At 59.2% G+C, this 53,455-nt stretch carries 62 protein-coding genes (2 of these 62 cut by a window edge); 40 read left to right on the top strand and 22 right to left on the bottom strand.

The genetic code is table 11. From position 1 onward, the window contains the following. The 10 genes from ACRZ95_RS13465 to smpB form a co-directional block, all read left to right on the top strand. A protein-coding gene (locus ACRZ95_RS13465; RefSeq protein ID WP_170679512.1) for an MFS transporter crosses the window boundary here: on the top strand, window positions 1-1,057 show its 3' portion. The gene continues 311 nt to the left of window position 1, outside the view; only the last 1,057 of its 1,368 coding nucleotides appear in the window; its start codon lies beyond the left edge, outside the window; the stop codon is at window positions 1,055-1,057. After that, on the top strand, window positions 1,054-1,917 hold the full coding sequence (mepA, locus tag ACRZ95_RS13460; RefSeq protein ID WP_170679510.1) for a penicillin-insensitive murein endopeptidase: 864 nt from the start codon (window positions 1,054-1,056) through the stop codon (window positions 1,915-1,917). Before ACRZ95_RS13465 ends, mepA begins: the two co-directional genes overlap by 4 nt. Further along, window positions 1,890-2,774, top strand: coding sequence for an esterase-like activity of phytase family protein (locus tag ACRZ95_RS13455; RefSeq protein ID WP_170679508.1), 885 nt, complete (start codon window positions 1,890-1,892; stop codon window positions 2,772-2,774). Before mepA ends, ACRZ95_RS13455 begins: the two co-directional genes overlap by 28 nt. 91 nt (window positions 2,775-2,865) lie before the next feature. Next, window positions 2,866-3,513: a queuosine precursor transporter gene (locus tag ACRZ95_RS13450; protein ID WP_170379493.1), complete on the top strand. Its 648-nt coding sequence runs from the start codon at window positions 2,866-2,868 to the stop codon at window positions 3,511-3,513. 264 nt (window positions 3,514-3,777) lie between these two features. Further along, window positions 3,778-4,197 (top strand): alternative ribosome rescue aminoacyl-tRNA hydrolase ArfB, encoded by a 420-nt coding sequence (gene arfB / locus ACRZ95_RS13445; RefSeq protein WP_170679506.1) that lies wholly within the window; start codon window positions 3,778-3,780, stop codon window positions 4,195-4,197. 60 nt (window positions 4,198-4,257) lie between these two features. Further along, window positions 4,258-5,004, top strand: coding sequence for an SDR family oxidoreductase (locus ACRZ95_RS13440; RefSeq protein WP_170679504.1), 747 nt, complete (start codon window positions 4,258-4,260; stop codon window positions 5,002-5,004). An 81-nt stretch (window positions 5,005-5,085) separates the two neighbouring features. Then, window positions 5,086-6,099 carry a P1 family peptidase gene (locus ACRZ95_RS13435; RefSeq protein ID WP_170679502.1) on the top strand — a complete coding sequence of 338 codons (1,014 nt, stop codon included), beginning with the start codon at window positions 5,086-5,088 and terminating at the stop codon, window positions 6,097-6,099. A gap of 109 nt (window positions 6,100-6,208) precedes the next feature. Further along, window positions 6,209-6,622 carry a cytochrome c family protein gene (locus ACRZ95_RS13430; protein WP_170679500.1) on the top strand — a complete coding sequence of 138 codons (414 nt, stop codon included), beginning with the start codon at window positions 6,209-6,211 and terminating at the stop codon, window positions 6,620-6,622. Between the two features lie 204 nt (window positions 6,623-6,826). Next, window positions 6,827-7,369, top strand: coding sequence for an isopentenyl-diphosphate Delta-isomerase (gene idi, locus ACRZ95_RS13425; protein WP_170459547.1), 543 nt, complete (start codon window positions 6,827-6,829; stop codon window positions 7,367-7,369). A 47-nt stretch (window positions 7,370-7,416) separates the two neighbouring features. Continuing rightward, window positions 7,417-7,893 carry an SsrA-binding protein SmpB gene (smpB, locus tag ACRZ95_RS13420; protein ID WP_170379480.1) on the top strand — a complete coding sequence of 159 codons (477 nt, stop codon included), beginning with the start codon at window positions 7,417-7,419 and terminating at the stop codon, window positions 7,891-7,893. Between the two features lie 63 nt (window positions 7,894-7,956). On the opposite strand, the gene glpK is transcribed toward smpB, so the two are convergent. From glpK to panB, 3 genes are all read right to left on the bottom strand, one after another. Further along, window positions 7,957-9,435 (bottom strand): glycerol kinase GlpK, encoded by a 1,479-nt coding sequence (gene glpK, locus ACRZ95_RS13415; protein ID WP_170679498.1) that lies wholly within the window; start codon window positions 9,433-9,435, stop codon window positions 7,957-7,959. A gap of 72 nt (window positions 9,436-9,507) precedes the next feature. After that, a complete protein-coding gene (gene panC, locus ACRZ95_RS13410) occupies window positions 9,508-10,359 on the bottom strand; it encodes a pantoate--beta-alanine ligase (protein ID WP_170679496.1) in 852 nt (283 codons plus the stop codon). Continuing rightward, entirely contained in the window at window positions 10,356-11,192 is an 837-nt protein-coding gene (gene panB, locus ACRZ95_RS13405; protein ID WP_170679494.1) for a 3-methyl-2-oxobutanoate hydroxymethyltransferase, read from the bottom strand. Before panB ends, panC begins: the two co-directional genes overlap by 4 nt. A 170-nt stretch (window positions 11,193-11,362) precedes the next feature. Between panB and ACRZ95_RS13400 the strand changes: the two genes are divergently transcribed. Continuing rightward, a complete protein-coding gene (locus ACRZ95_RS13400; RefSeq protein WP_170679492.1) occupies window positions 11,363-12,850 on the top strand; it encodes an ABC transporter substrate-binding protein in 1,488 nt (495 codons plus the stop codon). A gap of 9 nt (window positions 12,851-12,859) precedes the next feature. Here ACRZ95_RS13400 and ACRZ95_RS13395 read toward each other — a convergent pair whose 3' ends face one another. Next, window positions 12,860-13,186 carry an SH3 domain-containing protein gene (locus ACRZ95_RS13395; RefSeq protein WP_170379470.1) on the bottom strand — a complete coding sequence of 109 codons (327 nt, stop codon included), beginning with the start codon at window positions 13,184-13,186 and terminating at the stop codon, window positions 12,860-12,862. Between the two features lie 105 nt (window positions 13,187-13,291). On the opposite strand from ACRZ95_RS13395, the gene ACRZ95_RS13390 reads away from it, so the two are divergent. Genes ACRZ95_RS13390 through ACRZ95_RS13375 form a run of 4 tightly spaced genes read left to right on the top strand, consistent with a single transcriptional unit; the run spans window position 13,292 to window position 18,135 of the window. Next, entirely contained in the window at window positions 13,292-14,239 is a 948-nt protein-coding gene (locus tag ACRZ95_RS13390) for an ABC transporter permease (protein WP_170679490.1), read from the top strand. Beyond that, on the top strand, window positions 14,236-15,051 hold the full coding sequence (locus ACRZ95_RS13385) for an ABC transporter permease (RefSeq protein WP_170679488.1): 816 nt from the start codon (window positions 14,236-14,238) through the stop codon (window positions 15,049-15,051). Before ACRZ95_RS13390 ends, ACRZ95_RS13385 begins: the two co-directional genes overlap by 4 nt. Next, window positions 15,048-16,661, top strand: coding sequence for a dipeptide ABC transporter ATP-binding protein (locus ACRZ95_RS13380; protein ID WP_170679486.1), 1,614 nt, complete (start codon window positions 15,048-15,050; stop codon window positions 16,659-16,661). Before ACRZ95_RS13385 ends, ACRZ95_RS13380 begins: the two co-directional genes overlap by 4 nt. A 22-nt stretch (window positions 16,662-16,683) precedes the next feature. Next, complete coding sequence (locus ACRZ95_RS13375; protein WP_170679484.1) at window positions 16,684-18,135, top strand: aldehyde dehydrogenase family protein; 1,452 nt, start codon at window positions 16,684-16,686, stop codon at window positions 18,133-18,135. A gap of 95 nt (window positions 18,136-18,230) precedes the next feature. Here the strand turns inward: ACRZ95_RS13375 and pncB are convergent, their stop codons facing one another. After that, entirely contained in the window at window positions 18,231-19,523 is a 1,293-nt protein-coding gene (gene pncB / locus ACRZ95_RS13370) for a nicotinate phosphoribosyltransferase (RefSeq protein ID WP_170679482.1), read from the bottom strand. 297 nt (window positions 19,524-19,820) lie between these two features. Here pncB and ACRZ95_RS13365 point away from each other — a divergent pair, with 297 nt between their 5' ends. After that, window positions 19,821-20,186, top strand: coding sequence for a hypothetical protein (locus tag ACRZ95_RS13365; protein WP_425084840.1), 366 nt, complete (start codon window positions 19,821-19,823; stop codon window positions 20,184-20,186). On the opposite strand, the gene pncA is transcribed toward ACRZ95_RS13365, so the two are convergent. After that, the gene (gene pncA, locus ACRZ95_RS13360) at window positions 20,183-20,779 is read right to left on the bottom strand and encodes a bifunctional nicotinamidase/pyrazinamidase (RefSeq protein WP_170679479.1); all 597 of its coding nucleotides are present in this window, start codon (window positions 20,777-20,779) and stop codon (window positions 20,183-20,185) included. The two genes, ACRZ95_RS13365 and pncA, sit on opposite strands and share 4 nt — an antisense overlap. 94 nt (window positions 20,780-20,873) lie before the next feature. Between pncA and trhO the strand changes: the two genes are divergently transcribed. Both trhO and ACRZ95_RS13350 read left to right on the top strand, forming a co-directional pair. Continuing rightward, on the top strand, window positions 20,874-21,779 hold the full coding sequence (gene trhO, locus ACRZ95_RS13355; RefSeq protein WP_170679477.1) for an oxygen-dependent tRNA uridine(34) hydroxylase TrhO: 906 nt from the start codon (window positions 20,874-20,876) through the stop codon (window positions 21,777-21,779). A gap of 64 nt (window positions 21,780-21,843) precedes the next feature. Then, window positions 21,844-22,344 carry a potassium channel family protein gene (locus ACRZ95_RS13350; RefSeq protein WP_170379453.1) on the top strand — a complete coding sequence of 167 codons (501 nt, stop codon included), beginning with the start codon at window positions 21,844-21,846 and terminating at the stop codon, window positions 22,342-22,344. A gap of 103 nt (window positions 22,345-22,447) precedes the next feature. Here the strand turns inward: ACRZ95_RS13350 and ACRZ95_RS13345 are convergent, their stop codons facing one another. Next, window positions 22,448-22,777: a hypothetical protein gene (locus ACRZ95_RS13345; protein WP_170679475.1), complete on the bottom strand. Its 330-nt coding sequence runs from the start codon at window positions 22,775-22,777 to the stop codon at window positions 22,448-22,450. A gap of 164 nt (window positions 22,778-22,941) precedes the next feature. Here ACRZ95_RS13345 and betB point away from each other — a divergent pair, with 164 nt between their 5' ends. Next, a complete protein-coding gene (gene betB, locus ACRZ95_RS13340) occupies window positions 22,942-24,396 on the top strand; it encodes a betaine-aldehyde dehydrogenase (protein ID WP_170679473.1) in 1,455 nt (484 codons plus the stop codon). A 565-nt stretch (window positions 24,397-24,961) separates the two neighbouring features. Here betB and ACRZ95_RS13335 read toward each other — a convergent pair. Genes ACRZ95_RS13335 through ACRZ95_RS13315 form a run of 5 tightly spaced genes read right to left on the bottom strand, consistent with a single transcriptional unit; the run spans window position 24,962 to window position 29,615 of the window. Further along, entirely contained in the window at window positions 24,962-27,112 is a 2,151-nt protein-coding gene (locus ACRZ95_RS13335) for a hypothetical protein (protein WP_170679471.1), read from the bottom strand. After that, the gene (gene motA, locus ACRZ95_RS13330) at window positions 27,109-27,978 is read right to left on the bottom strand and encodes a flagellar motor stator protein MotA (RefSeq protein WP_170679469.1); all 870 of its coding nucleotides are present in this window, start codon (window positions 27,976-27,978) and stop codon (window positions 27,109-27,111) included. Before motA ends, ACRZ95_RS13335 begins: the two co-directional genes overlap by 4 nt. A gap of 45 nt (window positions 27,979-28,023) precedes the next feature. Next, window positions 28,024-28,608 (bottom strand): MotE family protein, encoded by a 585-nt coding sequence (locus ACRZ95_RS13325; protein ID WP_170679467.1) that lies wholly within the window; start codon window positions 28,606-28,608, stop codon window positions 28,024-28,026. Beyond that, on the bottom strand, window positions 28,605-29,108 hold the full coding sequence (locus ACRZ95_RS13320; RefSeq protein WP_170679465.1) for a DUF6468 domain-containing protein: 504 nt from the start codon (window positions 29,106-29,108) through the stop codon (window positions 28,605-28,607). The genes ACRZ95_RS13325 and ACRZ95_RS13320 overlap by 4 nt, the downstream gene beginning before the upstream one ends. A gap of 9 nt (window positions 29,109-29,117) precedes the next feature. Then, window positions 29,118-29,615 (bottom strand): flagellar basal body-associated FliL family protein, encoded by a 498-nt coding sequence (locus tag ACRZ95_RS13315; protein WP_170492883.1) that lies wholly within the window; start codon window positions 29,613-29,615, stop codon window positions 29,118-29,120. A gap of 119 nt (window positions 29,616-29,734) precedes the next feature. Between ACRZ95_RS13315 and fliF the strand changes: the two genes are divergently transcribed. The 4 genes from fliF to fliP are packed head-to-tail and all read left to right on the top strand — an operon-like array spanning window position 29,735 to window position 32,925. After that, on the top strand, window positions 29,735-31,327 hold the full coding sequence (gene fliF / locus ACRZ95_RS13310; protein WP_170679463.1) for a flagellar basal-body MS-ring/collar protein FliF: 1,593 nt from the start codon (window positions 29,735-29,737) through the stop codon (window positions 31,325-31,327). Further along, complete coding sequence (locus tag ACRZ95_RS13305; RefSeq protein WP_170472997.1) at window positions 31,327-31,923, top strand: ABC transporter ATP-binding protein; 597 nt, start codon at window positions 31,327-31,329, stop codon at window positions 31,921-31,923. Before fliF ends, ACRZ95_RS13305 begins: the two co-directional genes overlap by 1 nt. Continuing rightward, a complete protein-coding gene (locus tag ACRZ95_RS13300) occupies window positions 31,916-32,194 on the top strand; it encodes a FliM/FliN family flagellar motor C-terminal domain-containing protein (RefSeq protein ID WP_170459591.1) in 279 nt (92 codons plus the stop codon). The genes ACRZ95_RS13305 and ACRZ95_RS13300 overlap by 8 nt, the downstream gene beginning before the upstream one ends. Then, the gene (gene fliP, locus ACRZ95_RS13295; RefSeq protein WP_170679461.1) at window positions 32,194-32,925 is read left to right on the top strand and encodes a flagellar type III secretion system pore protein FliP; all 732 of its coding nucleotides are present in this window, start codon (window positions 32,194-32,196) and stop codon (window positions 32,923-32,925) included. Before ACRZ95_RS13300 ends, fliP begins: the two co-directional genes overlap by 1 nt. Window positions 32,926-33,108: 183 nt before the next feature. Here the strand turns inward: fliP and ACRZ95_RS13290 are convergent, their stop codons facing one another. Both ACRZ95_RS13290 and ACRZ95_RS13285 read right to left on the bottom strand, forming a co-directional pair. Continuing rightward, entirely contained in the window at window positions 33,109-33,717 is a 609-nt protein-coding gene (locus ACRZ95_RS13290) for an ABC transporter substrate-binding protein (RefSeq protein ID WP_170379430.1), read from the bottom strand. Continuing rightward, window positions 33,707-34,477: an MlaA family lipoprotein gene (locus ACRZ95_RS13285; RefSeq protein WP_170473255.1), complete on the bottom strand. Its 771-nt coding sequence runs from the start codon at window positions 34,475-34,477 to the stop codon at window positions 33,707-33,709. Before ACRZ95_RS13285 ends, ACRZ95_RS13290 begins: the two co-directional genes overlap by 11 nt. 333 nt (window positions 34,478-34,810) lie before the next feature. Between ACRZ95_RS13285 and ACRZ95_RS13280 the strand changes: the two genes are divergently transcribed. Genes ACRZ95_RS13280 through ACRZ95_RS13265 form a run of 4 tightly spaced genes read left to right on the top strand, consistent with a single transcriptional unit; the run spans window position 34,811 to window position 37,553 of the window. Next, window positions 34,811-35,266 carry a RidA family protein gene (locus ACRZ95_RS13280; RefSeq protein ID WP_170679458.1) on the top strand — a complete coding sequence of 152 codons (456 nt, stop codon included), beginning with the start codon at window positions 34,811-34,813 and terminating at the stop codon, window positions 35,264-35,266. Beyond that, on the top strand, window positions 35,263-36,030 hold the full coding sequence (locus tag ACRZ95_RS13275; protein ID WP_170679456.1) for a glycerophosphodiester phosphodiesterase family protein: 768 nt from the start codon (window positions 35,263-35,265) through the stop codon (window positions 36,028-36,030). The genes ACRZ95_RS13280 and ACRZ95_RS13275 overlap by 4 nt, the downstream gene beginning before the upstream one ends. 45 nt (window positions 36,031-36,075) lie before the next feature. Beyond that, window positions 36,076-37,263, top strand: a complete 1,188-nt coding sequence (locus tag ACRZ95_RS13270; protein WP_170679454.1) for a GNAT family N-acetyltransferase — start codon at window positions 36,076-36,078, stop codon at window positions 37,261-37,263. Then, window positions 37,260-37,553 carry a 4a-hydroxytetrahydrobiopterin dehydratase gene (locus tag ACRZ95_RS13265; RefSeq protein WP_170379422.1) on the top strand — a complete coding sequence of 98 codons (294 nt, stop codon included), beginning with the start codon at window positions 37,260-37,262 and terminating at the stop codon, window positions 37,551-37,553. Before ACRZ95_RS13270 ends, ACRZ95_RS13265 begins: the two co-directional genes overlap by 4 nt. Here ACRZ95_RS13265 and ACRZ95_RS13260 read toward each other — a convergent pair. The 4 genes from ACRZ95_RS13260 to ACRZ95_RS13245 form a co-directional block, all read right to left on the bottom strand. Continuing rightward, complete coding sequence (locus ACRZ95_RS13260; protein ID WP_170679452.1) at window positions 37,550-37,861, bottom strand: hypothetical protein; 312 nt, start codon at window positions 37,859-37,861, stop codon at window positions 37,550-37,552. The genes ACRZ95_RS13265 and ACRZ95_RS13260 overlap by 4 nt on opposite strands. Before the next feature lie 14 nt (window positions 37,862-37,875). Beyond that, window positions 37,876-38,220, bottom strand: a complete 345-nt coding sequence (locus tag ACRZ95_RS13255) for an EF-hand domain-containing protein (RefSeq protein ID WP_480555046.1) — start codon at window positions 38,218-38,220, stop codon at window positions 37,876-37,878. A gap of 11 nt (window positions 38,221-38,231) precedes the next feature. Then, the gene (locus tag ACRZ95_RS13250; protein WP_170679448.1) at window positions 38,232-38,477 is read right to left on the bottom strand and encodes a glycine zipper 2TM domain-containing protein; all 246 of its coding nucleotides are present in this window, start codon (window positions 38,475-38,477) and stop codon (window positions 38,232-38,234) included. A gap of 103 nt (window positions 38,478-38,580) precedes the next feature. Continuing rightward, complete coding sequence (locus ACRZ95_RS13245; protein WP_170679446.1) at window positions 38,581-39,066, bottom strand: peroxiredoxin family protein; 486 nt, start codon at window positions 39,064-39,066, stop codon at window positions 38,581-38,583. A gap of 99 nt (window positions 39,067-39,165) precedes the next feature. On the opposite strand from ACRZ95_RS13245, the gene ACRZ95_RS13240 reads away from it, so the two are divergent. From ACRZ95_RS13240 to ACRZ95_RS13225, 4 genes are all read left to right on the top strand, one after another. After that, a complete protein-coding gene (locus ACRZ95_RS13240) occupies window positions 39,166-40,377 on the top strand; it encodes an NAD(P)/FAD-dependent oxidoreductase (protein ID WP_170679688.1) in 1,212 nt (403 codons plus the stop codon). Beyond that, window positions 40,374-40,940 (top strand): 16S rRNA (guanine(966)-N(2))-methyltransferase RsmD, encoded by a 567-nt coding sequence (gene rsmD, locus ACRZ95_RS13235; protein WP_170679444.1) that lies wholly within the window; start codon window positions 40,374-40,376, stop codon window positions 40,938-40,940. The genes ACRZ95_RS13240 and rsmD overlap by 4 nt, the downstream gene beginning before the upstream one ends. A 130-nt stretch (window positions 40,941-41,070) precedes the next feature. Beyond that, on the top strand, window positions 41,071-41,418 hold the full coding sequence (locus ACRZ95_RS13230) for a hypothetical protein (RefSeq protein ID WP_170679442.1): 348 nt from the start codon (window positions 41,071-41,073) through the stop codon (window positions 41,416-41,418). Window positions 41,419-41,460: 42 nt separating this feature from the next. After that, window positions 41,461-41,640, top strand: coding sequence for a hypothetical protein (locus tag ACRZ95_RS13225; RefSeq protein WP_170679440.1), 180 nt, complete (start codon window positions 41,461-41,463; stop codon window positions 41,638-41,640). On the opposite strand, the gene map is transcribed toward ACRZ95_RS13225, so the two are convergent. After that, complete coding sequence (gene map / locus ACRZ95_RS13220) at window positions 41,628-42,440, bottom strand: type I methionyl aminopeptidase (RefSeq protein WP_170679438.1); 813 nt, start codon at window positions 42,438-42,440, stop codon at window positions 41,628-41,630. The two genes, ACRZ95_RS13225 and map, sit on opposite strands and share 13 nt — an antisense overlap. Before the next feature lie 190 nt (window positions 42,441-42,630). On the opposite strand from map, the gene ACRZ95_RS13215 reads away from it, so the two are divergent. Beyond that, on the top strand, window positions 42,631-44,286 hold the full coding sequence (locus tag ACRZ95_RS13215; RefSeq protein ID WP_480555043.1) for a tetratricopeptide repeat-containing sulfotransferase family protein: 1,656 nt from the start codon (window positions 42,631-42,633) through the stop codon (window positions 44,284-44,286). A gap of 99 nt (window positions 44,287-44,385) precedes the next feature. After that, window positions 44,386-44,751 carry a hypothetical protein gene (locus ACRZ95_RS13210; RefSeq protein WP_170679433.1) on the top strand — a complete coding sequence of 122 codons (366 nt, stop codon included), beginning with the start codon at window positions 44,386-44,388 and terminating at the stop codon, window positions 44,749-44,751. On the opposite strand, the gene sfsA is transcribed toward ACRZ95_RS13210, so the two are convergent. Continuing rightward, window positions 44,748-45,455 carry a DNA/RNA nuclease SfsA gene (gene sfsA, locus ACRZ95_RS13205; RefSeq protein WP_170679431.1) on the bottom strand — a complete coding sequence of 236 codons (708 nt, stop codon included), beginning with the start codon at window positions 45,453-45,455 and terminating at the stop codon, window positions 44,748-44,750. The two genes, ACRZ95_RS13210 and sfsA, sit on opposite strands and share 4 nt — an antisense overlap. Window positions 45,456-45,506: 51 nt before the next feature. Here sfsA and ACRZ95_RS13200 point away from each other — a divergent pair, with 51 nt between their 5' ends. Genes ACRZ95_RS13200 through ACRZ95_RS13185 form a run of 4 tightly spaced genes read left to right on the top strand, consistent with a single transcriptional unit; the run spans window position 45,507 to window position 48,424 of the window. Continuing rightward, window positions 45,507-46,229: a molybdopterin-binding protein gene (locus ACRZ95_RS13200; protein WP_170679429.1), complete on the top strand. Its 723-nt coding sequence runs from the start codon at window positions 45,507-45,509 to the stop codon at window positions 46,227-46,229. Continuing rightward, window positions 46,226-46,936, top strand: a complete 711-nt coding sequence (locus ACRZ95_RS13195; protein WP_170679428.1) for a GNAT family N-acetyltransferase — start codon at window positions 46,226-46,228, stop codon at window positions 46,934-46,936. The genes ACRZ95_RS13200 and ACRZ95_RS13195 overlap by 4 nt, the downstream gene beginning before the upstream one ends. 16 nt (window positions 46,937-46,952) lie before the next feature. Then, window positions 46,953-47,525, top strand: coding sequence for a peroxidase-related enzyme (locus tag ACRZ95_RS13190; protein ID WP_480555040.1), 573 nt, complete (start codon window positions 46,953-46,955; stop codon window positions 47,523-47,525). Continuing rightward, window positions 47,522-48,424: an OmpA family protein gene (locus ACRZ95_RS13185; RefSeq protein ID WP_170679426.1), complete on the top strand. Its 903-nt coding sequence runs from the start codon at window positions 47,522-47,524 to the stop codon at window positions 48,422-48,424. Before ACRZ95_RS13190 ends, ACRZ95_RS13185 begins: the two co-directional genes overlap by 4 nt. 63 nt (window positions 48,425-48,487) lie before the next feature. Here the strand turns inward: ACRZ95_RS13185 and ACRZ95_RS13180 are convergent, their stop codons facing one another. Then, on the bottom strand, window positions 48,488-49,393 hold the full coding sequence (locus ACRZ95_RS13180; protein ID WP_170379389.1) for a LysR family transcriptional regulator: 906 nt from the start codon (window positions 49,391-49,393) through the stop codon (window positions 48,488-48,490). 227 nt (window positions 49,394-49,620) lie between these two features. Between ACRZ95_RS13180 and ACRZ95_RS13175 the strand changes: the two genes are divergently transcribed. Continuing rightward, window positions 49,621-50,061, top strand: a complete 441-nt coding sequence (locus ACRZ95_RS13175) for a DUF4399 domain-containing protein (RefSeq protein ID WP_170679424.1) — start codon at window positions 49,621-49,623, stop codon at window positions 50,059-50,061. Window positions 50,062-50,179: 118 nt separating this feature from the next. Further along, a complete protein-coding gene (locus ACRZ95_RS13170; protein ID WP_170679422.1) occupies window positions 50,180-51,112 on the top strand; it encodes a glycosyltransferase in 933 nt (310 codons plus the stop codon). Window positions 51,113-51,124: 12 nt separating this feature from the next. Here the strand turns inward: ACRZ95_RS13170 and ACRZ95_RS13165 are convergent, their stop codons facing one another. Continuing rightward, window positions 51,125-53,152 carry an NADPH-dependent 2,4-dienoyl-CoA reductase gene (locus ACRZ95_RS13165; RefSeq protein ID WP_170679420.1) on the bottom strand — a complete coding sequence of 676 codons (2,028 nt, stop codon included), beginning with the start codon at window positions 53,150-53,152 and terminating at the stop codon, window positions 51,125-51,127. Between the two features lie 137 nt (window positions 53,153-53,289). On the opposite strand from ACRZ95_RS13165, the gene ACRZ95_RS13160 reads away from it, so the two are divergent. Next, window positions 53,290-53,455, top strand: the 5' end (the start) of a protein-coding gene (locus ACRZ95_RS13160; RefSeq protein WP_170679418.1) for an RNA pyrophosphohydrolase. The gene runs 320 nt beyond the window's last position; only the first 166 of its 486 coding nucleotides appear in the window; its start codon is at window positions 53,290-53,292; its stop codon lies off the right edge, out of view.

Below are 53,455 nucleotides of genomic sequence, written 5' to 3'. Positions count from 1 at the left end.
GTCCGCCGCACTTTGGTACACGATGCCCGACGGTTCAAACATGTGGCTGATGCTGTCGGCCTTCGGGCTGGGCTTTGTCGGGGCAGAGTATGCGCTGATCTTTATCAACTCGCAGCTGCCTGATCTGGGCGATGATAGTCAGGTGGGTGAGATCTCGGGCTCGGGTTTTGCCTTCGGGTATTTTGGTGGGCTGATTTCTCTGGCGATCATGCTGGCGCTGTTTGTCGAACAACCCAGCGGTAAGACATTGATCGGGATGGAGCCTGCGCTGGGACTTGATGCCGCCACTCGTGAGGGTACGCGCTTTGTTGGACCTTTCACCGCCGCGTGGTTCGTTTTGTTCATGGTGCCCTATTTCCTGTGGGTACGTGATGACCCGAAAGCCGAGAAAACCGGCAGTTTCGCCGAGGCGCTACGCCTGCTGGGGCACTCAATCTCGAACCTACGGCACCGGGTCAGTCTGGCGACCTATCTCGGGTCGTCGATGTTTTACCGCGACGCGTTGAACGGGCTTTATAGCTTTGGCGGGGTCTATGCGCGGCTGGTTCTGGAGTGGGATCTGATCAAGATCGGTGTCTTCGGGATTGTCAGCGTTCTGGCCTCCGCCATTTTTGCGTGGATCGGTGGCAAGTTGGATCGGAAATACGGCCCTAAACCTGTCATTCTGGTTGCAATCTGGGTGCTGATCTTTGTCTGCGTCACCGTCGTTTCGATGGACCGGACGCAGATCTATGGCGTAGCGCTACCTGAAGGGTCCGGACTGCCCGACATGGTGTTTTTCGGCTGTGGCATCCTGATCGGCGGGATGGGCGGGGTTCTGCAATCCGCCAGCCGCTCAATGATGGTGCGCCATACCGATCCCGAAGCTCCGGTTGAAAGCTTCGGCCTTTATGGCTTGTCCGGCCGTGCGACTGCCTTTGCCGCGCCGTTGCTGATCGGGGTGGCAACGACTGTGACCGGTAGTGCAAGACTAGGGGTGTCACCAATCATTCTGTTGTTTATTCTGGGTCTATTCCTGATGCGCTGGGTAAAGCCGGAAGGGGATCAGAGCAGATGATTTTACTACGTTTTTTGGCACTATTAGCCACGATCACATGGGCAGGCACGGCGGGGGCGCAGCCTCTGGCCAAGCAATTGTTCGGGGCGCAAAAGCAAAGCTCACAACAAAAACCGGCCGCTTTCGGCAGTTATTCGCGCGGATGCGCCGCCGGATCGGTGCAACTGCCTGAAACCGGGCCCACATGGCAGGCCATGCGCCTGTCGCGCAATCGCAACTGGGGTCATCCCGAGGCGATCGATTACGTGCAGGACCTCAGCCGGTTTGCGGCCAAGCAGCCGGGCTGGAATGGTCTCTATGTCGGGGATATCAGCCAGCCGCGGGGCGGGCCGATGACCTCGGGCCATCGCTCGCACCAGTTGGGGCTGGATATCGATATCTGGATGCTGCCCGGAGACAACATGCGGCTGTCGCGTAACGCGCGTGAGAATATCTCGTCCATTTCCCTGCGTCGCGCGAACGGAGCATTCGTGAACGGCAACTGGACCAAACAGCACCATGCTGTGCTGCGTGCAGCCGCAAAGGACAAGCGCGTCGCGCGGATTTTCGTGTTCCCCGGTGCCAAAGTTCAGATGTGCAAGGAAGAGAAGGGTAACCGGGCTTATCTGCGTAAGATCAGGCCTTGGTGGGGGCATCACTACCACTTCCATGTGCGCCTGAAATGCCCGCGCGGGTCTAAAGGCTGCGTCAATCAGGACCCGCCGCCAAAGGGTGATGGCTGCGCACAAGCGCAGGAATGGGTCAACAATATCCTCAACCCTCCGCCACCCGATCCGAACGCACCTGCGCCCAAGAAACGTCGCGAATATGTTTTGGCCGATCTGCCCCAGCAATGCGCTACCGTTTTGTCATCCAACTGATTGCCGCTGCTTTGTGGGCCGGTCAGGTCGCAGCGGTTGAGGTCAAAAGCGCCACATATCTGGGCAGCTATACATGGGTTGAGGCAAGTGATTGGTTCGGGGGTTTCTCAGCCATTCACCTGAGCGAAGATGGATCCTACGCTGCGATTCTGAGCGACCGTGCGACCTTGGCCACGGCCCGGATCACCCGTGATGGAGATGCGATATCGGGTGTCGAAGTGCAAAACCGCGGGCCGCTTCTGTCCAGCATGGGGCGTAAGCTGAGCGGCCGGGCGGGGGATTCCGAAGGAATCGCCCTTGCGCCAGGTGGCGGCTTTTTCGTGTCCTTCGAAGGTGTTCATCGCGTGGCCTATTATAGCTCTCCGGAGGCCAACGCGCAGGTTCTGCCGCGCCCTCAAGCCTTCAGCGCGCTGGATCGCAACGGCTCATTCGAAGGGCTGGCGATTGACAGGCAAGGGCTCCTCTATACCCTGCCGGAGAAAACCCGCACGGCGAGCGGCGATATACCGGTTTTTCGCTGGGACGGGGCCACCTGGACGACCCCTTTTACCCTGCCACAGCGGGGTCGCTTCCTGCCCGTTGCCGCTGATTTCGGCCCGGATGGGCGCTTCTATGTGTTGGAGCGCTCGGTCGCATTCATCGGATTTCGGACCCGACTGCGCCGATGGGACGTCTCAAATGACACACCTCGCGCCGAGGAGGTTCTGCTGGAAACCGAAACCGGCACATATGACAACCTCGAAGGTCTGTCGGTCTGGCGCGACGATCAGAACCGCCTGCGCGCCACGATGATCTCGGACGATAACTTTCTGGCGCTACAGCGGACTGAGCTGGTGGAATACCTCCTGCCCGATTGACAGGACCAGACCAAGGGTCTAAACGCACGGCTTGCCTTGGGATGAGCCCTTGGCCAAGTCGCCGCTACCTTGTCAAAACGGGCATCTGAAAATGCAACGCTCTTATATTCCCGGCATCCTTGCCATGGCCGCCATTGTTGTGGCCTCGAACATTCTGGTTCAGTTCCTGATCCTCGACGGTCTGCTGACCTGGGGTGCTTTCACCTATCCGCTGGCCTTCCTGGTCACTGACATCATGAACCGCGTCTATGGCGTGGGTCCGGCCCGCAAGGTCGTGTTCGCCGGGTTTGTCACCGGTATCATCTGCTCGCTGATCGGTAGCCAGATCATGCTGCAGGGCGATGGTTTCACCTATGCCGCCGTACCGCTGCGGATCGCTGTTGCCTCGGGCACCGCCTTCCTGATCGCGCAGCTGACCGATGTCACTGTGTTCAACGCCATGCGTGGTGGCCGCTGGTGGCGAGCGCCGTTGGTTTCGACTCTGGTCGGATCGGCGCTGGACACTGCGATCTTCTTTACACTGGCCTTCTCGGCCTCGGTCACTTTCTTCGGCGCCAACGCTGACGCAGCAATCAACTGGGCATGGGAGCCTGTGCCGTTCATGCTGTCCGGCCCGATGGCTCCGCTGTGGGTCACGCTGGCCTTTGCGGACTGGCTGGTGAAGCTGTCACTGGCCCTGATTGCCCTGATCCCGTTCAAGGTGATCGTCGCCCGTCTGACCGCCGCACAGCCTGCGTAAAAAAGTGCTTTGAGAATGGCGCATCTTGTGTCAGGCTCAAAACTAACCGCAACAGATAGAAAAGGAGGTGATCCAGTGTCAAGAAAGAGATTGGAGAGAGGTGTTGGAACAACCGGGGGGAAAGCCTGCTAGGGCAGCCCTTGGCGGAGCGCTCGCTCCGGCTGGTCGATTGATCTAACCGACCCGACCTCCTTGTACTTTCGAAGGGCCGTCCCACCGGGGCGGCCCTTTCTGTTTCCTCCCGCGCCTTGTAAGGTCTGACCCATGTTGCGCATCACAGACGATATCATTCTGCAGGATTGGGAAATGACCGAGAGCTTTGTCCGCTCCTCCGGTCCCGGTGGGCAGAACGTCAACAAGGTTTCGACCGCTGTCGAGCTTCGGTTTGAGGCCGCGCGCTCTCCATCCCTGCCGGATCCGGTGAAGAACCGCTTGAAACGTCTGGCCGGGCGGCGCTGGACCAAGGATGGCGCGATCATCATTCAATGCGAAGAAACCCGCTCTCAGGCCCGCAACCGCGAAATTGCGCGCAACCGATTGGCAGAGCTGATCGCCCGAGCGCTGGTCAAACCCAAGCGGCGGATTGCCACCAAGCCCACCTACGGCTCGGCCAAACGCCGTCTCGCCGCGAAAAAGGCCCGTGGCGACGTAAAGGCGCTGCGCGGCAAAGTATCTGAAGATTGATCTGGTATCTTGCCGACCTGTTGATACTCTGACCCGCAAAAACGGCAGGAGGGTAACGCCATGAGGCTGGAGGGGAAAACGGCAATCGTAACCGGCGGCGCATCTGGATTCGGGGCCGGGATCGTACAGACGTTTCTGGCCGAGGGCGCGCGCGTGATGATCGCTGACATCAACGGCGACGCGGCGCAGGACCTGGCGGCCCAACTGAGCTCCGCCGCCATAGCGCAGCGGGTGGATGTCAGCGACGGCGCGTCGGTTCAGGCGATGGCCGACGCGGTCGAGGCCACCTTTGGGCAGCTCGATATTCTGGTCAACAACGCGGGCGTCACCCACATGCCCACCCCGCTGGAAGACGTGAGCGAAGAGGATTTTGACCGCGTATTCAACGTGAACATGAAGTCCGTCTACCTGACCGCCCGCGCCTTTGTCCCGGCGATGAAAGCGCGCGGCGCCGGGGCGATCCTCAACGTCGCCTCAACTGCCGGGCTGTCGCCGCGCCCCAATCTGAACTGGTACAACGCCTCCAAGGGCTGGATGATCACCGCGACGAAAACCATGGCGGTCGAGCTGGCCCCCTCCGGCGTGCGGGTCAACGCCATCTGCCCGGTTGCCGGGGAAACGCCGCTGCTGAAATCCTTCATGGGCGAAGACACGCCCGAGATTCGCACCAAGTTCCTCTCGACCATCCCTCTTGGCCGCTTTTCAACCCCACAGGACATGGCCAACGCGGCCCTGTTCCTCTGCTCGGACGAGGCCAGCATGATCACCGGCACAGCGCTTGAGGTCGACGGTGGCCGCTGCATCTGATCCGCTCTTCATCTGGCCAAAAATACCTCCGCCGGAGGCAGCGCGCGCCAGCGCGCTTTCGGCCCAACACAAAAGGTGAAAATGACCCCCGGACTCCGAAACCTGATCACCGATGTCCCCGGCCTTATGGTCGGCAACGCACAGGACACAGCGCTGAAGTCCGGCACAACCGTTCTGACTGCCGATGCACCATTCACTGCCTCGGTTCACGTGATGGGCGGAGCCCCCGGTACGCGCGAAACCGACCTGCTGGCCCCCGACAAATCCGTCACCCATGTCGATGCCATCGCTTTGTCCGGCGGATCGGCCTTTGGTTTGGATGCCTGCTCGGGCGTCTCGGACGCGCTACGGGCACAAGGCCGGGGGTTTCCCGTTGGGGACATCCGGGTCCCAATTGTCCCCGGCGCTATCTTGTTCGACCTGTTGAACGGCGGTGACAAGTCGTGGGACGAAAACCCTTACCGCGCTTTGGGACGCAAGGCTTTCGAAACCGCCAGCGAGGACTTCACCTTGGGCACAACTGGGGCAGGGACCGGAGCCTTGGCGGCGATGCACAAAGGCGGGCTGGGCTCGACCTCATTCGTTTTGGACAACGGAGTGACCGTTGGCGCTTTGGTGGCAGCGAACCCGCTGGGTAGTGTGACAACGCCGGGTGATCGCCACTTCTGGGCCGCCCCGTTCGAGATTGGCGATGAATTTGGCGGTTTAGGGCCTGATCCCAGCGCCGGACTGGGCCAACCGCAAATCAGCCGTAAGTCGCAGGCCATGCGTGCCGACCCGCAGAGGGCCAACACGACGATAGCAATCGTTGCCACCGACGCGGCCCTCTCCAAACCTCAATGTCAGAGACTGGCGGTCGCCGCCCATGATGGGATCGCGCGCGCAATCGTTCCCGCGCATACGCCGGGCGATGGCGATCTGGTGTTTGGCGTCAGCACCGGGGCAAAGCCCATGACCTCGGAGGTCGAGCTTGGGCAGATCGGCCATGCGGCCTCTCTCTGTCTGGCGCGGGCGATCGCGCGGGCGGTTTATCTTGCGACACCTGTCTACGACGATTTGCTACCTTGCTGGTCGACTCTAAACGCGACAGATTAGAAACGCCTGTACAAGCGCCTATAGGCGCGTATGCGCGGCAATCTGCGCGTTGACTCTGGGCCGTTCAAAAGCACCATCTGCGCAAGCCACCAAGTATCGGAGCCAAAATATGAATCGCATCCTAGCTACAGCAATCATCGGCCTGCTGGCCCTGCCAGCCTATGCGGAAGGCGACGCCGAAGCAGGCAAGAAAGCCTTTAACAAGTGCAAATCCTGCCACATGATCGCAGACCCAGAGGGCGAAGTGATCGTCAAGGGCGGCAAGACCGGGCCGAACCTCTATGGCATCGCGGGTCGGACTGCGGGCACCTATGAGGGATTCAAATACGGTGACAGCATCGTTGCTGCCGGTGAAAACGGGCTGGTTTGGGACGAAGAGAGTTTCGTCGCTTATTCGCAGGACCCTAAAGCGTTCCTGAAGGATTACCTGGGCGAGACCTCGGCCAAATCCAAGATGTCGTTCCGTCTGAAAAAAGGCGGCGAGGATGTCTATGCCTACATCGTGAGCGTCTCTGGCCAGTAAAATCGGCCGAAAATCCTGTTGGACATGACGAAAGGCCGCACACCTGCGGCCTTTCGTGCGATTGATAACCTGACCAATCATTGCCACTTTCGTTCCATGCGGTGCCTGTGCTCAGCCTTATGACACCGAACCGCCACGCCGATCTGGCCACTACATAACCCCAAATTCCCGCTGTTCCGGCGGATCGGCATCAGGAGATGACAGATGGGATTGATGATTCCGGCCTGGGTTGATGGCCAATTGACCCCCGTCGACAAGCTGGAGGCGCATGAAAAGGGCCTCAAGCACAAGGCCGTGTCTGTCTTTGTCGTGCGGGGCACCGAAATTCTGCTGCAGCGTCGCGCCATGGGCAAATATCACACGCCGGGTCTTTGGGCGAATACCTGCTGCACGCATCCCGACTGGAACGAAAGCGCCTCAGCCTGCGCTGTGCGTCGCCTGCGTGAGGAATTAGGGATCACCGGCCTTTACCCGGAATACCGCCACCGGCTGGAATATCACGCTGATGTTGGCAACAGCATGGTGGAACATGAGGTCGTTGACGTCTTCCTCGCCCATGTCCGTGGACCGTTGAAAATCGAGCCTAACCCGGACGAAGTGATGGATATCCGCTGGATCGACTACCATGATCTGCTGGCCGAAGTGCGCCGCCATCCCACCCGTTTTACGCCGTGGCTCAAGATCTACCTCGCCAACCATGCCGACACGATTTTTGGCCCAGATCTGATCATCTCGGCCAAGAGGTAAGCGCTGCGCCTTGCAAGGACCGCCCAAGCCGCCTACATCATCGCGTCATGGCCAAGCAGAAGACAGACCCGAATTACAAAGTCATCGCCGAGAACCGGCGCGCCCGCTTCGATTACGCAATCGAAGAGGATATCGAGTGCGGCATCATGCTGGAGGGCTCTGAGGTCAAATCCCTGCGGGCGGGCGGATCGAACATCGCCGAAAGCTATGCCTCGGTCGACGACGGTGAGCTATGGCTGATCAACAGCTACATTGCCCCCTATGAGCAAGCCAAGGTGTTCAAGCATGAAGAGCGCCGCCGCCGCAAGCTGCTGGTGTCGCGCAAAGAGCTGTCAAACCTTTGGAATGCAACCCAGCGCAAGGGCATGACGCTGGTGCCGTTGGTGCTGTATTTCAACCACAAGGGCCGGGCGAAGCTGAAGATCGGGATCGCCAAGGGTAAAAAGCTGCATGACAAGCGCGAAACTCAGGCCAAGCGGGATTGGTCGCGGCAGAAGCAGCGGCTGATGAAAGATCACAGCTAAATTGAAACGCTGTTGAGGGCGGTGCCGGGCTGAAGCCCGGCCTACTTGGTGTTTGGAGACCGATCAGAACGCCATGGCCGCCTGAACGGCGCGTTTCCAACGGGAATAGGCGGCGTCGCGATCCTCTTGCGGCATGTCAGGCTCGAATCTTTGATCCAACTGCCATGTCTCGGCGAAACCATCCTGATCAGGGTAGACTTCAGCCTTCATGCCCGCCAGCCAGGCCGCGCCCAAGGCGGTTGTTTCCTGCATCACGGGCCGATCCACTGGCGCGCCCAGAATGTTCGAGAGTCCCTGCATGGCCCAGTCAGATGCGCTCATCCCGCCATCGACGCGCAGGATCACCTCTGCCTCGGCCCCCCAGTCGCCCTGCATGGCGTGCCACAGGTCTCGGGTCTGGAAAGCGATGCTTTCCAGTGTGGCACGGGTGATTTCGGCCCGGCCCGAGTTGCGGGTCAGCCCGAACACTGCGCCACGGCAATCCGGCTTCCAGTAGGGCGCGCCCAGCCCGGTGAAGGCGGGCACCAGCACCACGTGCTGGTTCGGATCGGCCTGCTTGGCCAGATCGCCGCTCTGCGGGGCCGAGTCGATGATCTGTAGCGCGTCGCGCAGCCACTGCACGGCGGCCCCGGCAATAAAGATCGAGCCTTCTAGCGCATAGGTCCGTTGCCCATCCAGCTGATACCCGATCGTGGTGAGTAGACGGTTCTTCGAGGCAACCGGCTGCGTGCCGGTGTTCAACAGGGCAAAGCAGCCAGTCCCATAGGTCGATTTCATCATGCCGGGCTGGAAGCAAGCCTGTCCGATAGTGGCGGCCTGCTGGTCCCCGGCCACGCCCAGAATAGGGACATTGCCGCCAAGCAGCTTTGTCGCGCCGAAATCAGCGGCGCAATCCAGCACCTCTGGCAGCATCGCCATCGGGACGTCCAGCAGATCGCAGATCTCAACGCTCCATGCGCCTTTGTGGATGTCGAACAACAGGGTCCGGGCGGCGTTGGTGGCATCGGTGACGTGCTTACGCCCTTCGGTCAGCCGCCAGATCAGGAAACTGTCGATGGTGCCGAACAGCAACTCTCCGGCTTCGGCCTTTTCGCGGGCGCCGGGAACGGTATCCAACAGCCATTTGACCTTGGTGCCCGAGAAATACGGGTCCAAAAGCAGCCCGGTTTGCAGGGTCACGTCATCCTCGCACCCGGCTTGTTTGTAGCGGGCGCATATATCGGCGGTGCGGCGGTCTTGCCAGACAATGGCATTGTGGATCGCCTTGCCGGTGGACTTGTCCCAAACAACGGTGGTTTCACGCTGGTTGGTGATGCCGATCCCGGCGATTTGCGCAGGCGTTGTGCCCGTGGTTTCCATCACCTCCTGACAAACGCTCAGAACGCTGTTCCAGATATCCTCGACATCATGTTCAACCCAGCCTTCCTGCGGGAAATGCTGGGGAAATTCCTGCTGCGCCGTGCCCACGCGCTGCATCTGAGCGTCAAACAAAATGGCGCGCGATGATGTCGTGCCCTGATCAATAGCCAGAATATATGTCATGCCCGCGTTCCTCCCCCGGTGGTGTTTTGCGGGACTTTAGCGCAAACACTCGCGCAGGGGCCAGAGCAGAAATCAGGCTGCAGCGACCGGTATATTGTCGATCAGCCGAACGCCATCCGCCCAGGCGGTGACGAACAGGCGGGCCGGGCGGTCTGCGCGGGAAAGGGCCTGCAGCGTCTCAGAGCAGCGCAGGTCGATATATTCGACCTCGGTGAAGCCCGCCTCAACCAGGGTGTCCCGTGCAGCTTGCGCAAGCGGCGCGAAATCCGCGCCCTGTGACAGCGCCTCTGCCATTTCGCGCATGATCTGGTTCTTCTGCGCCGCGATCTGCAGACCTTCGGCTGAGAGGCGCAGGTTGCGTGAGGACATCGCCAAGCCTGATGGCTCACGTACGGTGGGGCAGCCGACGACCTCGATCGGGATATCCAAGTCACGGGCCATGCGCCGCACGACCAACAGCTGTTGGTAGTCTTTTTCCCCGAAATAGGCTCGGTCCGCCTGGGTTTGCAGGAACAGTTTGGCGACCACGGTGGCGACGCCTTCGAAGTGACCGGGGCGGAAGGGCCCCTCCATCACATCGGTCAGGCCCGCGACCGCTACAGTCGTCGAGAACCCCTCGGGATAAATCTGATCCGGGTCCGGCACATAGATCGCGTCAACACCATAGGGGGAGAGCTTTTCGGCGTCCTCATGCTCGGTGCGCGGGTAGTTGGCCAGATCCTCGGGGTTGTTGAACTGTTTGGGGTTCACAAAGATTGTGACAATCACGCGGTCGCATCCGGCCTTGGCCGCCTCAACCAGTGACAAATGCCCCTGATGCAGCGCGCCCATTGTGGGGACGACGCCGATGACCTCTCCGTCACGGTGCCATCGCGTGGTCAAGGCCCGCAGGTCCGCCAATCGGCGCAGAATAGGCGCGGTCATGTGCTGGCGCCCTTGGGGGCCTGATCCGCAAACACATGCTCATCCGCAGGGAAGGTGCGGGCGCGCACCTCGGCGGCGTATTCGGCAATGGCGGCTTCGGCCAATGGGCCAAGTTCGGCGTAGCGTTTGACGAATTTCGGTTTGAACGCGGTGAAAAAGCCAACCATGTCGTCGACCACAAGAATCTGTCCATCACAGCCGGCCGAGGCTCCGATGCCGATGGTCGGGATTTCCACCTCAGCCGTGATCCGGTCGGCCAGACCTTGCGGAACCTTCTCTAACACGACCGAAAACGCACCTGCCTGTGCCACGGCGGCGGCATCAGCCAGAACCGCTTCGGCCTGTTCGTCCCTGCCTTGCACCTTATAGCCGCCCAGAGTGTTGATGGATTGCGGCGTCAGGCCGATATGGGCCATGACGGGAATGCCGCGCTTGACCAGAAATCGGATGGTTTCGGCCATCTCGACCCCGCCTTCCAGCTTGACCGCACCCGCACCGGTTTCCGCCATCAGGCGGGCGGCATTGCGGAAGGCTTGCGCGGGGCTTTCTTCGTAACTGCCAAACGGCATGTCGATCACCATCATCGCGCCTTCCAGCCCGCGCGCGACGGCCTGACCGTGCAGGATCATCATCTCCATCGTTACGCCAAGGGTCGATTCCAACCCGTGCAGCACCATTCCGACGCTGTCGCCAACAAGGACAAAGTCGCAATGGGCGTCCATCAGTCGGGCCATCGGTGTGGTGTAGGCCGTCAGACTGACCAAAGGATCGCCGCCTTTACGCGCGCGGATATCCTCGGCGTTCGGGGCTTTTTTGCGGGCTGTGGCGCTCATGCTCGGCTCCGGCACGGTTCATGTTGCAGCGCGGCATAACAGATCGGAGCGGGCCCGCGAAACCCCGGTTGCGCGAACATTTCCTTGAATGACCCTAGGTTTAAGGGAACACTGGCCTCCGATAGGCCCGAAATACGCGGCTACGTTGACATCAACGGGGAGAGATTTTCATGACAAAGCAGATGTTTCGAACCTTCGGATCGGTCTTGGCGCTCAGCGCCAGTGTGCTGGCGACGCAGGCATTGGCGAAATCCGACATCACCATTGCCATGCAGCTGGAGCCGCCGCATCTGGACCCGACCAGTGCCGCAGCGCAGGCCATTGATTCGGTTGTTTACACCAATATTTTCGAAGGTCTGACCCGGTTCATGGGCGACGGCTCGGTCGTGCCGGGGCTGGCGGAAAGCTGGGAAATCTCAGATGACGGCACGGTCTATACCTTCAAGCTGCGCGATGGCGTGACCTTCCATGATGGCACCACGATGGATGCCGAGGACGTCAAGTTCAGCCTGGATCGCGCCATGGCCGAGGACAGTGCGAATGCGCAGAAGGCGCTGTTTTCTGGCATCGAAAGTGTCGAGGCGGTGGAGCCCCTGACCGTCAAAGTGACCCTGTCCGAGCCGAACGGGAATTTCCTGTTCAACATGGCCTGGGGCGACGCCGTGATTGTGGCCTCAGACAGCATCGACGACATCAAGACCAACCCGGTCGGAACCGGGGCGTTCACCTTTGGCGAATGGGTGCAGGGCGACAGCATCACGCTGAACCGCAATCCCGATTATTGGGGCGATCAGCCCGCGTTAGAGGCGGCTACGTTCAAGTTCATCTCGGATCCGACCGCCGCTTTTGCAGCCATGATGGCCGAGGATGTGGATGTGTTCGACAATTTCCCCGCGCCCGAGAACCTGCCTCAGTTCGAGGCCGATCCACGCTTTCAGGTGCTTGTCGGCTCCACCGAGGGGGAGACGATCCTGTCTACGAACAACAAGCAGGAGCCCTTTGACGATATCCTCGTTCGGCAGGCACTGGCCCACGCGATTGACCGTCAGGCGATCATTGACGGAGCCATGTTCGGCTATGGCACCCCCATTGGCACCCATTTCGCGCCGCATCACCCGGCCTATGTCGATCTGACCGGGCAATCTGCCTATGACCCGGAAAAAGCTAAATCCCTGCTGGCCGAGGCCGGCTTGGCAGACGGGTTCGAAACCACCCTGCATTTGCCGCCCCCGTCCTATGCGCGCCGAGGTGGAGAGATCATCGCCGCTCAATTGGCCGAGGTCGGGATCAAGGCCGAGATCATCAATGTCGAATGGGCGCAGTGGTTGGAATCGGTCTTCAAGGGCAAGGATTTCGGTCTGACTATCGTCAGCCATACCGAGCCGATGGATATCGGCATCTACGCCCGGCCCGATTACTATTTCCAGTATGAAAGCTCGGATTTCCAGGCGCTGATGGATCTGCTGAACACCACAACCGACCCGGATGAGCGCACCCGCCTGATGGGTGAGGCACAGCGGCTGATCTCCAGCGACTATGTCAACGGCTACCTGTTCCAATTGGCCAAGCTCGGCGTGGCCAAAGCAGGCGTTCAGGGGCTGTGGCAGAATGCGCCAACAGCCGCCATTGATCTGACCGCGATCAGCTGGGCCGAGTAACCTTCGGGGCTAACCCGCCCCATCAATCAGCCAATTGCTATGAACCCAGCCCTTGCGACGGGGCTGGCCATAGTAGACGCCGATCCACTCCCCTTGTTGTGCACAGGTGCGGACTGTGTCGCCGTTGCGCAGTTGGTCGACCTGGAAATAGTTTGACCCCGGTCCCGTGCGCACAGCCAGAAAGCCATCACCGTTTGGATCCAGACCCGAGACGATACTGGCCGCGCATCCTGCGGCTTGCCCGTCTTCGGTGATCACGAAATCCACATCCAGTTGCTGAGCGGGCGCCGCGCCCGCTGCGGCTAAAAACAAAGCCGCAAGTACAGGTATTCTCATCATCAATTTCCTTTCAAACAATGGTCTCAGGATAGGGCCCGCACTGATTCTCGACAATGGAACTGGTGCTGGACCCAAAGCGCGGCCCGGCCTAACGTGGCGCTGATGCTTCGCTATGCCCTCAAACGTCTGATTTCGCTAGTGATCAGCCTGGCGGTTGCCTCGGTGGTGATCTTCGCCGTGATCGAGATCGCACCGGGGGATCCAGCCTCATTCATGCTGGGCGTCAACGCGCAGCCCGATACGCTGGCCGCTCTGAGGGCCGAGTTGGGGTTGGATATGTCCAAACTTGATCGGTACTTTAATTGGATTGGTGGCATGCTGGTCGGCGATTTTGGTACCTCCTACACCTATCGCACGCCGGTGTCGCAGATGATCGCGGATCGGCTGTGGGTGTCCTTACCGCTGGCGCTCTATGCGCTGACCCTGTCCACCCTGATTGCCTTTCCAGCGGGAATCTACGCCGCCGCCCGGCGCGGGAAACCGGGCGATCTGACGGTCATGGGGGCCACGCAACTGGGCATTGCCGTGCCGAACTTCTGGTTCGCGATGATGCTGGTGCTGATCTTCGCCATCAACCTCCGCTGGTTCAACGCCGGAGGGTTCGCCGGTTGGGACAAGGGGTTCTGGACCGGGATGCATTCTCTGACCCTGCCTGCCATCGCTTTGGCACTGCCACAAGCGGCTATTCTGGCGCGGGTGATGCGGTCGTCGCTGCTCGACATACTTGGCGAGGATTTCATGCGCACCGCCCGAGCCAAGGGGCTTTCCCGTCGTCAGGCGCTGTGGAGACACGGAGTGCGCAATGCACTGATCCCGGTGCTGACGATCATCGGGCTACAGTTTTCGTTCCTGCTGGCTGGGTCGATCATCATCGAGCAGGTCTTCTATCTGCCCGGCCTCGGGCGTTTGGTGTTTCAGGCGATCTCGGCCCGTGATCTGATCGTCGTGGAATCCGTGGTGATGCTTCTGGTCTTCGCCGTCATCACCGTGAACTTTCTGGTCGATCTGGCCTATGCCGCCGTTGACCCACGGCTGAGGAGCCGGACATGAGCCGAAACCTGATCCTTGGCGCAGTGCTGTCGTCTCTGGTTCTGCTGGCGGCGCTGATCTCGTTTGTCTGGACGCCTTATGACCACGCCGCGCTGGACATTCCCGCGAAACTGCAGCCACCCAACGCGCAGCATTGGTTCGGCACCGATCACTTCGGGCGCGACATTTTCTCGATGATCATGGTCGGCGCGCGCACGTCCATCGCCGTTGCGTTGGTGGCGGTGGGGATCGGTATGGCGTTGGGCGTGCCCTTGGGCCTGACAGCGGCCGCACGCAAGGGATCTTGGCTGGATGAAGTCATCATGCGCGGTAATGATCTGGTCTTTGCCTTCCCCTCTCTGGTCATTGCCATCCTGATCACAGCCGTTTTTGGTGCCGGAGCGATCAATGCGATCATCGCCATCGGTATCTTCAACATCCCCGTCTTCGCCCGCATCACGCGAGGGGCGGCGCTGTCCTTGTGGGAGCGTGAGTTCATCCTCGCCGCCCGTGTCTCGGGCAAGGGAGCTGCACGGATCTCGGCGGAGCATATCCTGCCCAATGTCGCAAACCTGCTGATCGTTCAGGGAACCATCCAGTTCAGCCTTGGAATCCTAGCCGAGGCGGGCTTGTCCTATGTCGGTCTCGGCGCGCAACCACCCACGCCAAGCTGGGGCCGGATGCTGGCCGATGCGCAGACGATGGTCAGTTTTGCCCCGCATTTGGCTCTAATTCCGGGTCTGGCAATCATTGTGACGGTGTTGGGTCTGAACTTGCTGGGTGACGGTCTGCGCGACTGGCTGGACCCCCGCATTCGGGTGGCGCGGGCATGAGTTTGTTGCGGATCGAAAACCTGTCTCTGGCCATTCATGAAGCTGAGATTCTGAAGCAAGTCAGTCTGTCAATTGCGCCCGGTCAGATCGTGGCGGTCACGGGAGAGAGCGGCTCGGGCAAGTCCATGACTGCGCTGGCCATCATGCAACTGATGCCAGACGGCGCGAGCACCGACGGGTCGATACATCTGGACGGGCAAGAGATTCTAAACCTGCCTGAGACTGAAATGTGCGCCCTTCGCGGCGCGTCGATCGGAATGGTGTTTCAGGAACCGATGACCGCTCTGAACCCGGTCAAAACCATCGGTGATCAGGTTATGGAGACCATCCTGATCCACAAAGCGATGCCCCGCGCGCAAGCTGAGGCCCGCGCGCAAGAGGTTCTCAGCCGTGTTGGCCTGCCTCCTAACCGTTTCCCTCTGTCCCGCTACCCGCATGAGCTGTCGGGCGGTCAGCGTCAGCGCGTGGTCATAGCGATGGCGATCGCACTCAGGCCCAAACTGCTGATTGCGGATGAGCCCACGACAGCCCTGGACGTGACCACTCAGGCCCAGATTCTGGACCTGCTGAAAGGGCTGGTGCGCGAATACGACATGGGGCTTCTGATGATCACCCATGATCTGGCCGTGGTGGCCGATATGGCGGATCAGATCGTGGTCATGCGCCGGGGCGAAGTGGTCGAGAGCGGCGCAACCGACCATCTGCTTAAGAACATGCAGCACCCCTATACGCGGATGCTGTTTGACGCCTCGAACCATCAGGTTGTTTTACCCGAGACTGAGGAGGAAACGCCCTTGCTTGAGGTCACAGACGTGGTCCGTGACTACCGCCTGCCGCGCACGGGCCTGTTCTCAAAGCCCGCTCATATGCGGGCGGTGGACACGGTCAGCTTTACCCTCAACCGCGGAGAGCGTCTGGGTCTGGTCGGAGAGTCAGGATGTGGAAAATCGACCCTAACGCGGGCTATTCTTGGCCTTGAGGAGGTTCAATCCGGCGAAATCCAGCTAGATGGCGTACCCGTTTTCTCGGGCCACAAGCCAAATCTCGACGTGCGCCGCAAGATGCAGGTCGTGTTTCAAGACCCCTATGGCAGCTTCAATCCGCGCCACCGCGTCGCGCGGTTGATCACGGAGCCGTTTCACCTGCTGGAAACCCCTCCGACCGGGTCCGAGCGTCAGGACAGGATCGCCGAGATGCTTCGCGCTGTCGGCCTCAGCCCGGATGATGCCGGGAAATACATCCACGAATTCTCGGGCGGGCAGCGCCAACGGATCGCCATTGCCCGCGCGTTGATCATCCGCCCAGAACTGATCCTTTTTGATGAGGCAGTCTCGGCCCTCGACGTGTCGGTCAGGGCGCAGATCCTCGATCTTCTGGCGGAACTGTGCGCGGCCTATGATCTGACCTACCTGTTCATCAGCCACGATCTGAGCGTCGTGCGTACGATCACGGATCGGGTAATGGTGATGCAGGCCGGGAAAATCGTCGAACAAGGCGAGACTGAGGATGTCTTTGCCAATCCCGGTCACCCCTATACCCGCAAGCTGATCTCTGCCGCGCCGCAATTGCCCGAGATCGGCCGCAAAATCGCATGTTATTCTCTATGTTAGAGCCTAAATACAGGAGTTCCCAATGACTAACCCGATTTGGTTCGACCCCAGCCAATGCCTGATCGGCGGGGAATGGCAAAGACCGGAAGCAGGGGAATACTTGCCGCTTGTGAACCCTTCGGACGGGTCGGAACTCTGCCAGATCGCACGTGGTCAGCAGGCCGATATCGACGTGGCCGTTGCTGCCGCGCGATTTGCGTTGGATGGAGACTGGGGCCGGATGCCCGCGTTTGAGAGGGGGCGCATCCTGAGCAGACTTGGGCAATTGGTTCTGAACCGGGTGGACGAACTGGCCCGGCTTGAGGCGATGGACGTGGGCAAACCGCTGACCCAGGCCCGCGCCGATGCCATCGCTTTCGCGCGGTATTGCGAATTCTACGGAGGTGCGGCGGATAAGGTGATGGGTGAGACTATCCCCTATCTAGACGGATACACCGTCTACACCCTGCGCGAGCCGCATGGGGTCACGGGACATATCGTGCCGTGGAATTACCCGATGCAGATCATTGGGCGCTCGGTCGGGGCGGCGCTGGCCATGGGCAATGCATGCGTTCTGAAACCCGCAGAAGAGGCCTGCCTGACCGCCCTCGCCTTCGCCCATCTGGCGGTTGAGGCCGGTTTACCCACCGGGGCGCTGAATGTCGTCCCCGGTTTGGGGGCCGAGGCTGGCGCGGCGCTGTCCGGGCATCCGGGGGTCGATCATATCTCGTTCACCGGGTCGGTCGCGACGGGCGCTTTGGTGCAGCAGGCGGCAGGGCGCAATGTCGTTCCCGTGACACTGGAACTGGGCGGGAAGTCCCCGCAATTGGTGTTCGAAGACGCCGATCTGGAGGCGGCCCTGCCGTTTCTGGTCAATGCGGGCATTCAGAACGCGGGGCAAACCTGTTCGGCATCGTCGCGCATTCTAGTGCAGCGCGGTTTGTATGAGCGGGTCAAGGAGCAGATGGCCGAGGCCTACGCGCAACTGACCGTCGGGCCTGCGTTAGACGACCTGCGAGTAGGGCCGCTGATCTCGGATCGGCAGAAGGCAATTGTTTCCGGGTTTTTGTCCAAAGGCGCGGATTTGGCGATTGCAGGCCAGGGGCAGATCGTTCCGGAGGCACCAGAAGCGGGGGCCTATGTGCGCCCGACCCTCTTCGCCGATGTGCCAGCAGATCACGCTCTGGCCCGGGAAGAGATCTTTGGCCCAGTGCAGGTCTTGATCCCGTTTGAGACCGAAGAACAGGCTCTAACCATAGCCAATAGCACCGACTATGGATTGGTCGCCAGCATCTGGACGCGTGACGGGGCGCGGCAGATGCGATTGGCCAAGCGCCTGCGTTCGGGGCAGGTGTTCATCAACAACTACGGCGCAGGCGGAGGCGTAGAGCTACCGTTCGGAGGGGTCGGGAAATCCGGCCACGGTCGCGAAAAAGGGTTCGAGGCTCTCTATGGCTTTTCGCAACTCAAGACGGTGGCCGCCCTGCACGGCTAGAGCGTTTGCGTTTAATTTGAATCGAAATGCGCTGCGTCTCCCTGCGGTCGAACGCGCATTTCGATGGCTTTCTCTCGGTTAAAACGCAAAGCGATCTAAACGATCACCTCGATCGGTTTCTGCGCACCAACGCCGAACACCCGCTTGTAGCGCTCGATTTCCTCGGCAGGTCCCATGGCCTTTTCCGGGTTGTCCGACAGTTTGACCGTCGGGCGCCCATTGGCAGACACCGCCTTGCACACCAGCGAGAACGGCGCCAACGCGTCATCCGGCACAAGTCCGCGGAAATCGTTGGTCAGCAATGTGCCCCAGCCGAAGGAGATATTGGTGCGCCCTGCGAACTGGCTGTGCAGCTCCTTGATCTTGTCGACGTCCAGCCCGTCCGAAAAGATGATCCGCTTCTGCTTAGGATCCTCGCCACGTGACGTCCACCAGTCGATCGCGACCTCGGCACCTGCTGCGGGATCGCCGCTGTCGATGCGGATGCCTGTCCATCCGGCCAGCCAGTCCGGGGCGTGATCCAGAAACCCTTTGGTGCCATAGGTGTCAGGCAATATGATGCGCAGATTGCCCTCATGTTCGTCATGCCAGTCGCTGAGGACGTCATAGGGGGCCTGCGCCAGCGCCTCATCCGTATCGGCGAGGGCGGAATAGACCATGGGCAGTTCATGCGCGTTGGTGCCGATGGCCTCAACCTCGCGCCGCATCGCGATCAGGCAGTTCGAGGTGCCGGTGAAGGATTTGCCCAGCCCCTCGATCATGGCCTGAACGCACCAATCTTGCCAAAGGAAGGAATGCCGCCGCCGCGTGCCAAAATCCGCGATCCCAAGCCCGTCTATGGAACCCAGCTGTTCGATCTTTTCCCACACACGCGTCATCGCACGGGCATAGAGCACCTGAAGTTCGAACCGACGCATGTGGTTCAGCACCGCGCGCGAGCGTAGCTCCATCAGCACCGCGAGCGCCGGGATTTCCCACAGCATGACCTCATGCCATTTGCCCTCGAAGGTCAGTTCGTATTGGTCGCCTTTACGCTCCAGATGGTAGGGCGGCAGGCGCATATTCTCGAACCACTCCATGAAATCAGAGCGGAACATCTGCCGTTTGCCGTAGAACATATTGCCCCGCAGCCAGGTGCTTTCCCCCCGGCTGAGGCTGAGCGAACGGATGTGATCCAGCTGTTCCCGCAGTTCACCTTCGTCAATTAAACGGGCCAGTGGCACGTGATTCGAGCGGTTGATCAGGGAAAACGCGACATCTGTTTGGGGCTTGTTGCGAAACACTGACTGGCACATCAGCAGTTTGTAGAAATCCGTGTCGATCAAAGACCGCACAATCGGGTCGATCTTCCATTTGTGATTGTAGACACGGGTCGCGATGTCGACCATGGGGAACTCCTGCAATTTCCGTTGTTAGATCAATCAGCACGGTGAATGGCAAGAGTCGCTGATTCGGTGACAATGCCCGTTTGGCGTCACAATGCGGGCTTATTGTCCGGTGTTTTCACCAATTAGTGATGGGGTGGGATGGAAAGACAAAACTGATGGTTGTTAATGAGTTTGCTGTACGATTTTGATATGGTTGTAAGACCGGCGGAAGGGGATGTTCCGGCTCAGGTCTTTGCGCGGTTCAGAGATGTGAAGACCTCTGACGCGTTGCGAGGGGCTTCCCCAGGGATTCGTATGATGTTCCAGGACGCGGGGTTCGATCTCGACTCCCATGTCAGTGGCATCGTGCCGGACAAGTTTCCAACCGAAGACCTGCCCGACCGAACCCGGATACTGCGCACTCTATTCGACAACATCAAAACCCGCGGTGTGCGGGGCGAATATTGTGGTGAGTTCGATCTGCGGCAATTCCTCGGCCACATTCGCCGCGCCGAGGCAGTTGATGGGCTTGTCCGGGTTGTTCCCGTTCAGCGCCCTCCGGTGCCACAGCCTGACATGCCCAAACGCAGGACGGCAAAGGGGCGGATTGGTGTTGGTCTTGGAGTTGCGGTGATTCTATTCGCGGTGTTTAAGTATCTCGCAGAAACGGGTGCAGCGCCTTAGTCGGCCAGAGTAACCCCGGCTGCCTGCATAGCCTGTTGCGCCGCAGCCAGTGAACCCTCCATGTCAATCGCACGGCAGGCGCTTTGCATGACGGTGACGTCAAAGCCCAGCTTCGCGGCATCAACGGCCGAATAGTGAACACAGAAATCGGTCGCGAGCCCCACGAGGGTCAGTTGCGAAATGCCGCGCGTGTCCAGATACCCTTTCAACCCGGTCGGCGTCGCCTGATCATTCTCGAAAAACGCCGAATAGCTGTCTATGGCGCTTCGGAACCCTTTGCGGATGATCAGGTCGCCATCCGTGCGCAAATCTGGGTGAAAACCCGCGCCATCGGTGCCCTGCACGCAATGGTCGGGCCACAGAACCTGTGGGCCATAGGGCATCTCAGTCATTTCAAAGGGGGCCTTGCCCGGATGCGAACTGGCGAATGAGGAATGCCCCGCCGGATGCCAGTCCTGCGTCAGGATGACGGCATCGAACCTGTCCATCATGGCATTGATCGGGGCAACGATCTCGTCCCCTCCGGCCACGGCCAACGCTCCGCCGGGGCAGAAATCGTTCTGGACGTCGATGACAAGCAGGGCATGGGTCATGGCAATCTCTCCTTTTGTCTATCGGTACGGTGCAGTGCAGGAAGCGTCAATCCGATCCCTTGCGACTCTGCGCTGTCAGGTTTAGACCGCGCGCATGTACACGATCGCTGCCCTCTATCATTTCACCCGTTTCGCTGATCACGCCGCCCTGCGCGCGCCGCTGCTGGACCTGTGCCGCGCGCAATCGGTCAAAGGCACCCTGTTGCTGGCGCAAGAGGGGATCAATGGCACGATTGCTGGCCCCCGCTTCGGGATTGACGCCGTTCTGGCGCATATCAAGGCCTTGCCGGGCTGCTCCGATCTGGAGTGGAAAGAGGCCACCTCCGACCATCCGCCTTTTGGCAAGATGAAGGTGCGTCTGAAGAAAGAGATCGTGACCATGGGCCAGCCCGATGTCGATCCGCGCGCCCGCGTTGGCAACTATGTCGAACCAGAGGAATGGAATGATCTGATCCGCTCGGACGATGTGGTCGTGATCGACACGCGCAACGACTATGAAGTGGCGATTGGCACGTTTGAGGGCGCAATAGACCCTGAAACCGCCAGCTTTCGTGAATTTCCCGACTGGTGGGAGCAGAACAAGGACCGGTTCCACAACAAGCGTGTCGCGATGTTCTGCACCGGTGGTATCCGCTGCGAGAAATCCACCAATTTCCTGCTGGGGCAGGGGGTCGAGGATGTCTATCACCTCAAAGGTGGCATCCTGCGCTATCTCGAAGAAATGCCCGCCGAGGACAGCACTTGGAAGGGCGAGTGTTTTGTCTTCGACAATCGTGTGTCGGTTGGCCACGGTCTGGTCGAGGGGCCGCACAACCTGTGCCACGGATGCCGCCGCCCGATCCTGCCCGAAGATGTGAAGCGCCCGGAATATGAACATGGCGTGTCCTGCCATCTCTGCGTGGATGAGACGTCGGAGGCCGACAAGATGCGTTTCCGCGAACGTCAGAAACAGATCCTTCTGGCCCGCGCGCGCGGCGATGAGCATCTGGGCAGCGTCTGAATTCCGCTTGCAGGTCGGAGGGGAATCCCGATGATTATCGCCGGATTGCTGTGATGGAGATTCAATGACCCGCAAACCGACAACTCTGGCGGAATGGAAATCGACCTTCCTGGCCGCTGCCGGGTTGGTGCTGGCCAGTTTCCTGGCATGGTTCGGCCTGTCGCGGTTGAGTGAGACCACCGCTGGGGACACGATCGGCACCATTGCCTCGGTCGCGTTGCTGATTTGGCTGGTGTCGCAGTCGTGGTACTACATGACCCAGGTGAAGTCGCCGCGCAGGTTGTTGTTCCTGATGGGTGTTTCTTTCATTCAGGTCGTGCCGTTCCTGTTTGCGGCCGTTTACGGTGCCTTTGGCTACAACGACAATTGCGTTCTCGGGGCGGAAGGCCCTGCTGATATCCTGTATTTCTCCTATGTCACCTTCACCACAGTCGGGTATGGCGACATGAGCCCAACAGGCCTGTGCCGCGGCTTGGCCGTGTCCGAGGCCGTCACAGGGTATATCCTTTTGGGCATGTTCGTAGCGGCTGCTGTGTCACTTTATTCGCGAAACCACGCGCATTAAATCGTTTTGCGTTTTACCTAAAGCAAAGCCATCGAAATGCGCGTTCGACCGCAGGGAGAGGCAGCGCATTGCGGTTCAAATCAAACGCAAAACGATCTTGGCTCTATTTATTCTGGTCGATCCAAAGCGACATCAACTGTTTGTCGCGAAAGCACTCGGACGGGATCGGGCGACGTTTGCTGCGCGATATCCGTTCAGCAAAGGCGACCTGCTTGCCGGTCGGGTAGTTGGCAAAGGGCGATGGATCCTCGGGCTTGTGAGCCGAGATCCAAGCAGACATGGACTTCCGGTCACGTTGCGCCTCAACCGGGATTTCCAGTGCGGTCTGCTCGGCGATGGCGCGGGCATAGCGCATCTGCCGATCTGTGACCGGCAGCAGGTGGTAGTCGTTCGAAGGGCCGTTTAGGGCCTGATTTCGGGCGTGGTAAGACATCGGAATGTTCCTCTGACTATGTGGAACATAAATAGAACACTAACTCTTTTTTTCAAGGGCACGGCGATTCACATCAGCGGGCGTTTGCCGTGATTCAGTTTTATTGACTGACCAATCAACAAAAGATACACGCTTGGGAAATTGCTTCGGAAAAGGAACCCGGCATGAAATTTCAGCCCAAGGCGAGCCATTTCATCAATGGCGCATATGTCGAAGACACCAACGGCGCGCCGATTGATGTGATCTATCCTGCAACGGGTGAGGTCATTGCCCGGCTGCATTCAGCCACGCCCGAGATCGTTGATCAGGCTTTGAACAGTGCAAAAGCGGCGCAAGCGGAATGGGCAGCCATGTCCGGGACCGAGCGTGGCCGTGTTCTGCGCCGCGCCGCAGACATCATGCGCAACCGCAATTACGACCTGTCGGTTCTGGAAACACATGACACCGGTAAACCCCTGCAAGAGACGCTGGCGGCCGATGCGACCTCGGGCGCGGATGCGCTGGAGTATTTCGGAGGGCTGGCCGCATCCCTGACCGGTGAACACATCCCTCTGGGCGGTGGAGACTTCGTCTACACCATCCGCGAGGCGCTGGGCGTTTGCGTCGGGATCGGCGCGTGGAACTACCCAAGCCAGATCGCTTGTTGGAAGGGCGCGCCGGCGTTGGCCTGCGGAAATACGATGGTGTTCAAACCGTCTGAAACGACCCCGCTCTCTGCGTTAAAAGTGGCCGAGATCCTGATCGAGGCAGGTGCACCCAAGGGCATTTACAACGTGATTCAGGGCTATGGCGATGTGGGTGCATCGCTGGTGACTGATGCGCGCGTTGCCAAAGTGTCTTTGACCGGCTCGGTGCCGACCGGCCGCAAGGTCTATGCCGCGGCCGCCGATGGCATGAAGCATGTGACCATGGAACTGGGCGGCAAATCCCCCATGATCGTGTTCGACGACGCCGATATCGAAAACGCGGTCTCAGGCGCAATTCTGGGCAATTTCTATTCTTCGGGTCAGGTCTGTTCGAACGGCACACGCGTGTTCGTCCAAAAAGGTATCAAAGAGGCGTTTCTGACCCGCTTGGCCGAACGTCTGGCAACCGCCAAGATCGGCGATCCGCTGGATGAAGAGGTCAACTTTGGCCCCATGGTCAGCGAAAATCAGATGAACATCGTGCTGGGCTACGTGGAAAAGGGCACGGCCGAAGGCGCGCGGCTGGTTTATGGCGGCGCGCGCATCGAGGGTGAAGGGTTCTACATGCAACCCACCGTATTCGCGGACGTGACCGACGACATGACCATCGCCCTCGAAGAGATCTTTGGCCCGGTCATGTCCGTACTGGACTTCGACACGGAAGAAGAGGTTCTGTCCCGCGCCAATGACACCGAATTCGGCCTTGCGGCTGGGGTCTTCACCAACGATCTGACCCGCGCCCATCGCATCGTCGCCGGGTTCGAGGCCGGGACGTGCTACATCAACACCTACAACCTCGCCCCGGTTGAGGCGCCGTTCGGCGGGTCCAAGATGTCGGGTGTCGGTCGCGAGAACTCAAAACTCGCCATCAATCATTTCAGCGAGATGAAAACCGTTTACGTCTCGATGAACGACGTCGAGGCACCTTACTGATCAACTGTCTTATTGGCGCTCTGCTCTTTTCAATACACGAGTGGCAGAGCGCCGTTCTATCTCGATCTGGAATCTTGTTTTCTCTGAGTATCGCCATGGGGCGCAATTGCGTTTTTCGTGGGTTTCGCTGACCACCGATGTTCATTCTTTTTCAGAACGACTAAGCGCGCCTGAGACCCATTTCCCAAATCGCACGTGATTTAGGCTCAGGGTTCCAACCCAGTAGATGCCGGTCACGGCGAGAGCAACGGCCTAGAGATAAACTAGTATAGACATCGGCCTTTACCTCATTTTCCAAGTCGTGAACCATGCACAGGCTCGGAAAGCAAAATGTCTTGTGCCGAGGCGCTTTTGGGAAAATCTTGTTATCGGAACCTCTCAGCAAGTCGCCAACTTCCTTGGTCGGCGGTGTAAAGTTGGTCATGTTTCTTTGTGGCAAACGGTCGAAGGAACGCGCGAAGTCCTGTCAGAATTTTCATCAAGGTATTTATCCAGCGTCGCACTAAGGGGAACTAAGCTATTAGAGCGAAACAAATTTTTCGGAATCTGCGCTAGACCTTTGGTGTCATTGGTTGGGATCCGCCCCCTCATCGGGCGCGCGTTCTGGATCGGAGAGTAAACCGAACAGGTCTGCAATGTGCGCTCGGGCTTCCTCGCTGTCGGCCAGTAGGCTGTTGGCATCGGCGAGAGGCGTCTCAAGACGACGACGAGGCGCTAAGGCAAGCTTGCCCGAGATCTCAGCCAGGTTCGCAAATCGCCCTTCAGGTTCAATATTTTCGGGCAATCCAGCCAACCAGAAATACCGGTTCGCAACCTCGGTTTCGCCGAGGTCTCGGTACAAGTCTGCCGTCGCGCTCAGATCACCGATCGCCGCCAGTGCCTGAGCGCGCAGGGTATCTGCGGCTGCTGAGGCATCATCGGACAGTTCCAGCATCGCTTTGTGCGGTTTTTCGTCCAACAGTGCCGCGCGCGCGCGCAATCGTGCACGTTGGGATCGGTCCGTCGTGTCATGCGTGCGATTGGCAAAGGCAGAACTTTGAGCCGCAAACCCCAAAGCGCCCAAGCGGCCAGAAATCGCAATAGCGGCTTGTGTGGTCAAAGCCATCGAGTCGCCATCAGACATGGACATCACCTGTTTCAGAAAGGTTACATCGTTTGACCTTTCTTCCAGCAGATGTGTGTGACGGTTTAGAACATCCGCGCGATCATCACCCTCGGGCAGGGCTTGGATCAGGTCGTGGGCCGCATCGAATTCATTGTTCAAACTCAGCGCAACGATATGTGCGTGCTGCATCATTGGTCCGGTTTCAGATCCACGAAACTCCAACGCGTAGGCTGCGGCAAGGGCAACGTCCTGAGAGGATACGGCCCCTCGTTCTGCCCAGCGCTTCTCGACCAAACGCGCCAAGGCCAGAGGGGCATCTGTTGCTGTTTCTGGCGCAGAAATGACGTCTTCCAAGATGGCATCGGCCACCTCAGAGTCGCCTTCGGCCTGAGCGATCCGAGCCTTGGCCACACTGGGCTGTTCCTCCGTTTCAACGCGATCAACGGAACGCATCACCCGCCGCGCCGCTTCCAGCTTATCAGCTTCAACCAAAATCGATGACAGTCTTGGGCCCAAACTGCGGCGCAAATGTCGGGGAAGGCTGGAGAAAGACTGCTCTATCGCGTCCAGATCAGCATCAAGGCTCAGCGTTTGCTCGCTTAGTGCTGACCAGAAAGCCGCATGGCTACTACAGCGCTGAAGACCTCGAAACGGGCTATCTTCTGCGGGCTCACGGTGATCCACAAGCCCGGCTATGGCTTGCACCCAGCTTTGCTCTTCGGAATGCCCTTCAACCAGAGCAAGCGAGGAGACAGCTTCCGCTCCGAACCCGAAAAAAGCGTAGAGTTTCGACAGCTTGAGCGCCAGATCGGCGTCGACGCGGTCGAACTCCTGATACAACCCAGAACGCAGATCGGCGATCTGTTCGTCGAACGGGCGCGCGTCCGACCATGTGTCGAACCCTAGCCGAGCGCTGCTGATGCAGGCGGGACGTTTTTCAATTTGAGGGACATCGGGGCCAACAAGACCTTCCAGTTCGTCCACAATCGTTGAGACACTCATATTCGCTGCAAAATTCGGCAGCATGTCCGTGTCGTTCGGAGGTGTTGACGTGCGGGGGCCGATGGCGGCCAGGTCCAGGTCAAGGACCTCTCGGTCGGCACCTTGCAGTAGGCTGGCTGAGAGTTGATCTTTGAAGCCCTGTTGGTTCAGCGTCAAAAGCGGCAAAGCTAAGGGTTCAGGCGGATCTTCTACTCCCAACGGCGGCAGAGACGGTGGCAAAGGGATGTTGGCAGTCAAAGGCGGAGGCAAAGTGCCTTGCGAAATATCCACGACAATCATTGATTGTTGAAACAGAAAGGCCATGGCCACGCAGTCGCAGCCAAACTCCAAATCAAGTGCTGCACCTGGTTCCGATTGAGACAGGGCTGACAAGCGATTTGATGTCAGTCGCCCGAACACGCCTTCTGTTTGAAACAGGACGTCGTCGATTGAAACGGTCAGCCGCGCCCCGTTTTTCCGGCGTGCAAGTACCCACTCGGTGCCCGGCGGAACCTTTACGACGAGGCGGGTGTGGCTGTCATGTTCTCCTGATCGGACAACCAACGTTTCAGCAGTGGCCGAGGTTGCCACTGTGATGAGGATCGACGTGAAGAGAGCCAGGCCTTTCATGCCGCAGCCTGTTTGAGTTCCTTGAGAGCATCCTCAAGTTCCGAGAAACCAGGCCGGTTGTGGGTCGGTGTGTTCTGGCGGCCGACCTCGATACACATGGCGGCGTTGTGGTTGTGCAGGTTGGCGACCAAAACCTCTTTGATCAGCTGGTAGAAGTGATTGTCTTCTTCCACGACGGTTTTCAGTTTGCCCGCAAATGGCCCCACCAGACCATAGGCCAGAAACACCCCCAGAAATGTCCCGACCAGAGCGCCCCCGATCAGCTTGCCCAGAACCTCGGGCGGTTGGTCGATTGACCCCATCGTTTTGATCACACCCAGAACGGCGGCGACAATTCCAAGGGCGGGCAAGCCGTCGGCGACGGTTTGCAGCGCGTGGCTGGAATGCATGGCGTGATGAAAATTGGCCTCCATCCGCTTTTCTAGAACTTCTTCGACCTGATGGGGGTCATCATAGTTCATCGCGGCCGAGCGCATCGTGTCGCAGATCAGGTCCACAGCTTCTTTGTCAGACTGGATTTTCGGGTAGGCGGAAAACAAGCTTGAGTTTTCGGGGTCTTCTATGTGCTGTTCAACCTCGACCGGGTTTGCGCGTGCGATTCGGATCAAAGAGAATAGAAGGCAAAGGAGGTCCCGGTAGTCTTCGGGTTTCCACTTTGTGCCCTTGAAGACCTTGCCCATGTCTTTGATCGTGTGTTTGATCCCGCCCATATCGTTACTGATCAGAAAGGCGCCAACAGCGGCACCGCCGATCATCATCATCTCAAACGGCAGGGATTTCATGATAATCGTCATCTTGCCGCCCGCAGCCAGATAGCCACCGAACACCATCACAAAGATGACGACAATTCCAACAATTCCAATCATTTGCGATCTCCGACAAGTGTCCAAATAGCTTTGAAAAGCATGCGGTTATTCCTGTGGGGCATTGGCATTTCGACCCGCCATGACGACACTGATCGTATAGGCGGCTTCGGGGCTGAGGCCGGCCAGCACGCCCGCTGCGGCATCGGCGGGCATGCGTGACAGGAAACCGGCCGCAAAGCTGGGATCCATCGTCTCGAACAGGGCGGCGGCATCTTTGGGTTTCATATTTTGGTAGACGTCCGTCAGCCGGGTCAGGTCTGTTTCCGCCGCCTCGTTCGCCAATGCCAGTGTTTCCCGCAAGTCTTCCTCGGCCTGCTGTAGCGCGGCCAAGCGCGTTTCGATGGCCCCATGGGCAATCTCAAGCGCCTTTTCCTTTTCTTCCAGGGCTTCTTCCCGCTGTTTCAGGCGTTTTTCACGGCGCAGAAGTTCGGTCAATAGAACCTGCAGATCCGGACCGGGTTTTGACATCGGAGGCTCATCGGCCTTTGTCGGTTCAACGGTCTTGGCCAATGCGGGCCCGGCTTCCAGCCCAAGGCGAATTGCGGCGGACCCGATCATCAGCAGAGCAATCACCGCCAACACGCCGCCGCGGGGTCGCGCCCTGCCTTTCTGCGGGCCAGAGCGTTTCATTCCGTGGCCTCCACACTCTGCCGTTTGTGCCGGAAGAACATCAAACCTTCCGGTGCTTTGACTAGTTGCTCGGCCTTATTCTCCTCGGACGGCATGTCGTCTGCATCCGAATCCTGAGTGTCAGACGCTCCCTCTGGCTCGGCGGCACCCTCAGCCTCTTCATCCGGCTCTGATGATACGTCCGGCGCGGGCGGTTGAGGCGCGGCATTTTCTTCGGGGATGACGTCATGCATTGAGGCCATCATCAGCTCGAGCCGCTGCGCAACCGATTGCGCGCGTTCCGTCAGCTCTTTCAGTTCATCCCCGGATTGGTCCGAGGCAGCCCGCGCGCTGTCCAGTGACTTTTTCAACTCTTCTGCCTGGGTGGACAGCACCGCAACGGCCCCACCCACGCCTTGTTCCAGATCCGTGAACCGTTTCAGGCGGCGTGACAGGACAAAGCAATACAGACCGGCACCTAGCGCGCCCGCGACCAGCAAAATATCTGCAATAAACTCCAATTTCGCCTCCTAATTCAGAACAAATTCCATCACCAGAACGTCGCGCACACGACCCTCTCCGACGACGATTTCAATGCGACGCAGCAGATGCCCCCGGATACGCACCAGCGCTAAGGAGTCCTCAAGATCCGAAACCTCCAGCGCACGAAGGTATCCGTTCAGCACATCCATGATTCGCGGCTGCATTTTTTCCACATCACTGATGTAGGCCGAGTTAACTTCGAGCTGCGCGTGGAATTTCAGATGTCGCGACTCACCCGCATTCACCGACAGAATCACGGGCGGAAGATCGACGAATCCTACATCCGGCAGGGCCTTGGCCGGTTTGTCTTTTTCAGCATCCATCGATTCCGCCTTTTCGGGTTTAGCCCCAAAGGGCAACAGCCCGGACGTGGTCGCGTAATAGCCGCCGCCCGCCCCGACGAGCGCCAGAATCACCCCGATGATCAGACCCATTTTCCCTGATTTCTTAGGGGCTTCTGCCTCTTCTGCTGTAGCGTCAGTCATGACGTCCTCATTCATTCGATCTGAAGCTGTCATAACCCGGCAGGGACTAACCGATTGTTAAGGGCAATCGTTCAAACAAGGGATGCGCCGGGCAGAATGTCGGCGAGTCGGAGGTGACCGTGCAGCAGATCGGAACTGTCTGGGCAAGTTTGGACAGGCGAAAGCAAATCATAGTCGTCGGCGCGGTTGCGCTGGTGTTTCTGGGGGTTCTCGGGATGTCCCGTCTTGTGACGGCACCCTCGATGACCCTTCTTTATGCAGGGCTGGAAAGTGGGGCCGCGGGCGATATCGTGCGTGCGCTCGATCAGCGCGGCGTCACGTATGAGATCAGGGGCGGCTCGATTTACGTGCCCGGCTCGCAGCGGGATGAGCTGCGCATGACCCTGGCCAGCGAAGGCCTGCCTGCCAATGGCAATCGTGGCTACGAGCTGCTCGATTCGCTCAGCGGGTTTGGCACCACGTCTCAGATGTTCGACGCCGCCTATTGGCGCGCGAAAGAAGGTGAACTGGCGCGTACCATCGTCGGAGGTCCTCATGTCAGTCAGGCGCGAGTGCATATCGCGAATGGCTCGGCCAACCCGTTTCAGCGAAGCGTTGCGCCCACGGCCTCGGTTTATCTGGTTCCATCCGGCGCGCAGATAACGGGCGATCAGGCCAAGGCCATTCGCTTTCTGGTCGCCTCGGCGGTCAGCGGACTTGCGCCGGAGAACGTGACGGTTGTGGATTCGAACGGCGCCGTGATTGGCGGGCAGGACACGGCAGTTGCGGCTGATACCGCGGATGACAAATCCCGTCAGTTGCGCGAACGCGTGCTGCGCCTTGTCGAGGCGCGTGTGGGTACTGGCAACGCAGTAGTTGAGGTCAGCGTCGACACGGTAACCAAGACCGAATCTATCCGCGAACGCCGCTTTGACCCAAAGGGGCGGGTCGCTATCAGTACGGATGTCGAGGAACGGTCGGACAGTGCGCGCAATCAGTCCGGCGATGTGACGGTTGCCTCCAACCTGCCGGATGGTGACGGAGCGGGCGGGGACGAATCGAACTCGAACGCGAGCCAGACCCGCGAGCGCGTGAACTACGAGGTCTCGGAAACGGAGCTTGAGGTTCACAACGCTCCCGGTGCCATCAAGCGGCTGACAGTCGCAGTGTTGGTCAATGGCATCCGGTCGGTAGATGAAAACGGGGCGGAAAGCTTTGAGCCCCTGCCTCAGACCGAGCTTGACGCGCTTGAGGAGCTGGTGGCTTCAGCCGTTGGCTTCGATGCAGCTCGGGGCGATGTAATCACGTTGAAATCGCTTGATCTGCCGGTGGTAGAGCCGCAGGGAACGCTTGTTTCGTCCTCCCTGTGGCAGAATATTCATCTGGACGCGATGTCTTTGATCCAGATGGCTGTGCTTGCGGCGGTTTCGCTGGTTCTGGCCTTGTTCGTCATTCGCCCGGTCCTGATGAAACCGGCGGCAGCCCCAGCTTTGTTGCCTGCAGGTGGTGGTGAAACTCAAGATACCCAGGTTTTGGTCGGTGAGATCGCGCCAGATGAGTCGGCCGAGTTCACGGCTCTGCCAGGACAAGCGCAGTCGGCCGGCGTGCCCGCGCTTGGGTCGGACAGCAACGCAGATCCTGTAGATCGGTTGCGGGCGATGATCGGTGGCAAACAGGAAGAAACGGTCGAAATCCTGCGCAGTTGGCTTGAAGAAGGTGAGGAGCGGGTCTGATGTCGATTGCTCACCTTCTTGAGGATTTCACCGCGCAGGTCGAAGGCGGCAAGCTGCATCTTCTGGATGAAGAGGCGCTAGAGGAACAGCGCCTGGCCGCCTTCGAACAAGGCTACGGGGCCGGATGGGAAGACGCTGTTCAAGCGCAGGAGCAGAACCGGAGCCAGGTTTCGGCAGAACTGGCCAAGGCGTTGGAAGACATGTCCTTTACCTATCACGAAGCGCTGGCACGTATGACCCTGTCGCTGGAGCCGATGTTCCAAAGCCTGGTGAACTTGGTGCTGCCGGATTGTATCGACCGCAGCTTTGCTCACCGCCTGTCGGAACAGCTGCAAGACATGGCACGAACCCAGATCGACCAACCCATCCAGATACTTGTGCCAGGAGGGCGCGCAGCCGAGGTCGAAGATTTGCTTTCATCGGATGTGCCACAGCCCCCGCGTGTGATTGAGGATTCCTCGCTGCAACCCGGACAAGCGCGGCTGCAGGTCGGTATCTCGCGACGCGAGGTGGATTGCGTGGATCTGCTGTCCTCGGTGCAGCAGGCATTTGACTCCTACATGTTTGAGGCGAAAGAGGCTTTGACCCATGACTGATACCCAATCCCAGAAAACCAATCCCTTTGATGCTGTCCCGATCGAAGTCACAGTTTCTGTCGGCCGCGCCCGCCCGTTGATCCGGGACTTGCTGAATATGGGCGAAAATGCGGTGCTGACGCTGGACAAACGGATCGAAGACCCCGTGGATCTATATGTCGGGGATCAACTGGTTGCTCGCGGTCTTCTGGAAGAGATGGAGGGCGATCAGGCTGGTCAACTGGCTGTGCGTCTGACCGAAATCGCGGATTTGCAGAACGGGATCGGCTGATGCGCCTGTGGCTCTGGCTGATTGTGGCGGTGGTGGCTACGCTGCCCTCGCTGGCTGCGGCTCAAGACGTGACCCTGTCGCTTGGGGAAGGTGGGTCCATCTCGGCCCGGACGATCCAGTTGATTTTGCTGATCACCGTTCTCAGCCTTGCGCCCGGGCTGGCGATCATGATCACCTGTTTTCCGTTTCTGATCACGGTTCTCGCGATCCTGCGACAGGGCATCGGGTTGCAGCAATCTCCGCCAAACATGCTGATCGTCAGCCTTGCGCTGTTCCTGACCTATTTCATTATGGAGCCGGTTTTCACCGAAGCCTGGACTATTGGTATTGAGCCTTTGATCCATGAAACGCTTGAGGTTGAAACGGCTCTGGAACGCGCCCTGAACCCGTTCCGAGAGTTCATGGCCGCGCGACTGGATGTTGAGACGTTTCAATCCATAGCCGCTCTGCGCCCCGGAGGCGAGGGGATGGTCCTGTCTCCGGATGCTCCACTTTCAGTTCTGATGCCATCCTTCATGTTGTCTGAAATCGCTCGGGCGTTTCAGATCGGGTTCCTGATTTTCCTGCCTTTTCTGATCATTGACCTAGTTGTGGCTGCCATCTTGATGTCGATGGGCATGATGATGGTGCCGCCTGCAATCGTCTCGCTGCCGTTCAAGCTGGCGTTTTTCGTGATCGCAGATGGATGGGCTTTGATCGCCAGCGCTTTGGTCCGAAGTTACATGCCCTAGAGGGTCCGCGGGCTCGGCGTGGAGCGGGGTACAAGCTTAGTTTTAGTGAGAGCTTTGGAAAGCGGCGCATCAACTTCGGCGCGTGTTAGGTCACAAGGTAAAATGACTTTCTTGTGGGTATAGAAACGAAGACGCCTCCGACGCACAGAGCGCGGAGGCGTTTAAGCACACAAAAAGGCGGTGCTACCCGGTTCTGTTGAGGTCTTTGATAAGCTGGTTCAGGTTGCCTTTCCGCGCATCCAGCATCGCCCCGATTTCGGTACGCTCGGTCAGCAGCAAGTTCACGCCCTCAATGAACATGTTGTAGAACTTGTCGCGACCGGATTTGTCAGAAACCAGGAAGGTCACGTCAAAGGGCGACGATCCCCGCAGCTTGACGGAGGTGCGCACTTCATAGCCGGCTTTGATTCTGCGCGCGTTTCGTACATCCACCTGGCCGCCAATGAATTCGCGGAACCGGCGTCCGTATTTGCGCGAGATATATCCTTGGAACGCCTTGGTGAATTGTCTCAACTGCGCCGGAGAGGCAGAACGGGCGTCTGCCCCAAGCGCATAGCGTGCCATGATCGGAACATCAGCGTATTGCACAAAAATCTTCTCGAAATCACGCAGCATGGCTTTTTCGGATTTGCCCGAGGCGATCACGCGGTTGATATCCGCGACAACACTGTTAACCAGCTGTTTGGCACCCGCCTCGGTCAGGGCCAGAGCGGGCAAGGGCAGGGCAACAATAGCTGCTCCGGCCACAGAGGTTTTCAGGAAATGTCTTCGGTTTAAAGCGTTACTCAGCATAAGGGTCCTCGTAGGGGTCGAGAAGGGGGTCACTAACAGGGTCGGTTCCGGCGTCGGCATATGGATCGTTGTAGAGATCCAAGAAGGCGTCCTCGTCGTCGCGTGCCAATTCGAAGCGGCGGTTTTGCAGGTAGATCAGTCGGGCCTGCGCATAGCTGTCGGCACTTTCGTAGAGAATCGAGTCCACTGTATCAGAAAAACGACCCCGATCCCCCATCCGACGTACGACTTCGGCATAAACCCCCAGATTGTCCGCAGGGCGTACCGGAGTAAAGTTAATCGGGTTCGAGAACAGGTTGATAACGACACCTACAGCGTCACGGGTGGTCGATGGGCCATAGAACGGCAGTTCAACATAGGCGCCTTCCCCAACACCCCAGACGTGCAGGGTTTCGCCGAAATCAGTATCGACGGGGGGCAGGTTCAACTCATCCGCCGGGGCCGACAGGCCAAAGCCACCGACGGTCATGTTGATCACGAACCGCAACAAGGCGTTGCCCATTTGCTTGGGGTTTCCCTGAAGTAGGTAATCCACCGCCTGACCGGGCAGAGAGATGTTTTCCGCAAAGGTACTGAAGCTGGTCACCATCGGATCAGGGACGATCTTCACATAGCCTTTTGAGGCGGGGCGAAACAAAAACCTGTCGACGCCAAGGTTGAACTTGTGAATGCCCCTGTTGGCGTTCTCATAGGGGTCGAAAATCTCACCCCGGGCAGCCTGTTCCGGGGGTTGCGTCGCACAGGCCGACAACACAGCCATAAGTGACAGAACAACAAGATGTTTGAAGCCAAATTTGCTCAACACGGTCTTAGCTACTCCAATACGGCCCGGCACGACGCTTGGGCGATCAATCAATACCTGCGTGTCCAACCGACACAAGTTGTTGTCACATAGAGGTTTCAGAGCTTGAATGAAACACATAGCGTTAAACCCGGTAAATCAACGAAGGTAAAGTGACACGACTTCAACAGTTCGAAATAGGACAGGATACGCCCACTGAACGCGACGGTCAGAAAAATCGGTTTCCGGCTTTCCCAGCGGCATTATCCCGGTTAGCGTCCGCCCGAGTCGATTTTGGGTGAGGACAATCACATGAGCATCTCGGAAAAACTGCAAAGTCTGGGCGTATCGCTGCCAGACGCACCGGCCCCTGCCGCCAACTATGTGCCTTTCGTTCGCGTGGGCAATATCGTCTATGTCTCGGGTCAGATTTCCAAAGCGGACGACCTGATCACCGGCAAATTGGGCGATGACATGGACGTCGACGCGGGTGCGGCGGCAGCAAAGGTCTGTGCGATCAACTTGCTGGCTCAGGTCAAAGCGGCCTGTGACGGGGATATCGAGAAGCTGGTGCGGGTGATCAAGCTGACCGGTTTTGTGAACTCGACCGCTGATTTCACCGCGCAGCCGCAGGTAGTCAACGGAGCATCCGATTTCCTGGTTGAGGCGCTGGGCGACGCGGGTCGTCATTCCCGCTCGGCGGTTAGTGCTGCATCGCTGCCGCTGGGTGTTGCTGTCGAAATCGAAGGTATTTTCGAAGTCCAATGACACCTGCTCTGCCGCCTGTGTTCTTTGAGGCCCCGATCTCGCACCGGGCGCTGCATGACAAAACAGATAACCGCCCGGAAAACAGCCGGGCGGCCATTCGTGCCGCGATCGAGGCCGGCTACGGGATCGAGATTGACCTGCAACGGACCTCGGACAACCGTGCGATGGTGTTTCATGACTACGACATGGCGCGTCTGACCGGGCAGTCTGGACCGATCCAGCAGGTCTCGGCCGCGCAGGCGCAGGCCACGCAGCTGCTGCACGCCGAGGATGGCATTCCCACCCTCGACGATGTGCTTGAGATGGTCGCGGGCAAAGTCCCGCTGCTGATCGAGCTCAAGGATCAGGATGGAGCCATGGGCACCAATGTCGGCCCGCTCGAGGCGGATGCCGTGCGAGCGCTACAAGGTTACGACGGTCCGGTGGCGCTGATGTCGTTCAATCCCAACAGCGTGGCCGAGTTGGCCCGTCTGGCCCCGCATCTGCCACGTGGGATCGTGACTTGTTCCTATAAGCCGAGTGTCGAGCTGCTGCCGCAATCGGTGTGCGATCACCTGCGCGATGTTCCCGATTTCGACCGGGTTGGGGCCAGTTTCATCAGCCACGAGGTTCATGATCTGGACCGTCCGCGCGTGGCCGAGCTGAAAGCGCGCGGTGTGCCGATCCTGTGTTGGACGGTAAAGTCGCCTGAACAAGAGGCAGAGGCCCGCGCCGTTGCCGACAATGTGACCTTTGAGGGGTATCTGGCCAAGCATCCGGGTTGAACCTGCCGCACCTCGTCACAGATAAAGACCAGACGCGGAGGGCACATGGATCAGGCGCAGATCGAAATTCAAATACTTGGATCACTCTCGCAAATCTCTGCGGCCGAGTGGGATGCCTGCGCTTGCCCCGAAACAGCAGATGGCGGGCGTCCGCTGGATCCCTTTACCACGCATCGGTTTTTGCTGGCTCTGGAAAACAGCGGCTCGGTTGGGCGAGGCACCGGGTGGCAGCCTCAATACCTGACGGCCTATCTGGATGGGATGCTGATCGCGTCGGCCCCGATGTATGCCAAATCGCACAGTCAGGGAGAGTACATCTTCGACCACAGCTGGGCCCATGCGTACGAAAACGCGGGCGGGCGGTACTATCCCAAACTACAGATTGCGGCCCCTTTCACGCCCGCCACCGGGCGGCGCTTTCTGATGCGTCCGGGATATGAAGGGATTGGGATGCCTGCGCTGGTCCAAGGCGCTGTGCAACTGGCGGCAGACAATCAGGTCTCGTCGCTTCACGCGACCTTCTGCACCGAAGACGAGGCGTTGGCGGGTGAGCAGATGGGCCTGATGCTGCGAAGCTCGCAGCAGTTTCATTGGTTGAATGACGATTACGCGGATTTCGACGGTTTTCTGGCCGCGCTGTCCTCGCGCAAGCGCAAGAACATCCGCAAGGAGCGCGCTCAGGCCAACGCATTCGGTGGTGAGATCCTCACCCTGACCGGCGATGACCTGCGGCCCGAGCATTGGGATGCCTTCTGGCGGTTCTATCAGGACACCGGCGCGCGCAAATGGGGCTCACCTTACCTGACGCGCCAGTTCTTCGATATCGCGCAGGAGACGATGGCCGGTGATATGGCTTTGGTGCTGGCAGAACGCGATGGGTATCCCATTGCGGGGGCGCTGAATTTCATCGGGCGTGAGACGCTCTATGGTCGTTATTGGGGCTGTGTGGAACATCATGCCTGCCTGCATTTCGAGCTGTGCTATTATAGGGCCATCGACTTTGCCATCGCGCATGGCATGCAAAGGGTCGAAGCCGGAGCGCAAGGTGAACACAAGCTTGCACGTGGCTACCTGCCAACGCGCACGCACAGCCTTCATTGGATAGCCGATCCGGGATTCGCCGATGCCGTCAAAAAATATCTGGACGCCGAAGGCCGCGCGGTGGGAGAAGAGATTGAGATTCTGACGGATTACGGCCCGTTCAGAAAATCGAACCCGGAGGAACAGCAATGACCGAGCTTTTGTCGACCGAGACCCGTGGCCCCCTTCTTGATCCGCTGTTCAATAATGGCTGGACCATGGTTGAAGGCCGGGATGCGATCACCAAAACGTTCATCTTTGACAATTTCGTCGCGGCCTTTGGATGGATGACCCAAGTGGCGATCTGGGCCGAAAAATGGAACCACCACCCCGAATGGTCCAACGTCTACCGCACGGTCGAAGTGGTGCTCTCCACTCATGACGTCGGCGGGTTGTCTTCGCTGGATGCGAAACTGGCGCGCAAAATGGACGGACTGGTCTAGTCGCGATCCTGTCCGGACCCAATTCCGCCAGCCAAGGATGCCGTGATCGCCATCTGGCGGAACTCATCCGGCGTGACCGTGCCACTACTGACGTCGATATTGCCCGGAATGCGGGTCGTTTTGTTGCCTATAGACCGGACACTGCGCGCCGCTGGGTTGATGTCCAGACACCGCCTCTCATAGCAGGTCAGCCCGCTGGTGTTGATCTGGATGCGGGTCTGCCCGTCGGGACCGGTCACAACCGGGGCCTGTGGTACGTCACAAGCCGCCAATACGGCCAGCGCGCCGATCCAGATCCATCTGTTCATCTCACCCTCCGGGGTTAGTCCAACCGGCCGTTTCCATCCTTGTCCGCAGAGTCGAAATCGTTGCTCATCTGCGCATCGTATTCCGCTCTTGAGATAAGGCTGTCGCCGTTCCGGTCAACGTCCTGAAATTGCTCTATGTCGAGGAACGGTTTGGCCTCGGACAGGCCGAGCGTGCCGTTCTTGTCTTCGTCCATCGCCTGAAAGGCGTAGTCTGAAAAGGCATTGAACTCGTCCTTGGACAGAAAGCCATCGTGGTTCGAGTCGATGGCTGTCAGCTCTTTTTCATTCAACTCTGCCACGTCGTCCGCAGCTGCGGCACTGGCTATCACAAGCGCGGCGATACAGATTACTCGTTTCATAGCTGTCCCCCTCAACATGCGAATCTTGCGCCACTGATACTTCCGGTAGCCGCACCTGCACCAGTCAGAATGGACTTGCCTGAACCGCCTCCGAACTGATTGCCGATTGCGCCTCCGATCAACGCACCACCCAAGGTGCCGCTCAGGCAGGCGATTTCATGTTGCCGTGCCGCTTGTTGCTGTGGTGTCGGGGCCGGGCCGCAAGCTGCAAGAACGCCTGCGCCGCCCAGAATGAGTGAAATGGCTTTGAGATACATAAACATACTCCCCAGCTATGTGCCTTTGATAATCGCACACTGGGGCGTTGTATCAAGTTAAATAGGGTTAGGACGGCCCCGGTTTAGCCGGGGCCGAACAGCGTCAGATTACTTCGAGCAAGCCTTCACCGGCTGAAATCTCGCAAGCGCCGGGGCTTTCTTCCAGGTTTAGCGCAGTGACCTTGCCGTCTTCGACCAGCATCGCGTAACGCTGCGAACGTGCCAGCAGCCCGGCTGGTGGGGCGTCGAAATCCATGCCGATGGCCTTAGTGAACTCAGACGCGGCGTCGCCCAGCAGGGTCAGGCCGGCCTCGGTTGCGCCGGTCGCTTCGCCCCAGGCTTTCATCACGAAGGGGTCGTTGACGGAAATGCAGATGATCTCATCCACGCCCTTGGCGTCGAACTGATCTTTGGTGCGCATAAAGCTGGGCACATGGGCTGAGTGACAGGTTGGCGTAAACGCGCCGGGAACAGCAAAGATCACCACTTTGCGGCCCGAGGTTTTGTCTGAAATCCGAACCTCTTCGGGGCCTTCCGCACCCATTTGGGTCAGCGTGGCGTCGGGCAGCATCTCACCTGTTGTAATCATTTATCAGCTCCTGTCGTTTGGATTTGCAGAGTCGGGCTATGCCGCAATATAGGTGGTCGGACAAAAGTAACCATGAGAATTCGACAGGGTGTGATGAACATGAGCCATATTGTCGTGATCGGCGCCGGGCAGGCCGGATCGTCGCTTGTTGCGAAACTGCGCAAGGATGGGTTTGAAGGGGATATCACCCTGATCGGGGCCGAGCCGCATCTGCCCTATCAGCGCCCGCCCTTGTCCAAGGCCTATCTGCTGGGCGAGATGGAGCTGGAGCGTCTGTTTTTGCGCCCCGAAAGCTTCTACGCCGACAACAACATCACCCTGCGTCTGGGGCAGCGTGTTACTGCAATTGACCCCAAGGCCAAGACCGTGACCGTGGGGGATGAGGTCATCTCCTATGACGAACTGGCGCTGACCACCGGGTCGGATCCGCGCTATCTGCCTGCCTCTATCGGCGGTGATCTTCAGGGCGTTCATGTGGTGCGCGATCTGGCTCATATCGACGAGATGGAGCCTCGGGTCACTGAAGGCGCGCGCGCTCTGATCGTCGGGGGCGGCTATATCGGGCTTGAGGCCGCAGCCGTATGCGCTAAGCGCGGGGTCAAGGTGACGCTTGTAGAAATGGCCGAGCGTATCCTGCAACGCGTCGCCGCCAAGGAAACCAGCGACTATTTCCGCGCGCTGCATTCGGGTCATGGAGCGGACATCCGCGAGGGCGTGGGCCTTGATCGTCTGATCGGTGAAAACGGCAAGGTGGTCGGCGCGGTTCTGACAGATGGAACCGAAATCGAGGTTGAATTTGTGGTCGTCGGCGTGGGCATCGCGCCGTCCACCCAACTGGCCGAGTTGGCTGGGCTTGAACTGGACAACGGCATCAAAACCGACGCGCATGGCCGCACATCTGATCCGTCGATTTGGGCGGCAGGGGATTGCGCCTCCTTCCCGCATGGCGCGGGGCGTATTCGTTTGGAAAGCGTGCCTAATGCAATCGATCAGGCTGAGATCGTGGCTCAGAACATGCTGGGGGCTGCCAAGGACTATACAGCAACGCCGTGGTTCTGGTCAGATCAGTATGACGTGAAACTGCAGATCGCAGGTCTGAATACGGGTTATGATCAGGTTGTCACCCGTCAGGGCGAAGGTCAGACCGTGTCGTTCTGGTACTACAAGGGTGACCAGCTGATTGCAGTCGACGCGATGAACGACCCGCGCGCCTATATGGTTGGCAAGCGCCTGATCGACGCGGGCAAAACCGCTGATCCTGCCGTGGTGGCCGATCCGGCTGCGGATCTGAAACCGTTGCTCAAAGCGTGAGGATCATCGCCGGAGAGTTCCGGGGTCGTGCCTTGGCCTCGGTCGGCAAAGGGGATGCGGGTGCCCATTTGCGTCCCACCACCGACCGAGTGCGTGAAAGCCTGTTCAACGTCCTGAGCCATCAGATCGATTTTGACGGTCTGCGTGTATTGGACCTGTTCGCAGGCACCGGCGCGCTGGGGCTTGAGGCTCTGTCGCGCGGTGCCGACCACGTCACCTTTGTGGATGACGGGCGTGTGGCGCAGGGCCTGATCCGCAAGAATATCGACCTGACCCGCAGCGCTGACCGGACCGATGTGATCCGCCGGGATGCGACGCGTTTGGGTGAAAACCCCAATGCGCCCTACGACCTGATCTTTCTGGACCCGCCTTACGGCAAATCTCTGGGCCAAAAAGCGCTGGCTAAGGCGACCGAGGCTGGATGGATCGCTGAGGGGGCGTTTATCGTATGGGAAGAAAACGCCACGATGCAGGCACCGGATGGATTCCAGTTGTTGGACAGTCGAAAATACGGCGACACGCATATCTCACTGATGCTTCAATCACTTGATCATGTGGGTTGATCCTGACCGTCCTAATTCGTTTTAAAATTGAATGTGGGCGGCCAGTAATTTGACGCATCTCCGCCAAAATTGCGGCCAATTTCGCCTCTACGCGCCGTGGAAACGCGGAACAACCCTTAAAGGACTCTCTATGCTTTTCAGAGCTGCCCTGACCTCGGCCATCGTGCTGAGCTCCTCCCCTGTTGTTGCAGGGCAAACAAAACTCGATGCGAATGATTTTATGGCCAATTGCACCTCGTCTGTGGATCAATCAAGCGTGACGTTGGCCCGTTCGGGCGGGTCCAACAAAGGGCACATCACTGTCGGAGATCTGCAGGGCGAGGCGGACATTCTGCCGGGATTGGACAACCTAACGTTTTTGCTGATTCAGGATGGTCAGGTCGTCAACTTTGCCGTTGATCTTGTGAGTCTCGAATATGACATGATGATCAAAGGCACTTCACAGCGTTTTGACAGGGGCAGCTGTACGCCGTCGTGATCCGGTTTTGAGGCGCGGGCCGGTTTGTGCTAGGCTCACGGGATGGACCGCGCCCTACCACCCTTGTTCTGGGGTTTGGCTCAGGACACTGACACAGAAACCGGCCCGCCGCGCAAACCTGCACGCGCGCCGGTCTTCATCCACGACGCGATCACGCCGTGGGGGGCTGAGACGATGCTGCTGAAGCTGCTACGGGATCAGGTTGCCGATCACGAAGAATAGGTCGGGTGGTATTTGCCACCGGGCGACAGGGTAAAGATCTCGACCCCATTTGCGGTTACACCGACCGAATGTTCGAACTGCGCCGAGAGCGACTTGTCGCGGGTCACGGCCGTCCAGTCATCGGCCAGCGTTTTGGTCTCGGGGCGGCCCAGATTGACCATCGGTTCGATTGTGAAGAACATCCCCTCTTCCAGAACGGAGCCGGTGCCGGGGCGACCATAGTGCAGCACATTCGGCGGCGCGTGGAACACGCGGCCCAGCCCGTGGCCGCAGAAATCGCGGACAACGCTCATGCGGTGTGCCTCGACATAGGACTGGATCGCATGGCCGATATCGCCGAACGTGTTGCCCGGTTTGACCATCTCGATCCCTTTGAACAGGGCATCATGGGTGACCTGAATCAGACGCTCGGCCTTGCGTGGCAGTTTGCCTGCGACATACATCCGCGAGGTATCGCCGAACCAGCCGTCCACGATGACGGTGACGTCGATGTTCAGGATATCCCCGTCCTTGAGCTTTTTGTCACCGGGAATGCCGTGGCAGACCACGTGGTTCACGCTGATACAGCTGGCGTGTTGATAGCCTTTGTAGCCAATGGTGGCCGACGTCGCGCCCGCGTCCTCGACCATCTGGGTGATGATCCCGTCGATCGCGCCGGTGGTTTGGCCGGGGAAGACATGTTGCGCGATGTCATCCAGTATCTGCGCAGCCAAAGCCCCTGCCGCATGCATGCCGGCAAAGTCACCTTGTTCGTAAATGCGGATACCGTCCTTGGTCAGGCGGCCACGGTGTTCTTTCATGGATGCGAGGCTCCAAATGTTTCGCGCAATGTTCTATTTACGCTGCTTGTGCAGAAAGTTCCAGAGGGTCCAGCGTCGCAGGATCAAGAGCAAAGCGGCCGGTGGATGTATCTCAGGTGGACCTGTAGGGCGTTATCAACTAGCACGGACTTATTTTAGCCGGATGCCACAACAATAGAAGGGCAGTCAGATGCAGAAAGCCGACCAGCTGAGGGCCGAGATTGCCACCATTAGTGAAATGCTCAAGACCGGGCGCGCGGACCGGGCGTTGAAGCGAGCGATCAAGGCGGGCAAGAAGTGGCCCAAGATGCCCGCATTGCCGCAGATGGCAGGTCTTGCATGCATTCACCAAGGGGATTTCAAACAGGCACAGACCCATCTGGAGCGCGCCTGGAAGATGGAGCCGGAGAACCCCGACCTGATCCAGAATTTCGGGCTGAGCCTTGTTCAGGGTGGTGATTCTGACAAAGCGCTGATCCTGATGAACAAAATAGCGGCCAAATCTCCTCTGACCCCGCCACAAATCTACGTTCGCGCCATGGCCCTGTTGCGTGAGCGTCAGTTGCGTGAGGCGTTGGCCGATATCGACGAGGTGCTGCGTCACCAACCCGGCAATCTTCAGGCCCATTGCCTGAAGGCTGATATTATGGATGGAATGCACAAGTGGGATCAGGCTATTGCTGTCTTGTCCGCCGTGGTCGAAAAACACCCGAAATTCCACTATGGTCAACTGCGGCTGGCCAAGGGTCTGGTCGGTTTGGGGCGTATGTCTGAGGCGCTGACCCATGGCCGCGCCGCTTTTGCGCTGGCGCCTGAGGATCCCGAAACGCTGGAATTCTTCTCAACTCTGCCGAACCTGTCGGCTGAGGATCGGATGGAACTGCAGGCGCGGGTCTCACATTTGCTTGAGGCGGGCAATGCCAACCGGGAAGCTGCGGCCATGGTGCATTTCGCCGCCGCGAGCCTTGCGAAACAGGAGGGCGATACCGCGACCGAGATGCTCCAGCTGCGCAAGGCGCATGATCAGTTGCAGCATGGGTTCAAAAGCTGGGAAACCCGGGCCGAGAAAGCCTGCCGCCAGCGTCTGAGCGCGCCTCTGCCCGCCCCCGCTTCAGCGCCGCGCGCCGATATCCCGCGCCCGGTATTCGTGGTCGGCTTGCCGCGCTCGGGCACCACTCTGATCGAACGGATTCTGGCCTCACACTCCACCGTTCAGGGGCTGGGAGAGTTGGCGGGCGTGCATCATTGGGCCCGCAAGGTCGAAAGCCAGCCGGGTGCTGGAAGTGACGCGCAGACGCTGGCGGATTACTACGCAGACAATTTGCCCCAGACCGCAGAAGGAACGCGCGCCTTTGTCGACAAGGCGCCGGGGAACTATGCGTTTCTGGGGCCGATTACGCAGGCCTTCCCGAACGCAGTGATCCTGAATGTCATGCGCGATCCGCGCGATGTGGCGCTGTCGATGTGGCGCACGCATTTTGGGGCGGGTGGTCTGTATTACACGCATGATCTGGGCTGGATGGCGGCCGAGGCGAACCGCTATCGCCGCTATATGCAGCACTGGCATGCCGTACTTCCGGGACGCATCCATGACATAAGTTACGAACATCTGGTGAATAATCTCGAGGACGGTGCCAAGGAACTGGCCCAGTTCTGCGACCTGTCTTTTGAACAGGCGATGCTGTCGCCCGACAAATCCTCGGACGCGATCAGAACGGCCAGTAACCTTCAGGCGCGGAGACCGGTCAACACCGCCTCGGTCGGGGGGTGGCAGGCCGTGGCCGATCACTTCGCACCGTTTGTGAAAGGGTTGGACGCGGAACTTTGGCCCGAAATTCGCAGCTAGAGGTTCAAATTCCGTTGATCATCCCGCCAGCGCGTGGCCATCCGCGCGGCTTTGCGCCACGGTTCTAAGGAGGATGGATCAGCGGGAACAGGGGCTGAGATGGTCAAGGCGATTGCTGCTCTTCTGGTTGTTCTGACCTGTGGGTGCCGCGAAGAGGTGACGATGCTGACGCAGGATCAGCTTGCGGCGCTTTTGGTAGAGGATCGCCAGATTGCGTTGAATCGTGCCGGCATCACCGGCACGGCACGCGTGAACGCTGACCAGAGTTTTGAAGTCGAGGTTCCCCGGCTTGGCCGGGACACTGGTGTTTGGTGGTTAGAGGGCGACAGGATCTGCAGCCGTTGGAAGACGTTCCGCAAAGATCAGGACCTCTGCGCCGTGGTGGGGCAGGTAGAGGATGGAACCTATCGCGGCTACACACCGGGGCGAGGCTCTTATCTCGGCGAGTTCACTCTCCTGCCTTAGCCGATAGCCCAGGCCTTCTCCGTATTGACCTCGATCCCTTGTGGCGAAATCCGCGTGCCGACTACCAACCGCTCAACCCTCTGCGCCTGCGCTGCCTCAAAGGCCGCCGCATAGGCCGGGTCGATATCGGATGCCAGCGCGAAGCGGTCGCAATCGGTGCGTTGCACCAGATACAGCATGATCGCGCGGTGGCCCTGTTCAGCCATGGAGGCCAGTTCATGCAGATGTTTGGTGCCGCGGGCGGTGACGCTGTCGGGGAATTCGGCCAGACCGGGCTGGCGGGAAAGCGTGACGCTTTTGACCTCGACATAGGCATCCGGCAGACCGGGTTGGGTCAGCAGGAAATCAATGCGGCTGTTCTGGCCGTATTTGACCTCGGCCCGGACTGTTTGATAGGCGGCCAGTTCGAGGATCTCGCCACGCTCCAATGCCGCGCGCAGTGCCCGGTTCGGCACCGAAGTATCGACGCCGGTGAAATGGCCATTCTCGTGATCAACTAGCCGCCACCCAAATTTCAGCTTTTTCTTCGGATCGTCATTGGGTTCCAGCCAGACTTTCTCACCCGGTTCAGCCAGTCCCATCATACTGCCCGGATTGGCGCAATGGGCTGTCACCTCGCGGCCATCCTCTAGCGTGCAATCGGCCAGAAAGCGTTTGTAGCGGCGGATCAGGCGGGCGGGGACAAGGGGGGTTTCAAATCTCATGCCCCACGGCCTATACCTGCCCTAACAGCCGATCAAGAGGGGGCGCGCGCCATGGCCAATCCAACCGCTGCAATGCTTGTCATCGGGGATGAGATCCTCTCGGGCCGGACGCGCGATGCGAATATGCATTACCTTGCGGGGGAGCTGACCAAGCATGGCATCGATCTTAAAGAAGTGCGTATTGTCAGCGATGATGCCCCGGCTATAGAAGCGGCGGTCAAAGCGCTGTCGGTGTCTTACGACACTGTCTTCACCAGCGGGGGCATCGGGCCGACACATGACGATATCACCGCCGATTGCATCGCCCGCGCTTTCGAGACCCCGATTGACGTGCGCGATGATGCGCGGGCGCTGTTGCAGGCGCATTACGACAAGTCAGGGCTGGAGTTGAACGAGGCCCGACTGCGGATGGCCCGCATTCCTGATGGGGCCGCGCTGATCGACAATCCAGTCTCAACCGCGCCCGGATTTACCATCGAAAATGTGCATGTGATGGCCGGGGTGCCCTCGGTCTTCCAAGCCATGGTAGCCAGTGTTTTGCCGGGCCTGACGGGCGGTAGCCCGCTGTTGTCGCAGACGTTGCGGGTGGATCGGGGCGAAGGCGACATTGCTGCCACGCTGTCTGCACTGGCCGAGGCGTTCTCGGACCTGTCCATCGGCTGCTATCCGTTTCAGGTAAACGGTGTCTTCGGCGCGAACGTGGTAATCCGGGGGACAGAGGGTGCGCGCATCGACGCGGCCATGACCCAATTGGCAAAAGAACTCGAGTTGTGAGCATCAACTGGCCCGACATCGTTGACGGAACATGGCCCGCTGCGCGCTATGACGTCCTTGGTCCCTTCCGCCTGCGCGAAGGGCAGGGCGGTGGATCACGCGTGTCTGCCGCCAATGCGCTGGGTGACGCGACCGCGGCCGATATCATCGCAGCCGAGGGTGCCATGCAGACCATGGGCCAGAAACGCATCTTTTGTCTGTGGCCCGATGACCACAAGCTCGACGCCCAACTGGAAGCGCGCGGCTATGAGGTTCTGGACCCGGTCAACATCTACGCCTGCCAGCCGGAGCAACTGACCGATCAGCCTCTGCCCCGCGTGACCGCGTTTGGCATTTGGCCACCGCTTGCCGTCATGGAGGAGATCTGGGCCAAAGGTGGTATCGGCCCCGAACGGCTGGCCGTGATGGAGCGTGCTGCGGGCCCCAAGACCTCGTTCCTGCTGCGGCATTCTGATCGCCCGGCGGGAACGGTGTTCATGGCCATGCAAGGCGATGTGGCCATGGTACATGCGCTTGAGATTCTAAGCGATCACCGCCGTCAGGGCCTAGGCCAATGGGCCATGCGGGCAGCAGCCTTCTGGGCGCGGGACAATGGGGCGAAAACGCTCAGCGTGATCTGCACAAAGGCCAATGCTGGGGCGAATGGCCTATACCGTGCGCTCGGGATGGAGATTGTCGGGGAATACCATTATCGTCAACGTGTCTAAGGAGTTAAGAAAGCCCGTGACCCAAGCCGATCTACCCACCGCGCTGAACCTGCCCATGGCCGACCCTTTGCCGCCCGAGACGCAGAAATATTTTGATGTCTGCCTCGAAAAGCTGGGCATGGTGCCGAATGTGTTGAAGGCTTACGCGTTCGACATCGACAAGCTGAATGCGTTCACAGCCATGTATAACGACCTGATGCTGGCAGATAGCGGGCTGTCCAAGCTCGAACGTGAGATGATCGCGGTCGTCGTCTCCTCGATCAACAAGTGTTTCTATTGTCTGGTCGCCCATGGTGCAGCCGTCAGGCAGATGTCCGGTGATCCGCAATTGGGTGAGATGCTGGTGATGAACTACCGCACCGCCCCTCTGGATACGCGCCAGCGTGCTATGCTGGATTTCGCCGCGAAGATGACCACCAGCAGCGCCGAGATTGAAGAGGCTGATCGCCAGCACTTGCGCGATCAGGGCTTCAGCGACCGGGATATCTGGGACATCGCCAACGTCACCGGGTTCTTCAACATGTCCAACCGGGTGGCCAGTGCCACCGCCATGGCGCCCAACCCCGAATATCACGCGCAAGCCCGATGATCCGACGCCTCGCCCTTGCCTTTTGTCTGATGGCCGGGCCGGGTCTGGCGCAAGATCTGACCCTGCCCGCCAGCGCGCGTCAGATCAGCGAGAGGACCTCGCCGCTTGACAGCTATGAGCTGCCCACAGGGCCGGTTGCGGATGGCATAGTCCCGTCCCGCACGGTTGAGGGGCGGGTCGAGCGGCTGACATGGCGCTTGCAGGCGGGCTCTAGCACGACGCTGCAATTGCTGGCTCCGCTACGGGATCAGCTCGTGGCGCAGGGCTTTGATATCCTGTTCGAATGTGAGGCTCGGACTTGTGGCGGGTTCGATTTCCGCTTCGGAACCGAGGTCGTGCCAACACCTGATATGTATGTCGCCATTCGCGACTATCGTTTTTTGTCTGCTACCAAAGGCGATGAGGCGCTCAGCCTGCTGGTCAGCCGTAACGCGCCGGATGGCTATGTGCAACTGATCCGCGCTGCACCTGTTGATGCTCCGGCTCCAACGCCTGTGATCGTTGAGCAATCCGCCAGCGGAACCGAAGGTCTATTGGATGCGTTGCAGCAGTCGGGCCATGTCATTCTGGACGATTTGCATTTCCGCACCGGCGAGGTGGCGTTGGGCGACGGCCCGTTCGCCTCATTGTCGTTGCTGGCGCAGTTTCTGGCCGACAATCCGTCAACCCGGTTGGCGTTGGTCGGGCATACCGACGATACCGGCACATTGCAGGCCAATACAAAGGTCAGCACCGAACGGGCGCAGGCCGTGCGCGCCCGTCTGATCGACGCGCATGGCGTTGCGGCGGATCGGATCGAGGCACAGGGCGTGGGCTATCTTGCGCCGCTGACCTCGAACGCGACACCGGAAGGGCGCGATCTGAACCGTAGGGTCGAGGCGGTCTTGCTGGTCAACTGACGCGTCTGCACAAAAAAAGACCCGCACGAAGAACGCACGGGCCGATCCAGTTCACCGGGAGAATTACCAGTCCATCGCGCCTTTTTCGGAATAAGCGTCAACGAGGAAGTCTATGAAGGCCCGTACCTTGGGCTGAGTGAAACGGCCTGGAGGATAGACCGCGTAGATGCCTTGCACCTCATCCGGCAGGGATGGCATGGCATCTACAACCTCACCGGTCTTCAACGCATCGGCGTAAAGATAGCTGGGCAGATAGGCGATCCCGAGGCCCGAGACTGCTGCGTTCAGAAGCGATTGCCCGTCATTCACGCTGAGCCAACCGGCCGTGCGCACCTGACGTTTCTCGCCCGACGGGGCCGTCAGGCGCCAGACGTTGCCCGAGGATTGGCTGGAATAGTGCAGCAGCTTGTGTTCGTTCAGATCGTCGATCTTCTGCGGCCGTCCGTATTTCTCGATATAGCTGGGTGCCGCGACCATGCGTTTGACGGTTTCCGTCAGCTTACGGGCGCGCAAAGTGCTGTCTTCCAGCTCTCCGATGCGAACGGCGACGTCAAAACCCTCGGAGATCAGTTCCACGTAGCGGTTATTGAGCACCATGTTCACGGTAATGTCGGGATAGGTGGCCAGAAAATCTGACAGCACGGGCGACAGGTGATTGACCCCGAAATCCGTCGCCACGCTGATCCGCAGCAGGCCAGAAGGGGCCGATTGCATCGCGGTGACCAGCGAATCCGCCTCGCCCGCGTCGTTCAACACCCGACGGGCGCGGTCATAATAGGCCAGTCCAATCTCGGTCGGAGAAACGCGGCGAGTGGTCCGGTTGAGCAGCCGTGCCCCCAGCCGCGATTCGAGGCTGGACACGTGCTTGGAAACGGCTGATTTGGAGATACCCATCTTCTTGGCCGCATCGGTGAAGCCACCTTGGTCCACCACATTGGCAAAGGCTTCCATTTCCGTCAGTCGATCCATTCTCGTTCCCCAGGTCTTGCTACTTGCGACGACTTTGCCCCTCAATCTGGGCGGAATCGGGGCGGACATGGGATAATATCAGGGTTTTGAATCGGATCGTTTGCGTATCAGAAACGCGGAAACAGCTGTTTCCAGCTATGGTGAACGCCCTGCAAACTGGTGTTTTCTGGAAAATATTCAAGATGTGCTAGGTTGAGAATGGCATTTTTGTGACGAGGGAGGAGATCATGAAAGCCATTTTTACAACCATTTCAGTTGCTCTGTTTGCCACAGTCGCCGGAGCGCAGGACCAAACGCCATCCGCGCCGGGTGCGCAGGTCTATTTCGCGAACCTTGCCGATGGCGACACAGTGCAATCGCCGGTCACAGCGGTCTTTGGCCTCAGCGGCATGGGCGTCGCGCCTGCGGGGACCGAAGCGGACAATACCGGCCACCACCACCTGCTGATCAACCGCCCACCACTGGGTCAAGGCGAGGACGGCGCGGATGAGCTGCTCTATGGGCTGCCCTCAGACGAAAACCACATGCATTTCGGCGGTGGCCAGACCGAGGTCACTCTGGATCTGCCCGCAGGTCAGCACACGCTGCAACTGGTTCTGGGCGATGCTGGACACGTTCCGCACAACCCGCCCATTGTATCCGAAGTGATTACGATTTCGGTCGAATAAAGGGGGCGCCGGGTAACGCCGCAAACCAAGAGTTTTGAGGGCCGCTAAGGGTTTGAAGTGCCTGCTCTTCGCTGTTATTCCTTCTCATCACAATGACGTGATCGAGGGGGGGAGCGCGATGCAGGTGGTTTATGGCGTGAACAGGTCTTTTCTGTTCCCGGCTCTGCTTTCCGCATATTCCGCTGTCAAAAACGCCAGCAAGCCTTTGGATGTGACAATCTTCGGGCAGGATTTCACAGACGAAGACATTGCGATTGTTGAGCAGGTCAATCAATCCCTTACGGGAGGGACGATTTCTTACCAGAAATTCGATCTGGAAAATCTGCCAGGCTTTTCCGAGTATAAGTCGAAGTTCCCTGCGATCACGATGCTGCCTTTGTTTCTGCCCCAGCTTTGCGAAAAGCGCTGCATTTTTGTGGATGCGGACACTCTGGTTGTTTCGGATGTTTGGGAATTGCTGGACATGGACCTTGAAGGGCAGCCCTTTGCCGCATGTGTGGATATGGGGTTGGTGACGCTTGGCGGAGGGGATTTTCTGCGCCCTTCCCTGCAGCAGATTTTCAGACCGGGGCGCGAGCATAAAAAGTCGCTCAGCCGTGTGAGCAAGAGCATTAGGTTGGGGTTCATACCGGGCGAAGGGTATTTCAACGCCGGCATCATGGTGATGGACTGTTCGGCCATTCATGGCGATCGTGAATTACGTGAAATTAGCGATTTCGAGAAGCTGGTTCCGCACATTCCCTACCTGCCCGAACAGGACAGAATGAACCAATTGTTTCACGGTCGCTGGTTTCGCTTGCCTATTCAGTGGAACACGCGCCCTCAGATCTGGTTTGACGCACACAGTCCGAAATACCGCAAAATGTCCAAGACGTTCCGCCAGCATCTGAGTGATGCAAACAGAACTCCAAAAATCTGGCACTATGTCGGTGGCAAAAAACCTTGGCGCGCGACGCGAATGGCGCGCCTGCTGTTCCATCGCGCCTACCGTGACTACGAAACCTACATGGCCCAATTCGAGAAAGAGACAGGCCTGACTTATACCATGTAGACCTCAGCGCCCCTACATTGCGGCGGCCAGACGGGTGCCCTGATTGATCGCCCGTTTCGCATCCAATTCCGCCGCAACATCTGCGCCACCGATCACATGCGGCGTGATCCCGCGTTCGATCAGGGCGTCCGCAAGGCTGCGCTCGGACAGTTGACCGGAACACACAACGATGGTGTCCGCAGCAATCACCGTCGGGTCGGCGCGCTCTTCACCAAAGCTGATATGCAGGCCGTCATCGTCGATATGCTCGTAATTCACGCCGCCCACGAAGTTGACGTTTTTCATCTTGAGTGTCGCGCGGTGAATCCAGCCGGTGGTCTTGCCCAAGCCTTTGCCATGCACCTGATTCTTGCGTTGCAACAGAGTCACCTGACGCGCCGGGGCTGCAGGCTGAGGGCCTTCCGGTGCCAGACCCGAACGGTGCTGTTCCGGGTCGGTTACGCCCCATTCCTTCATCCAGGCCGGCAGGTCGGTGGTGATGCTGTGGCCGTCCTCCAGCAGGAACTCGGATACGTCAAAGCCGATACCGCCAGCGCCGATGACGGCGACGGATTTGCCGACCTCTGCTTTCTCGCGCAGCACGTCGATATAGCTGATGACGTTGTCGCGGTCCTGACCTGGGATTTCCGGATCACGCGGGATAACGCCGGTGGCAATGACGACTTCGTCAAAGCTGGTCAGGTCGTCGGCGCTGACTTCGCGGTTCAGTTCCACCTTCACGCCCAGATCATCCATCATGGTGCGGTACCAATCGACCAGCCCCCAAAATTCCTCTTTCCCCGGCACCTGTTTGGCCATGTTCAACTGTCCACCGATCTCCGAGGCGCGATCAAACAGCGTGACGTCATGGCCGCGCTGGGCGGCGGTCATAGCGGTAGACAGGCCGGCCGGGCCAGCGCCCACAATGGCAACGGTCTTACGCGTCTCGGCCTTGCCAATGACAAGTTCGGTCTCATGGCAGGCACGGGGATTGACCAGGCAAGAAGTTAGCTTTCCGCCGAACGTATGGTCCAGGCAGGCCTGGTTACAGGCGATACACGGCGCGATCTGCGCGGACTGACCGGCAATCGCCTTGTTGACGAAATCCGCGTCCGCCAGCATCGGACGCGCCAGCGAAACCATGTCGGCGCAGCCGGTCGACAGAACCTCTTCGGCGACCTCGGGCGTATTGATCCGGTTCGAGGTGATCACCGGGATGCCAACCTTACCCATCAGCTTTTTGGTCACCCAGGCAAAGGCGGCACGCGGAACGCTGGTTGCGATGGTGGGAATCCGAGCCTCGTGCCAGCCGATGCCGGTGTTGATGATCGTGGCGCCGGCTTGTTCGATCCGCTGTGCAAGTTCGACCACCTCTTCATGGGTCGAGCCATTTGGGACCAGATCGATCATCGACAGGCGGTAGATGATGATGAAATCAGTACCCACGGCCTCACGCGTGCGCCGCACGACCTCGATCGGCAGGCGCATACGGTTTTCATAGGAACCGCCCCAGCGATCCTCACGTTTGTTGGTGTGGGTCACGAGGAACTGGTTCAGGAAATACCCCTCGGAACCCATGATCTCTACCCCGTCATAGCCCGCCTTCTGGGCGTGGACCGCCGCATTAACGATGTCGCTGATCTGCTTCTCGATTCCGTCTTCGTCCAGCTCACTGGGCGGGAACGGAGAAATCGGGGATTTCACCGGGCTAGGCGCCACGCATTTGGGGCCATAGGCATAGCGTCCCGCATGCAGAATCTGCATCGCGATCTTGCCACCCGCCTCATGCACGCGGTCGGTCACGACCGAGTGGTTCGCCACGTCCTTGTCGGTGGTCATCATCGCCGCGCCCGGCAGGACAGACCCTTCGAGGTTCGGGCCAATCCCACCCGTCACCATCAGCGCCACGCCCCCGCGGGCACGATCCGCATAGAACTCGGCCACGCGGTTCCAGTCGCCGGTCTCTTCCAACCCGGTATGCATCGAGCCCATCAGCACGCGGTTCTTCAACGTGGTAAAGCCCAGGTCCAGCGGGGCCAGCATGTTTGGGTACGCAGTCATGGCGAACTCTCCCTTCCGAAGTTGAGAAATAGATTGACGTTCGCGTAAACATTGTCACGCGAAACCTAACGTCATCCCCTTTGCGCCTGTCGCGCGGCTTGATAGAGAGGTCGCAAACCCTATCCAAGAGGCCTCGCATGACCCCGGAAGAGATCGCCAAACTGCCCTATCGCCCCTGTGTCGGGCTGATGTTGATGAATGGAGAGGGCAAGATTTTCGTGGGGCAGCGCAATGACCGCCACAAGGACGCGTGGCAGATGCCTCAAGGCGGGGTGGACAAGGGGGAAGACCCCCGCGACGCGG

Source organism: Ruegeria sp. AI3, assembly GCF_056541245.1.
This window is presented reverse-complemented; position numbering and strand designations above follow the sequence as displayed.

What these genes read in the sequence shown, in the direction of transcription:
- map (WP_170679438.1), bottom strand. Translation starts at nt 42,440, where the DNA reads ATGAAAGAACACCGTGGCCGCCTGACCAAGGACGGTATCCGCATTTAC.
- ACRZ95_RS13180 (WP_170379389.1), bottom strand. Translation starts at nt 49,393, where the DNA reads ATGGATCGACTGACGGAAATGGAAGCCTTTGCCAATGTGGTGGACCAA.
- ACRZ95_RS13250 (WP_170679448.1), bottom strand. Translation starts at nt 38,477, where the DNA reads ATGTATCTCAAAGCCATTTCACTCATTCTGGGCGGCGCAGGCGTTCTT.
- ACRZ95_RS13285 (WP_170473255.1), bottom strand. Translation starts at nt 34,477, where the DNA reads ATGGCTGTGTTGTCGGCCTGTGCGACGCAACCCCCGGAACAGGCTGCC.
- ACRZ95_RS13300 (WP_170459591.1), top strand. Translation starts at nt 31,916, where the DNA reads ATGACTGATACCCAATCCCAGAAAACCAATCCCTTTGATGCTGTCCCG.
- ACRZ95_RS13430 (WP_170679500.1), top strand. Translation starts at nt 6,209, where the DNA reads ATGAATCGCATCCTAGCTACAGCAATCATCGGCCTGCTGGCCCTGCCA.
- ACRZ95_RS13165 (WP_170679420.1), bottom strand. Translation starts at nt 53,152, where the DNA reads ATGACTGCGTACCCAAACATGCTGGCCCCGCTGGACCTGGGCTTTACC.
- ACRZ95_RS13225 (WP_170679440.1), top strand. Translation starts at nt 41,461, where the DNA reads ATGGACCGCGCCCTACCACCCTTGTTCTGGGGTTTGGCTCAGGACACT.
- ACRZ95_RS13215 (WP_480555043.1), top strand. Translation starts at nt 42,631, where the DNA reads ATGCAGAAAGCCGACCAGCTGAGGGCCGAGATTGCCACCATTAGTGAA.
- pncB (WP_170679482.1), bottom strand. Translation starts at nt 19,523, where the DNA reads ATGGTCGACATCGCGACCCGTGTCTACAATCACAAATGGAAGATCGAC.
- ACRZ95_RS13455 (WP_170679508.1), top strand. Translation starts at nt 1,890, where the DNA reads ATGCGCTACCGTTTTGTCATCCAACTGATTGCCGCTGCTTTGTGGGCC.
- ACRZ95_RS13265 (WP_170379422.1), top strand. Translation starts at nt 37,260, where the DNA reads ATGACCGAGCTTTTGTCGACCGAGACCCGTGGCCCCCTTCTTGATCCG.
- ACRZ95_RS13170 (WP_170679422.1), top strand. Translation starts at nt 50,180, where the DNA reads ATGCAGGTGGTTTATGGCGTGAACAGGTCTTTTCTGTTCCCGGCTCTG.
- mepA (WP_170679510.1), top strand. Translation starts at nt 1,054, where the DNA reads ATGATTTTACTACGTTTTTTGGCACTATTAGCCACGATCACATGGGCA.
- arfB (WP_170679506.1), top strand. Translation starts at nt 3,778, where the DNA reads ATGTTGCGCATCACAGACGATATCATTCTGCAGGATTGGGAAATGACC.
- ACRZ95_RS13385 (WP_170679488.1), top strand. Translation starts at nt 14,236, where the DNA reads ATGAGCCGAAACCTGATCCTTGGCGCAGTGCTGTCGTCTCTGGTTCTG.
- idi (WP_170459547.1), top strand. Translation starts at nt 6,827, where the DNA reads ATGGGATTGATGATTCCGGCCTGGGTTGATGGCCAATTGACCCCCGTC.
- ACRZ95_RS13185 (WP_170679426.1), top strand. Translation starts at nt 47,522, where the DNA reads ATGATCCGACGCCTCGCCCTTGCCTTTTGTCTGATGGCCGGGCCGGGT.
- ACRZ95_RS13315 (WP_170492883.1), bottom strand. Translation starts at nt 29,615, where the DNA reads ATGACTGACGCTACAGCAGAAGAGGCAGAAGCCCCTAAGAAATCAGGG.
- ACRZ95_RS13275 (WP_170679456.1), top strand. Translation starts at nt 35,263, where the DNA reads ATGACACCTGCTCTGCCGCCTGTGTTCTTTGAGGCCCCGATCTCGCAC.
- ACRZ95_RS13200 (WP_170679429.1), top strand. Translation starts at nt 45,507, where the DNA reads ATGGCCAATCCAACCGCTGCAATGCTTGTCATCGGGGATGAGATCCTC.
- fliP (WP_170679461.1), top strand. Translation starts at nt 32,194, where the DNA reads ATGCGCCTGTGGCTCTGGCTGATTGTGGCGGTGGTGGCTACGCTGCCC.
- ACRZ95_RS13290 (WP_170379430.1), bottom strand. Translation starts at nt 33,717, where the DNA reads ATGCTGAGTAACGCTTTAAACCGAAGACATTTCCTGAAAACCTCTGTG.
- ACRZ95_RS13390 (WP_170679490.1), top strand. Translation starts at nt 13,292, where the DNA reads ATGCTTCGCTATGCCCTCAAACGTCTGATTTCGCTAGTGATCAGCCTG.
- pncA (WP_170679479.1), bottom strand. Translation starts at nt 20,779, where the DNA reads ATGACCCATGCCCTGCTTGTCATCGACGTCCAGAACGATTTCTGCCCC.
- ACRZ95_RS13280 (WP_170679458.1), top strand. Translation starts at nt 34,811, where the DNA reads ATGAGCATCTCGGAAAAACTGCAAAGTCTGGGCGTATCGCTGCCAGAC.
- ACRZ95_RS13325 (WP_170679467.1), bottom strand. Translation starts at nt 28,608, where the DNA reads ATGAAACGCTCTGGCCCGCAGAAAGGCAGGGCGCGACCCCGCGGCGGC.
- betB (WP_170679473.1), top strand. Translation starts at nt 22,942, where the DNA reads ATGAAATTTCAGCCCAAGGCGAGCCATTTCATCAATGGCGCATATGTC.
- ACRZ95_RS13305 (WP_170472997.1), top strand. Translation starts at nt 31,327, where the DNA reads ATGTCGATTGCTCACCTTCTTGAGGATTTCACCGCGCAGGTCGAAGGC.
- ACRZ95_RS13175 (WP_170679424.1), top strand. Translation starts at nt 49,621, where the DNA reads ATGAAAGCCATTTTTACAACCATTTCAGTTGCTCTGTTTGCCACAGTC.
- ACRZ95_RS13260 (WP_170679452.1), bottom strand. Translation starts at nt 37,861, where the DNA reads ATGAACAGATGGATCTGGATCGGCGCGCTGGCCGTATTGGCGGCTTGT.
- ACRZ95_RS13375 (WP_170679484.1), top strand. Translation starts at nt 16,684, where the DNA reads ATGACTAACCCGATTTGGTTCGACCCCAGCCAATGCCTGATCGGCGGG.
- ACRZ95_RS13345 (WP_170679475.1), bottom strand. Translation starts at nt 22,777, where the DNA reads ATGTCTTACCACGCCCGAAATCAGGCCCTAAACGGCCCTTCGAACGAC.
- ACRZ95_RS13350 (WP_170379453.1), top strand. Translation starts at nt 21,844, where the DNA reads ATGACCCGCAAACCGACAACTCTGGCGGAATGGAAATCGACCTTCCTG.
- ACRZ95_RS13395 (WP_170379470.1), bottom strand. Translation starts at nt 13,186, where the DNA reads ATGAGAATACCTGTACTTGCGGCTTTGTTTTTAGCCGCAGCGGGCGCG.
- ACRZ95_RS13210 (WP_170679433.1), top strand. Translation starts at nt 44,386, where the DNA reads ATGGTCAAGGCGATTGCTGCTCTTCTGGTTGTTCTGACCTGTGGGTGC.
- ACRZ95_RS13240 (WP_170679688.1), top strand. Translation starts at nt 39,166, where the DNA reads ATGAGCCATATTGTCGTGATCGGCGCCGGGCAGGCCGGATCGTCGCTT.
- motA (WP_170679469.1), bottom strand. Translation starts at nt 27,978, where the DNA reads ATGATTGGAATTGTTGGAATTGTCGTCATCTTTGTGATGGTGTTCGGT.
- ACRZ95_RS13335 (WP_170679471.1), bottom strand. Translation starts at nt 27,112, where the DNA reads ATGAAAGGCCTGGCTCTCTTCACGTCGATCCTCATCACAGTGGCAACC.
- panB (WP_170679494.1), bottom strand. Translation starts at nt 11,192, where the DNA reads ATGAGCGCCACAGCCCGCAAAAAAGCCCCGAACGCCGAGGATATCCGC.
- ACRZ95_RS13400 (WP_170679492.1), top strand. Translation starts at nt 11,363, where the DNA reads ATGACAAAGCAGATGTTTCGAACCTTCGGATCGGTCTTGGCGCTCAGC.
- sfsA (WP_170679431.1), bottom strand. Translation starts at nt 45,455, where the DNA reads ATGAGATTTGAAACCCCCCTTGTCCCCGCCCGCCTGATCCGCCGCTAC.
- ACRZ95_RS13380 (WP_170679486.1), top strand. Translation starts at nt 15,048, where the DNA reads ATGAGTTTGTTGCGGATCGAAAACCTGTCTCTGGCCATTCATGAAGCT.
- ACRZ95_RS13245 (WP_170679446.1), bottom strand. Translation starts at nt 39,066, where the DNA reads ATGATTACAACAGGTGAGATGCTGCCCGACGCCACGCTGACCCAAATG.
- ACRZ95_RS13270 (WP_170679454.1), top strand. Translation starts at nt 36,076, where the DNA reads ATGGATCAGGCGCAGATCGAAATTCAAATACTTGGATCACTCTCGCAA.
- trhO (WP_170679477.1), top strand. Translation starts at nt 20,874, where the DNA reads ATGTACACGATCGCTGCCCTCTATCATTTCACCCGTTTCGCTGATCAC.
- ACRZ95_RS13435 (WP_170679502.1), top strand. Translation starts at nt 5,086, where the DNA reads ATGACCCCCGGACTCCGAAACCTGATCACCGATGTCCCCGGCCTTATG.
- ACRZ95_RS13450 (WP_170379493.1), top strand. Translation starts at nt 2,866, where the DNA reads ATGCAACGCTCTTATATTCCCGGCATCCTTGCCATGGCCGCCATTGTT.
- ACRZ95_RS13230 (WP_170679442.1), top strand. Translation starts at nt 41,071, where the DNA reads ATGCTTTTCAGAGCTGCCCTGACCTCGGCCATCGTGCTGAGCTCCTCC.
- panC (WP_170679496.1), bottom strand. Translation starts at nt 10,359, where the DNA reads ATGACCGCGCCTATTCTGCGCCGATTGGCGGACCTGCGGGCCTTGACC.
- ACRZ95_RS13365 (WP_425084840.1), top strand. Translation starts at nt 19,821, where the DNA reads ATGTTCCAGGACGCGGGGTTCGATCTCGACTCCCATGTCAGTGGCATC.
- ACRZ95_RS13255 (WP_480555046.1), bottom strand. Translation starts at nt 38,220, where the DNA reads ATGAAACGAGTAATCTGTATCGCCGCGCTTGTGATAGCCAGTGCCGCA.
- smpB (WP_170379480.1), top strand. Translation starts at nt 7,417, where the DNA reads ATGGCCAAGCAGAAGACAGACCCGAATTACAAAGTCATCGCCGAGAAC.
- glpK (WP_170679498.1), bottom strand. Translation starts at nt 9,435, where the DNA reads ATGACATATATTCTGGCTATTGATCAGGGCACGACATCATCGCGCGCC.
- ACRZ95_RS13440 (WP_170679504.1), top strand. Translation starts at nt 4,258, where the DNA reads ATGAGGCTGGAGGGGAAAACGGCAATCGTAACCGGCGGCGCATCTGGA.